The organism is Brevibacillus fluminis (assembly GCF_003710825.1).
GTDB classification, from domain to species: Bacteria; Bacillota; Bacilli; order Brevibacillales; family Brevibacillaceae; genus Brevibacillus_D; species Brevibacillus_D fluminis.
The window spans coordinates 1-57,671 of sequence record NZ_RHHQ01000012.1; the positions used below are offsets into that span (position 1 = coordinate 1).

General features: G+C 51.1%; 54 protein-coding genes (1 of these 54 running past the window's edge). 39 read left to right on the plus strand and 15 right to left on the minus strand.

Annotated elements, in window-relative coordinates; all coding sequences use genetic code 11:
• Positions 1 to 58: 58 nt before the first annotated feature.
• Positions 59 to 325: a hypothetical protein gene (locus EDM56_RS14215; protein WP_148040389.1), complete on the minus strand. Its 267-nt coding sequence runs from the start codon at positions 323 to 325 to the stop codon at positions 59 to 61.
• Between the two features lie 343 nt (positions 326 to 668).
• Here EDM56_RS14215 and EDM56_RS32235 point away from each other — a divergent pair, with 343 nt between their 5' ends.
• Both EDM56_RS32235 and EDM56_RS14225 read left to right on the plus strand, forming a co-directional pair.
• Entirely contained in the window at positions 669 to 905 is a 237-nt protein-coding gene (locus EDM56_RS32235; protein ID WP_122918571.1) for a recombinase family protein, read from the plus strand.
• A 9-nt stretch (positions 906 to 914) separates the two neighbouring features.
• Entirely contained in the window at positions 915 to 1,145 is a 231-nt protein-coding gene (locus EDM56_RS14225; RefSeq protein ID WP_281274960.1) for a recombinase family protein, read from the plus strand.
• On the opposite strand, the gene EDM56_RS32240 is transcribed toward EDM56_RS14225, so the two are convergent.
• Complete coding sequence (locus EDM56_RS32240) at positions 1,142 to 1,300, minus strand: recombinase family protein (RefSeq protein WP_122919165.1); 159 nt, start codon at positions 1,298 to 1,300, stop codon at positions 1,142 to 1,144. The two genes, EDM56_RS14225 and EDM56_RS32240, sit on opposite strands and share 4 nt — an antisense overlap.
• Before the next feature lie 263 nt (positions 1,301 to 1,563).
• Between EDM56_RS32240 and EDM56_RS14235 the strand changes: the two genes are divergently transcribed.
• The 4 genes from EDM56_RS14235 to cysI all read left to right on the plus strand — a co-directional run bounded on the left by EDM56_RS14235 (position 1,564) and on the right by cysI (position 8,330).
• Positions 1,564 to 4,095, plus strand: coding sequence for a toll/interleukin-1 receptor domain-containing protein (locus tag EDM56_RS14235; protein WP_122918573.1), 2,532 nt, complete (start codon positions 1,564 to 1,566; stop codon positions 4,093 to 4,095).
• 205 nt (positions 4,096 to 4,300) lie between these two features.
• Entirely contained in the window at positions 4,301 to 4,519 is a 219-nt protein-coding gene (locus EDM56_RS31855; protein WP_281274961.1) for a VOC family protein, read from the plus strand.
• A 225-nt stretch (positions 4,520 to 4,744) separates the two neighbouring features.
• Entirely contained in the window at positions 4,745 to 6,574 is a 1,830-nt protein-coding gene (locus EDM56_RS14245) for an assimilatory sulfite reductase (NADPH) flavoprotein subunit (protein ID WP_122919166.1), read from the plus strand.
• A 34-nt stretch (positions 6,575 to 6,608) separates the two neighbouring features.
• A complete protein-coding gene (cysI, locus tag EDM56_RS14250; RefSeq protein ID WP_122918575.1) occupies positions 6,609 to 8,330 on the plus strand; it encodes an assimilatory sulfite reductase (NADPH) hemoprotein subunit in 1,722 nt (573 codons plus the stop codon).
• A gap of 53 nt (positions 8,331 to 8,383) precedes the next feature.
• On the opposite strand, the gene EDM56_RS14255 is transcribed toward cysI, so the two are convergent.
• Entirely contained in the window at positions 8,384 to 9,418 is a 1,035-nt protein-coding gene (locus EDM56_RS14255) for a zinc-binding alcohol dehydrogenase family protein (RefSeq protein ID WP_246009389.1), read from the minus strand.
• 126 nt (positions 9,419 to 9,544) lie between these two features.
• On the opposite strand from EDM56_RS14255, the gene EDM56_RS14260 reads away from it, so the two are divergent.
• Positions 9,545 to 9,928 (plus strand): winged helix-turn-helix transcriptional regulator, encoded by a 384-nt coding sequence (locus EDM56_RS14260; protein WP_122918576.1) that lies wholly within the window; start codon positions 9,545 to 9,547, stop codon positions 9,926 to 9,928.
• 69 nt (positions 9,929 to 9,997) lie between these two features.
• Positions 9,998 to 11,050 (plus strand): LLM class flavin-dependent oxidoreductase, encoded by a 1,053-nt coding sequence (locus EDM56_RS14265; protein ID WP_122918577.1) that lies wholly within the window; start codon positions 9,998 to 10,000, stop codon positions 11,048 to 11,050.
• A 172-nt stretch (positions 11,051 to 11,222) separates the two neighbouring features.
• On the opposite strand, the gene hcp is transcribed toward EDM56_RS14265, so the two are convergent.
• Positions 11,223 to 12,521 carry a hydroxylamine reductase gene (gene hcp, locus EDM56_RS14270; protein WP_122918578.1) on the minus strand — a complete coding sequence of 433 codons (1,299 nt, stop codon included), beginning with the start codon at positions 12,519 to 12,521 and terminating at the stop codon, positions 11,223 to 11,225.
• Positions 12,522 to 12,762: 241 nt separating this feature from the next.
• Here hcp and EDM56_RS14275 point away from each other — a divergent pair, with 241 nt between their 5' ends.
• On the plus strand, positions 12,763 to 13,161 hold the full coding sequence (locus tag EDM56_RS14275; protein ID WP_122919168.1) for a globin domain-containing protein: 399 nt from the start codon (positions 12,763 to 12,765) through the stop codon (positions 13,159 to 13,161).
• 60 nt (positions 13,162 to 13,221) lie between these two features.
• Here EDM56_RS14275 and EDM56_RS14280 read toward each other — a convergent pair whose 3' ends face one another.
• Positions 13,222 to 14,412, minus strand: coding sequence for an MFS transporter (locus EDM56_RS14280; protein WP_122918579.1), 1,191 nt, complete (start codon positions 14,410 to 14,412; stop codon positions 13,222 to 13,224).
• A gap of 110 nt (positions 14,413 to 14,522) precedes the next feature.
• Between EDM56_RS14280 and EDM56_RS14285 the strand changes: the two genes are divergently transcribed.
• On the plus strand, positions 14,523 to 15,467 hold the full coding sequence (locus EDM56_RS14285) for a helix-turn-helix transcriptional regulator (RefSeq protein WP_122918580.1): 945 nt from the start codon (positions 14,523 to 14,525) through the stop codon (positions 15,465 to 15,467).
• 55 nt (positions 15,468 to 15,522) lie between these two features.
• Here EDM56_RS14285 and EDM56_RS14290 read toward each other — a convergent pair whose 3' ends face one another.
• On the minus strand, positions 15,523 to 16,005 hold the full coding sequence (locus EDM56_RS14290; RefSeq protein WP_122918581.1) for a PaaI family thioesterase: 483 nt from the start codon (positions 16,003 to 16,005) through the stop codon (positions 15,523 to 15,525).
• Positions 16,006 to 16,187: 182 nt separating this feature from the next.
• Between EDM56_RS14290 and EDM56_RS14295 the strand changes: the two genes are divergently transcribed.
• Entirely contained in the window at positions 16,188 to 17,516 is a 1,329-nt protein-coding gene (locus tag EDM56_RS14295) for an MFS transporter (RefSeq protein WP_122918582.1), read from the plus strand.
• An 89-nt stretch (positions 17,517 to 17,605) separates the two neighbouring features.
• Here EDM56_RS14295 and deoD read toward each other — a convergent pair whose 3' ends face one another.
• Positions 17,606 to 18,313, minus strand: coding sequence for a purine-nucleoside phosphorylase (gene deoD / locus EDM56_RS14300; protein ID WP_122919169.1), 708 nt, complete (start codon positions 18,311 to 18,313; stop codon positions 17,606 to 17,608).
• A 66-nt stretch (positions 18,314 to 18,379) separates the two neighbouring features.
• Positions 18,380 to 19,555: an MFS transporter gene (locus tag EDM56_RS14305; RefSeq protein WP_122918583.1), complete on the minus strand. Its 1,176-nt coding sequence runs from the start codon at positions 19,553 to 19,555 to the stop codon at positions 18,380 to 18,382.
• Between the two features lie 214 nt (positions 19,556 to 19,769).
• On the opposite strand from EDM56_RS14305, the gene EDM56_RS14310 reads away from it, so the two are divergent.
• The 6 genes from EDM56_RS14310 to EDM56_RS14335 all read left to right on the plus strand — a co-directional run bounded on the left by EDM56_RS14310 (position 19,770) and on the right by EDM56_RS14335 (position 25,539).
• A complete protein-coding gene (locus EDM56_RS14310; protein WP_122918584.1) occupies positions 19,770 to 20,726 on the plus strand; it encodes a DNA-binding transcriptional repressor DeoR in 957 nt (318 codons plus the stop codon).
• Positions 20,727 to 21,028: 302 nt separating this feature from the next.
• Positions 21,029 to 22,330 carry a pyrimidine-nucleoside phosphorylase gene (locus EDM56_RS14315; protein WP_122918585.1) on the plus strand — a complete coding sequence of 434 codons (1,302 nt, stop codon included), beginning with the start codon at positions 21,029 to 21,031 and terminating at the stop codon, positions 22,328 to 22,330.
• Positions 22,331 to 22,359: 29 nt separating this feature from the next.
• Positions 22,360 to 23,034 (plus strand): deoxyribose-phosphate aldolase, encoded by a 675-nt coding sequence (gene deoC / locus EDM56_RS14320; RefSeq protein WP_122918586.1) that lies wholly within the window; start codon positions 22,360 to 22,362, stop codon positions 23,032 to 23,034.
• 90 nt (positions 23,035 to 23,124) lie between these two features.
• The gene (locus EDM56_RS14325; RefSeq protein ID WP_122918587.1) at positions 23,125 to 23,523 is read left to right on the plus strand and encodes a cytidine deaminase; all 399 of its coding nucleotides are present in this window, start codon (positions 23,125 to 23,127) and stop codon (positions 23,521 to 23,523) included.
• A 73-nt stretch (positions 23,524 to 23,596) separates the two neighbouring features.
• Positions 23,597 to 24,778: a NupC/NupG family nucleoside CNT transporter gene (locus EDM56_RS14330; protein WP_122918588.1), complete on the plus strand. Its 1,182-nt coding sequence runs from the start codon at positions 23,597 to 23,599 to the stop codon at positions 24,776 to 24,778.
• A gap of 113 nt (positions 24,779 to 24,891) precedes the next feature.
• Positions 24,892 to 25,539 carry an AmiS/UreI family transporter gene (locus EDM56_RS14335; RefSeq protein WP_122918589.1) on the plus strand — a complete coding sequence of 216 codons (648 nt, stop codon included), beginning with the start codon at positions 24,892 to 24,894 and terminating at the stop codon, positions 25,537 to 25,539.
• A gap of 90 nt (positions 25,540 to 25,629) precedes the next feature.
• Here EDM56_RS14335 and EDM56_RS14340 read toward each other — a convergent pair whose 3' ends face one another.
• The 3 genes from EDM56_RS14340 to EDM56_RS14350 form a co-directional block, all read right to left on the minus strand.
• Positions 25,630 to 26,808 (minus strand): MFS transporter, encoded by a 1,179-nt coding sequence (locus EDM56_RS14340; RefSeq protein ID WP_122918590.1) that lies wholly within the window; start codon positions 26,806 to 26,808, stop codon positions 25,630 to 25,632.
• Positions 26,809 to 26,887: 79 nt separating this feature from the next.
• Complete coding sequence (locus EDM56_RS14345; protein WP_122919170.1) at positions 26,888 to 27,199, minus strand: ArsR/SmtB family transcription factor; 312 nt, start codon at positions 27,197 to 27,199, stop codon at positions 26,888 to 26,890.
• Between the two features lie 110 nt (positions 27,200 to 27,309).
• A complete protein-coding gene (locus EDM56_RS14350) occupies positions 27,310 to 28,185 on the minus strand; it encodes an arylamine N-acetyltransferase family protein (RefSeq protein ID WP_122918591.1) in 876 nt (291 codons plus the stop codon).
• Positions 28,186 to 28,488: 303 nt separating this feature from the next.
• Between EDM56_RS14350 and EDM56_RS14355 the strand changes: the two genes are divergently transcribed.
• From EDM56_RS14355 to EDM56_RS14370, 4 genes are all read left to right on the plus strand, one after another.
• The gene (locus EDM56_RS14355) at positions 28,489 to 28,818 is read left to right on the plus strand and encodes an ArsR/SmtB family transcription factor (protein ID WP_122918592.1); all 330 of its coding nucleotides are present in this window, start codon (positions 28,489 to 28,491) and stop codon (positions 28,816 to 28,818) included.
• A gap of 27 nt (positions 28,819 to 28,845) precedes the next feature.
• A complete protein-coding gene (locus EDM56_RS14360; protein ID WP_122918593.1) occupies positions 28,846 to 29,355 on the plus strand; it encodes an SRPBCC domain-containing protein in 510 nt (169 codons plus the stop codon).
• A 221-nt stretch (positions 29,356 to 29,576) separates the two neighbouring features.
• Positions 29,577 to 30,056 (plus strand): SRPBCC family protein, encoded by a 480-nt coding sequence (locus EDM56_RS14365; protein ID WP_122918594.1) that lies wholly within the window; start codon positions 29,577 to 29,579, stop codon positions 30,054 to 30,056.
• 291 nt (positions 30,057 to 30,347) lie between these two features.
• Entirely contained in the window at positions 30,348 to 33,473 is a 3,126-nt protein-coding gene (locus EDM56_RS14370; RefSeq protein WP_122918595.1) for a fibronectin type III domain-containing protein, read from the plus strand.
• A gap of 92 nt (positions 33,474 to 33,565) precedes the next feature.
• On the opposite strand, the gene EDM56_RS14375 is transcribed toward EDM56_RS14370, so the two are convergent.
• Positions 33,566 to 34,024, minus strand: coding sequence for a VanZ family protein (locus EDM56_RS14375; protein WP_183192440.1), 459 nt, complete (start codon positions 34,022 to 34,024; stop codon positions 33,566 to 33,568).
• Positions 34,025 to 34,188: 164 nt separating this feature from the next.
• Here EDM56_RS14375 and EDM56_RS14380 point away from each other — a divergent pair, with 164 nt between their 5' ends.
• Positions 34,189 to 35,130, plus strand: a complete 942-nt coding sequence (locus EDM56_RS14380; protein ID WP_122918597.1) for a coiled-coil domain-containing protein — start codon at positions 34,189 to 34,191, stop codon at positions 35,128 to 35,130.
• Between the two features lie 56 nt (positions 35,131 to 35,186).
• Here the strand turns inward: EDM56_RS14380 and EDM56_RS14385 are convergent, their stop codons facing one another.
• Positions 35,187 to 35,843, minus strand: coding sequence for a FusB/FusC family EF-G-binding protein (locus EDM56_RS14385; RefSeq protein WP_122918598.1), 657 nt, complete (start codon positions 35,841 to 35,843; stop codon positions 35,187 to 35,189).
• Between the two features lie 460 nt (positions 35,844 to 36,303).
• On the opposite strand from EDM56_RS14385, the gene EDM56_RS14390 reads away from it, so the two are divergent.
• From EDM56_RS14390 to EDM56_RS14405, 4 genes are read left to right on the plus strand one after another with little or no spacing between them, the layout of a single operon-like run.
• Positions 36,304 to 37,515 carry a cystathionine gamma-synthase family protein gene (locus EDM56_RS14390; protein ID WP_122918599.1) on the plus strand — a complete coding sequence of 404 codons (1,212 nt, stop codon included), beginning with the start codon at positions 36,304 to 36,306 and terminating at the stop codon, positions 37,513 to 37,515.
• A 24-nt stretch (positions 37,516 to 37,539) separates the two neighbouring features.
• On the plus strand, positions 37,540 to 38,580 hold the full coding sequence (locus EDM56_RS14395; RefSeq protein ID WP_122918600.1) for a homoserine dehydrogenase: 1,041 nt from the start codon (positions 37,540 to 37,542) through the stop codon (positions 38,578 to 38,580).
• Between the two features lie 35 nt (positions 38,581 to 38,615).
• Complete coding sequence (locus EDM56_RS14400) at positions 38,616 to 40,061, plus strand: aldehyde dehydrogenase family protein (RefSeq protein ID WP_122918601.1); 1,446 nt, start codon at positions 38,616 to 38,618, stop codon at positions 40,059 to 40,061.
• Positions 40,062 to 40,092: 31 nt separating this feature from the next.
• Positions 40,093 to 41,505, plus strand: a complete 1,413-nt coding sequence (locus EDM56_RS14405) for an amino acid permease (protein ID WP_425456324.1) — start codon at positions 40,093 to 40,095, stop codon at positions 41,503 to 41,505.
• Positions 41,506 to 41,580: 75 nt separating this feature from the next.
• On the opposite strand, the gene EDM56_RS14410 is transcribed toward EDM56_RS14405, so the two are convergent.
• Complete coding sequence (locus tag EDM56_RS14410; RefSeq protein ID WP_122918603.1) at positions 41,581 to 42,231, minus strand: GntR family transcriptional regulator; 651 nt, start codon at positions 42,229 to 42,231, stop codon at positions 41,581 to 41,583.
• A gap of 201 nt (positions 42,232 to 42,432) precedes the next feature.
• Here EDM56_RS14410 and EDM56_RS14415 point away from each other — a divergent pair, with 201 nt between their 5' ends.
• From EDM56_RS14415 to EDM56_RS14435, 5 genes are all read left to right on the plus strand, one after another.
• A complete protein-coding gene (locus EDM56_RS14415) occupies positions 42,433 to 43,170 on the plus strand; it encodes a hypothetical protein (protein ID WP_122918604.1) in 738 nt (245 codons plus the stop codon).
• A gap of 71 nt (positions 43,171 to 43,241) precedes the next feature.
• Positions 43,242 to 44,192, plus strand: coding sequence for a Gfo/Idh/MocA family protein (locus EDM56_RS14420; protein ID WP_183192441.1), 951 nt, complete (start codon positions 43,242 to 43,244; stop codon positions 44,190 to 44,192).
• Between the two features lie 236 nt (positions 44,193 to 44,428).
• A complete protein-coding gene (locus EDM56_RS14425) occupies positions 44,429 to 44,707 on the plus strand; it encodes a CD3324 family protein (RefSeq protein WP_122918606.1) in 279 nt (92 codons plus the stop codon).
• Between the two features lie 83 nt (positions 44,708 to 44,790).
• Entirely contained in the window at positions 44,791 to 45,534 is a 744-nt protein-coding gene (locus EDM56_RS14430) for an MBL fold metallo-hydrolase (protein WP_122918607.1), read from the plus strand.
• A 161-nt stretch (positions 45,535 to 45,695) separates the two neighbouring features.
• Positions 45,696 to 46,586, plus strand: coding sequence for a DMT family transporter (locus EDM56_RS14435; protein WP_122918608.1), 891 nt, complete (start codon positions 45,696 to 45,698; stop codon positions 46,584 to 46,586).
• 75 nt (positions 46,587 to 46,661) lie between these two features.
• Here the strand turns inward: EDM56_RS14435 and EDM56_RS14440 are convergent, their stop codons facing one another.
• Positions 46,662 to 47,354 carry an ArsR/SmtB family transcription factor gene (locus EDM56_RS14440; RefSeq protein WP_122918609.1) on the minus strand — a complete coding sequence of 231 codons (693 nt, stop codon included), beginning with the start codon at positions 47,352 to 47,354 and terminating at the stop codon, positions 46,662 to 46,664.
• A 213-nt stretch (positions 47,355 to 47,567) separates the two neighbouring features.
• Between EDM56_RS14440 and EDM56_RS14445 the strand changes: the two genes are divergently transcribed.
• The 8 genes from EDM56_RS14445 to EDM56_RS14480 form a co-directional block, all read left to right on the plus strand.
• Entirely contained in the window at positions 47,568 to 49,205 is a 1,638-nt protein-coding gene (locus tag EDM56_RS14445) for an MHYT domain-containing protein (RefSeq protein ID WP_122918610.1), read from the plus strand.
• Positions 49,206 to 49,356: 151 nt separating this feature from the next.
• A complete protein-coding gene (locus EDM56_RS14450) occupies positions 49,357 to 50,121 on the plus strand; it encodes an SDR family oxidoreductase (protein WP_122918611.1) in 765 nt (254 codons plus the stop codon).
• Positions 50,122 to 50,383: 262 nt separating this feature from the next.
• The gene (locus EDM56_RS14455; RefSeq protein WP_122918612.1) at positions 50,384 to 51,688 is read left to right on the plus strand and encodes a sigma-54 interaction domain-containing protein; all 1,305 of its coding nucleotides are present in this window, start codon (positions 50,384 to 50,386) and stop codon (positions 51,686 to 51,688) included.
• 228 nt (positions 51,689 to 51,916) lie between these two features.
• Positions 51,917 to 53,077, plus strand: a complete 1,161-nt coding sequence (locus EDM56_RS14460; protein WP_122918613.1) for an ABC transporter substrate-binding protein — start codon at positions 51,917 to 51,919, stop codon at positions 53,075 to 53,077.
• Between the two features lie 152 nt (positions 53,078 to 53,229).
• Positions 53,230 to 54,201 carry an ABC transporter permease gene (locus tag EDM56_RS14465; RefSeq protein WP_183192442.1) on the plus strand — a complete coding sequence of 324 codons (972 nt, stop codon included), beginning with the start codon at positions 53,230 to 53,232 and terminating at the stop codon, positions 54,199 to 54,201.
• Between the two features lie 9 nt (positions 54,202 to 54,210).
• On the plus strand, positions 54,211 to 55,002 hold the full coding sequence (locus EDM56_RS14470; RefSeq protein ID WP_122918615.1) for an ABC transporter permease: 792 nt from the start codon (positions 54,211 to 54,213) through the stop codon (positions 55,000 to 55,002).
• A gap of 7 nt (positions 55,003 to 55,009) precedes the next feature.
• Entirely contained in the window at positions 55,010 to 56,083 is a 1,074-nt protein-coding gene (locus EDM56_RS14475) for an ABC transporter ATP-binding protein (RefSeq protein WP_122918616.1), read from the plus strand.
• Between the two features lie 114 nt (positions 56,084 to 56,197).
• Positions 56,198 to 57,671: the 5' portion of a flavin monoamine oxidase family protein gene (locus EDM56_RS14480; protein ID WP_122918617.1), read on the plus strand. The gene runs 131 nt beyond the window's last position; 1,474 of the gene's 1,605 nt are visible here — the first part of the coding sequence; the start codon lies at positions 56,198 to 56,200; its stop codon lies beyond the right edge, outside the window.

The following is a 57,671-nucleotide window of genomic DNA, read 5'->3' on the forward strand; positions in this document are numbered from 1 at the left end:
CACAAAATTCTTGACAGACCCTCAGCCCGCTTAAACACAAACTCCCTTAGCATCCCTTTCAATACCTCAAACGGTATCTGGGCTGCATCACCAGAATGCAACTGGCCCTCGAGTTCTGCTTTCCGCACAGAAAACGCTGCTCCGTTTCAGATAATTCTCGTACTGGTATTGTCAAATCATCGGCTTTTAGCTCATCATTTTCATATAATACAAAGTACTTTTTCTTTTTTCGCTTCAAATCGGCAAGTTCCTTATCGACATGCTTCAATTCCTGCTCAAGTGGTTCTTTATCCACTTCTTGGCGTTGCCCCAGTTCTCTTGCCACATCTTCTATAATCTGAGGTTGGCATACAATCTTTTCAATCCGAGTGAGAATCTCTGCTTCTGCATAATGGCTCTCACACTATTCGCTCGACATACAGCCGAGCCTTTATTGGCAAACTGCCCACATTGATAATACAGGCTGTACTTGATTTCCCCATTCTTTTGTTCTTACGTGTGGCACATTGAGCAACCATGCCGTGTTCACACATTGGGCATCGCATAACACCCGTAAAGGGGAAGGAGCCATGAAAAACCTGTGCTGGCTTTTTAGATTTGACCTTGTACATTGCCGCAAGACAAGGCAAATGGAACGGTGGCAAAGTCTTGGGGTATGAATCTGAGAGGTGGAAGAAAGCACATTCCGTAAGCGTAAGGAGACTCGACTAGTCGTTTTGAAACCAGAAGCTGCCCTTGTCCGAATGGTCTTTGAAAAATACGCTAGTGGAAAAGGGATAAAAGCGATTGCTAATGAATTGAATCATTCGGGATACAAGACAAAGTGGGGAAAAGCTTTTAGCGTGCACCGTGTTCCAGATTTCCTCAGAAATGATCGCCTCATGCTACCTTTTTCTTCAATGTAGTTGGAATTAGTGCCTTCTATTCTCTTGGTCGATAGCGAAGGATTGAAGACGGAGACAAAAACCGGAAAAATGAGCCTGCACATGTTGGGTACTATTGCAGAATTTGAGAGAGATAATATCGTTGATAACGTAAAAATGGGAACGAAACAACGTTTACGAAAAGATACACCATATTTCTTAAGGTCTTGTGTAATAGTTAAAAGATCAAAAAGAGTTCGTGAGATTCGGTTTATTTTCTAGACAATAACTGTTTCAAACAAGCCTTGCTTTGCACCCTTTATCAACTGTTTCAGTTGTGGGCGATTATGAATTGATTTTCCGGAGATACCTTCATCAACATACTTATTATGGACAATATATCCATGTTGATTAGATATTGTTTCAATGTTTCCAATTGAGCCTGTATAATATACCCTTCCTCAGATTGCTCCTCTGTATTTATTAGTACTGCTCATAGAGTTGAGGTATTTGTATAAGAAGTTATAATGGACTAGTTTAGATGTGGCTCCTGCTTGAGGGTAGTTCTTTTGATATGCTAAGATTTGGGAAGTATTCTGGAATGTGTGGAACAAATAGACTACTATTATTAAAGATAGAGTACGAGGGGTTCAGAGCTTACATACTGCTACATAATTCACATTGGTGAAAGGAGTTTAAAATGAATAAGATATTTCTTTCTCATAGTAGTGTGGACAAAGATTATGTTAGACCGATAGCTATGTATTTTGGTAACGATAGGGCCGCTTTTGATGAATTTACATTTGAGAGTGGAATGCAAACTATAACAGAAATTTTTAAAAGTATAGATAAAACTGACATTTTTGTTTATTTCATCTCTGAATCTGCATTGAACTCCGAGTGGGTGAAGGAAGAGATTAATCAAGCTCAAGAAAAACTTCAGGATAATAGACAGAAACTATCCCAAATATTTCCGATAATTATTGATGAAAATATAAAGCATAGTGATTCTAGAATACCTAGCTTTTTAAGAACAGGTATGTTTGCATATAATCTTCGTCATATAAATAATTTCAGAATTGCATGCAAAAAAATCGAGTCACAACTTACGTTATTAACTATGAGGCAAAACGAGATATTTTCTCTGAAATACGACTTTTTTTATGGCAGAGATCTAGAAAAGAAAGCATTTAAAGATTGTTTTGAAGAGCGTACCATTGAGGGGAAAATAAAACATATAAAGTGCTTGGTTGTATCAGGGATTGATGGAATAGGAAGGAAAGCGTATGTGCGCGGTACTCTAAAAGATACTGGCCTAATGGAAAAACATTATTTTCCCTCGGTGATATCTCTTGATAAATCAGAAGGAATAGAGGATTTTATAATAAAAGTATCTGATTTAGGTTTTGGCGAGTATACTATTCCTGATTTTCAGACAATAACTGCTCTCGATGACAAAATTAGAATTCTTGCAGATTTACTAATAACCGTACAGAAATATTTAGAACACATAACTATAGAGGATCATTTTTGCTTAATTGATGAAACAGGTTCTTTTAAATTTTGGTTTGAAAAAGCATTAGAGCAGATTAACAACCAAATAGTACTATCAGTAATATCGAATGTTAGTCTAGACGCGTTCCGCTATAGACGTCATTCTTACATTTTTCACTGTAGTCTTGAAGAGCTCGGAGCATCTGATACTGTTGGTTTTTTAAGAACATTATCTAAACTAAACGATGTTCCATTTGAAGAAAATGATTTGGATGCCGTCGCACCTGTACTCACAGGATATCCGCCCCAAGTTGTCTATTGCACAGATTTGGCTAAAGAAAATAGTATTAAATTTGTTACAAATAATCAGTACCTGGTAAGTGAGATGCCTAACATCAGCTCTGGGAAAATGATTGATTTAGTAATTGAAACTAATCTAAAAGATGAATATTTCGGGTTTTTAGCGTTTTTAGCTAGATTTGGTTCAACTCCTGTTGGTCTTGTTAATCTAGTAATTGAAGCCAATAATAATTATAAATTAATTCTTTCAAAATTAAAAAAATTTAATATATGCAGCCATACAGGAGCGACTGGTGAATATATAAAGCTAAGTGCTGTGATTCGAGATTATGTTCAAAGAATGAATTACGAACTAACAGATGATATAAAATCAATATTAAGTGATAGAATAATCCAATTCCATGAAGAAATTCAAGATCCAGAGTATGTAGATTTCCTTGATTTTTCGGAGTTGACGTATCTTATAAAGGAAAATTTGAAGCAAGGAAAAACCATACCTGAGAGGTTTTTATACTCTACGTTATACGTACAGACTGTTTTGGATCTATATAATGAGCGACAATACAATCGAGTTATAGAGTTTGTAGAGTCTCTTAAAACACGTTCAGGCTTTATGTATTTACAAGAGGAAATACAGAAAAATATTCAGTTCTATTACTGCAGTGCATTAGCAAGAAAAAGGTCACTTAAATTTGAGGCAGAAGTTGATTTTTTTCATGCCGAAAATGATTATTATAGGTACAATTTCCTGAAAGGCTTCAGTGCGAGATTGAAAGGGCAATATGCCAGAGCAGAAAGATATTTAAACAATGTATTAAGAAAAAACTTTAATCACCATAATGCAAGACGTGAGTTGGTAATTGTGTACACAAGTATGCAAGACTATGATGTAGCTTTGGAGTTAGCCAAGATAAACTATCATCGTTCACCAGAGAACATTTACCATATACAGGCATATTTTGATTGCATGATTAGACAACCAAAATCCAAGTTAGACAATAGAGCTATCGAGGGTATGTTGAATACTGCTAGAGCGGTGCAAAGAAATAAACCGGCTGAAATCTATTATCAACTTGAAGCAAAGGCAGCAGCTTTTTTGGAAGATGATAAAAAGCGGTCAATTGATTTTATAAGAGAAGGGTTAAAACAATTTACCAAGTCGTTATATTTATACAGAGATATGTTCGATATATATAAACATTTCGGTGACGTAAAAGGTATGGAGGAGTCCTTCTCCTTATTAAAAGAAAAATATCACGATGGTCACGATGATCAGAAAATTACAGTTTTCTATCGAGAGTGTTATCTTTCTGCATATAAGGGCAACTCGCTGCCTGTATTAAAGTTGAAAATTCAAAGCAATCAGGATCTTCCGGACGAAGCAAAATCAACATTATTGTCCAACATCGAAAGAATATACTCTACAGTTAATAAATAGGATTTACATAATAACGAAGGCCATCCCGCTATGGGATGGCCTTATACTTGCAGTTACAGGTAGTGGTATCACAAATGACACACTCGAAGTTATTTGGAAATCAGAAAAGCAAAGAAAACCACAACAAGCAAAGTAACCGCCTCAAAGTTGGATTATCCAAACGCACAAATGTTGTTTAGTAACCACAGTAAACCAATTTTTTTCCGTGAAATGGGGTACCTCTCTTAGTTCCCTGATTTTTCGCCCTCAGGTGTGCGGGTGGTTGAAAGACAAGTTCGGCGTATCGTGGCAGATTGTCCCAAGTAATTTAACGGAAATGTTATGCAACCCAGACCCTGAAAGAGCTGAACGAGTGATGAAGGCATTGCTTGAAACGAAAGCGAAAATCAATATGAGATCGTTAAAGCAAGCATTCGAAGGCTAATGGATATCCCGTGATGTAATGGCCCATTATAGAACGAAACACCCAAGCCCGGTCCCTCCCCCCAGGACCGGGCTTATTCACTTCTCCCCCACAATAAGCAAAACTTATCATCGGCATAAGTGATTCTGATTGCTCGGGTCTCTTTCCTGTGATAATTTTAATTCAAATAAAACAAAGTATATATGTTTACTCGGAATAATTTCGTCATATGAGAGGTGCATATTGTTGGTACTCAAGGTGACAGACAGTCCATTTAGTCAGGAACAAGTGGAGCTACTGAATCGGTTGCTACCCACGCTTTCAGGAGTGCAAAAGGTTTGGCTGAGCGGTTATCTTTCGGCTCTTTCCCAAGCGGAAACAACGTTGGCCGCCGGGGTTCAAACCGTTACAGCTACAAGCGGCCCGGTCATTTCCAAGGAAGTGACAGTGCTTTTCGGATCCCAATCCGGTAACAGTCAAAAGCTCGCCAAGAAGCTGTCCAGCAAGCTCCAAGAGCAAGGCTTTTCCGTAACGCTCTCCTCGATGAGCGATTTCAAGACGAACACGCTGAAAAAGGTACAAAACCTGCTCGCTGTGGTCAGTACGCACGGGGAAGGGGAACCACCGGACAACGCGATCTCCTTCCATGAATTCCTACACAGCAAAAGAGCGCCTCAATTGGAGGGTCTGCGGTTTTCCGTGCTGGCTTTGGGTGACACGTCTTATGAATTTTTCTGCCAAACCGGCAAAGATTTCGACAAGCGGCTGGAAGAACTCGGAGGCAAGCGCCTGACGCCCCGCGTCGATTGTGATGTAGATTACGACGAACAGGCCACTACGTGGATCAACCAAGTACTGGCTGCTCTCGGTGAAGCGTCGGCAAACCAACTCGAGGTCGCTGCAAGCATCGGTGTTGCCACAACCGGAATCGGTACACAAACCGAAACCGAATACTCACGGTCGAACCCGTTCCAGGCCACCGTGCTGGAGAATTTGAATCTGAACGGACGCGGAGCAGATAAGGAAACGCGCCACCTGGAAATCTCCCTTGAAGGGTCCAATCTTACCTATGAACCGGGCGACTGTTTGGGCATCTACACCAAAAATCATCCGCGCCTCGTCCAAGAGTTGATTGACGCGATGGGCTGGAAGCCGGAAGAACTTGTTCCGATTCAGAAGAACGGGGAAGAGGGCACGTTGGAAGAGGCGCTCACGAGCCATTATGAAATCACGGTTCTCACCAAGCCTCTCTTGGAACAAGCGGCAAGGCTTGTTTCCGGAAACGGGCTGCAGGAGCTGCTTGCGGAAGGACGGGAGCAGGATCTGCGAGAGTATGTCCGCAACCGGGATTTGTTGGATTTGGTTCAAGACTACAGCTTGAAAGGCGTGTCTGCCAAAGATTTCGTCTCCATTCTCAGAAAGCTGCCGCCGCGCCTCTATTCGATCTCCAGCAGCTTGCAGTCCTACCCGGACGAAGTGCATCTGACAATTCGTAAAGTTCAATACGAGGCGCATGGACGGGAGCGGTATGGCGTGAGCTCGAGCTATGTCGCAGATCGTCTGGAAGCAGGGGAAACACTGCCGGTATTTGTGCAGAACAACCCGAACTTCAAGCTTCCGGCTAACCCGGACACACCGCTGATCATGATCGGACCTGGTACAGGTGTTGCTCCATTCCGCGCCTTCCTTGGGGAACGGGAGGAGGTTGGGGCGAAAGGCAAGACGTGGCTTTTCTACGGCGACCAGCATTTCGCCACCGACTTCCTTTATCAGCTGGACTGGCAGCGTTGGCTCAAAGAAGGCGTGCTGACGCGCATGGATGTTGCATTCTCTCGCGATACGAGCGAAAAGGTGTACGTGCAGCACCGGATGCTGGAGAAGAGCAAGGAGATTTATCAATGGCTGCAGGATGGGGCGCATCTATACGTGTGCGGAGACGAGAAAAAGATGGCGCACGACGTCCACGCCGCCCTGGTCACCATTCTCCAACAAGAGGGTGGGCTTGATGCAGAGGAAGCAGTCGCCTATTTGAAACAATTGCAGCAGGAAAAACGTTATCAGCGTGATGTGTACTAGGTTTGATCATAGATAGCGAGAGGAGATATAAAGCATGTCAGAAAATCATTTGCTTTCGCAAAACAGTGCTCCTCACAGCGATGTCGAGGATATTAAACGCCGAAGCGATTATTTGCGGGGAAGCCTGGCGGAAACGTTGGAAGACAGAATTACAGGGTCTATTCCTGAGGACGATAACCGCTTGATGAAATTCCATGGCAGCTACATGCAAGATGACCGGGATCTGCGCAACGAACGGCAAAAGCAAAAGCTGGAGCCGGCCTATCAATTCATGGTGCGCGTGCGTGCGGCAGGTGGGGTTGTCACGCCTGCGCAATGGCTCATGATGGACGATATCGCCCAGCGATTTGCCAACGGGACGATTCGCTTGACGACCCGTCAGTCTTTCCAGCTGCACGGGGTCATCAAGTGGAATATGAAAAACATGATCAAAGAAGTAAACGATGCTTTGTTGAGCACGCTGGCTGCTTGCGGGGACGTGAACCGCAACGTCATGTGCAACCCGAATCCGTACCAGTCGGACGTACATGAACAGGTGTATGAATGGGCCAAAAAACTGAGCAATCATCTGGACCCTCGGACCCGCGCATATTATGAAATCTGGTTAGATGAAGAGAAGGTTGTGGACAGTCTGGAAGCGGAAGAGCAAGAACCGATCTACGGCCCCGTCTATTTGCCGCGCAAGTTCAAGATCGGGATCGCGGTTCCACCTGCCAACGACGTTGACGTATTCTCACAGGATTTGGGCTTCATCGCTATTCATGAGGAAGGGCGGCTGCTGGGCTTCAACGTTGCTGTCGGCGGCGGAATGGGGATGACTCACGGCGATACGAAGACGTATCCGCAGGTGGCGCGGGTAATTGGTTTCGTTACGCCGGAACAACTGCTGGATGTCGCCGAGAAAACGGTCATGATCCAAAGAGACTACGGCGATCGTGCGGTGCGAAAGCATGCCCGGTTCAAATATACGATCGATGACCGCGGTATCGAATGGTTCATCCAAGAGCTGGAGCAGCGTCTTGGCTGGAAGCTGGAAGAGACGCGCGCCTATCATTTCGATCATAATGGCGACCGCTACGGCTGGGTGAAAGGGAGCGACGACAACTGGCATTTTACCCTTTTCATTCAAAATGGCCGGGTGAAGGACGAAGACAACAACCGTTTGATGTCAGGTCTGCGGGAAATTGCCAAGGTGCATACAGGTGATTTCCGCCTGTCGCCGAATCAGAACCTCATCATCGGGAATGTAACCAGCGAAAAGAAACAGGAAATCGAACAAATCATTCAACATTATGGGCTCACCGACGGCGCTTCCTACTCCGCGCTGCGGAGAAATTCCATGGCCTGCGTTTCATTGCCAACGTGCGGATTGGCGATGGCCGAGTCGGAGCGCTATTTGCCTACGCTGCTGGATAAGCTTGAGCTGATCTTGGATGAGGCGGGCTTGCGCGATGAGGAGATCGTCATTCGCATGACAGGCTGCCCCAATGGATGCGCGAGACCGGCCCTGGCGGAAATCTCCTTTATCGGGAAGGCTGTCGGCAAATACAACATGTATTTGGGCGGCGGTTTCACCGGAAATCGCTTGAATAAGCTGTATCGCGAAAACATCGGAGAGGCAGAAATTCTGGCAGAGTTGCGGCCGATCTTGAACCGTTATGCGAAGGAACGGGAGGAAGGCGAGCATTTCGGAGATTTCGTCATCCGCGCCGGATATGTGAAAGAAGTGAAATCGGGACTCGATTTTCATGCGTAATGCGGCAAAATAATAAGGAGCTACCCGAATTAAATGGGTAGCTCCTTTTCGCATCAAAAGCCTTCGACCACGAGCTTGCCAATCATGTCCCCGGCCTGAATCTTTTCGTGCGCAACACGCAAGTTTGCGGCATCAATCGGTGTAAGCCGCTGTGTTAAGGTGGTTTTTACTTGTTTCGCATCAATCTTATCTCCCACGGCAGTGAGAATGCGGTGTTGTTCGAGCATGTCCTTCGATTGGAATAGGGAGCGAGTAAACATGAATTCCCAATGAAAGGATACGCTTTTGTATAAGAGCACATCGAGGTTGATCGGTTCGTTAACGGGAACAACGGAGCATATTTTTCCCTGAGGGCGAATCACTTCAGCCATGTTGTCCCAGTGCCCTGCTGTATGGTTCAGGCAAAAAATCATATCGACCGTCTCGATCCCCAGCTCCTTGAGCTGTGGGGCGAATGCCAGTTTATGGTTGATGATAAAGTCTGCCCCATTCGCTTTTACCCATTCCGATGATTGGGTTCGGGACGATGTTCCGATGACTGTCAAGCCTGCGTTTTTTGCGAGCTGCGTGGCGATGGAACCAACACCTCCAGCTGCGCCAATGATGAGTATGGTTTTGTTTTCATTCTCACGCTTGTCGTGACTGACTCCCATGCGTTCGTACAGTCCTTCCCAGGCAGTGAGTGATGTCAACGGCATTGCTGCGGCTTGAGCAAAATCCACGCTCTTTGGTTTCCGTCCCACGATCCGCTCATCTACCAATTGGAACTCGCTGTTCGAACCTGGCCGATTCAAATCGCCTGCGTAGTATACTTCATCGCCAGGTTGGAAGATTGTGCAGTCCGGTCCAACCTGTTCCACAATACCGGCTGCATCCCAGCCGAGCACCTTAGGCGCATCTCCATCATTTCCCCTGGAACGAACCATCAAATCAGCTGGATTGACGGAAATCGCTTTTATTCTTACGAGAATGTCTGTACCTGCCGGAACGGGGGTTGGCAATTCGAGATCAAGCAAGCTTTGTGGATCTGATAGAGGAAGGAAACGGTAAAACCCGACGGCCTTCATCTTTTGTGTTGTATGTGTCATTTTTTTCATCCTTTCAACTGGTAATCTGTTATGATTTGAATTGTAGTATGTATAGTTACTTTCAAAAAGTAGGCAGTTAATTCTGGGATAGTATCAAAAAGATACTATTGGAGGTGAAAAGGGTTTATGGGGGACCGGCGGAACAAATACGGGGAAAATCCGAATATGGAAGGATGTCCGGTGGAAACGACGTTGGACGTCATAGGGGGAAAATGGAAAGGCGTGCTTCTCTATCATCTTCTGGATGGCCCCAAGAGGTTTAGCCAGTTGCGGCGTTTTTACCCAGGGATCACACAGTTCATGCTGACGTCCCAATTGCGTGAGCTCGAGCGGGACGGGATTGTACACAGGGAGGTATACGGAGAGGTTCCGCCCAAGGTCGAATATTCGCTAACGGAATTCGGCAGGACATTAGAGCCTGTCATATTGGTGATGAAAGCTTGGGGCGAACAGTATAAAACAAAGCTGATTGCCGCCAAGAAACAAATGAATAAACCGGAAGAAGAATAAGATTGAGCGGAGTATGGCGAACTCGTTACCAAAACAACCTGATAAATGAACAAAAAGGAGAACGACCATATGGAAATAGGTCTAAGCACATTTGTAGAAACCACACCCGATGTCCAAACCGGTGAAGTCATCAGCCATGCGCAGCGCCTGCGCGAAGTGGTCGAGGAGATTGTACTGGCGGATCAGGTCGGACTCGACGTCTTTGGCGTCGGGGAGCACCACCGCAAAGATTATGCGGCATCCTCGCCCGCAATCGTGCTGGCAGCAGCTGCCACGCAGACGAAACGAATTCGGCTGACAAGTGCCGTGACGGTGCTTTCGTCTGCCGATCCGGTGCGGGTTTTTCAAGATTTTGCGACGCTCGATGCGGTATCCAACGGGCGGGCGGAGATCATGGCGGGCCGCGGCTCCTTCATCGAGTCGTTTCCATTATTCGGTTATGATTTGGACGACTATGACGAGCTGTTCGACGAGAAGCTGGCGTTGCTTTTGAAAATTCGCGATTCGGAGAAAGTGACGTGGACGGGCAAGCATCGGCCTGCGATTCAAAATCTGGGTGTTTACCCGCGTCCGGTTCAGAATCCACTGCCTGTCTGGATCGGCAGTGGCGGAAATACGCAATCTGCCATCCGAGCAGGCATCCTAGGCTTGCCGCTTGTGCTTGCCATTATTGGCGGGCGCCCGGTGCAGTTTGCCCCGCTTGTCGACCTTTACAAAAGAGCGGCAGCCCAGGCTGGCCATGATCCGTCCACACTGCGCGTTGCGTCGCATTCGCACGGCTTCATTGCGGAAGACACGCAGTCGGCTGCCGACACGTTCTTCCCTTCAACCCAACAAGCGATGAACGTGCTGGGCCGCGAGCGAGGCTGGGGGAATTACGACCGTTCCAGCTTTGATGCGGCGCGCAGCTTTGAAGGCGCGTTATACGTGGGCGATCCCCAAACCGTTGCCGAGAAGATCATCCACTTGCGGAAACAAGTGGGCATCACGCGGTTTATGCTGCATGTTCCCGTCGGCACGATGCCGCATGAGCACGTGATGAACGCGATTCGCCTCTTGGGTACCGAGGTGGCTCCGCGTGTGCGAGAGGAAGTCGCCAAGTGGGAAGCTTCTACGAAATAGAAGTGCTGTGCCGAAAATGAAAACGCAAAGACCCCTCGTTCATACAAGGGGTCTTTGCTTTATCGTATAAGAATTTATAAGTGCTCGCGCTTATAAATTCTGGAGCGGAAGACCGTTGATCTCATTGTGGAAATCTTCTTGTGACGGTGATTGCGCAGCTTGCCGCAGGTTCCTAGTGAGCCGCAGCCCCGAGCATTTCTTGCATATCCGTTTGCGCGTCGCCAATCAGTTTGATCGCAAACAAGTCTTGCAGCACTTGCAACACACCTGGCTGAATGAATTCCGGTAATTTCGGCCCGATGCGGATGTCTTTGATGCCGAGGCTGAACAAGCCGAGCAGGATGGCGACCGCTTTTTGTTCGAACCAGGAAAGCACGATGCTGACAGGCAATTCATTGACCTCGCACTCGAACGCTTCTGCGAGTGCAGCGGCGATTTTGATCGTCGACCCGGAGTTGTTGCATTGCCCCAAATCGATATAGCGCGGGATATTGGTACCCGGCACGGTGCCGTAATCGACATCGTTGAACCGGAATTTGCCACAGGACGTCGTGAGAATGACGGTTTCTGGCGGCAGCGATGTTGCCAATTCGCGGTAATAGTCGCCGGCTTTGCCCGGAGCGTCGCAGCCGGCGATGACGAAGAAGCGCTTGATTTTGCCTGCCTTCACGGCTTGAATGATTTCAGGGGCGATGCCCAGCACGGTTTCGTGATGGAAGCCAGTCAATAGCGTCTGCGTCGATTCGATCGAAGCTTCAGGAAGGGCGAGCGCCTTTTCGATCAGCGGGGTAAAGTCGTCGTTCTCGATTTTCGTCACATGCTCCAAGCCGACAATGTCATACGAGAAGAAGCGGTCGGCATAGGTGCCTTTGATTGGCATGACGCAGTTGGTCGTCGCCAAAATCGCGCCGGGGAATTCCTCAAACAGCCGTCTTTGGTCGTACCATGCCTTGCCGATGTTCCCTTTTAGATGAGGATACTTCCGCAGTGCGGGGTAGCCATGGGCGGGCAGCATTTCGGAATGGGTGTAGATGTTGATTCCTTTGCCTTCCGTCTGTTTCAACAGCTCTTCAAGGGCAAACAGGTTGTGCCCGGTGACGACAATGCATTTTCCTTCAATTTTGTTTTGTGTAACCGTAATTGGGTGAGGGACGCCGAAATGCTCCGTATGCGCTCGATCCAGCAGCTCCATCACTTTAATAGCTGCTTTGCCCACCTTCATCGCCATTGCCAAGTGTTCGTCCAGATTAAAATTTACGTTGGTCAAGGTGAAGTAGAGCGCTTCCTGCGTAATACCGTCCACTTCCGGATCGATATATCCGAGCTGTCGGGCGTGGGTCGCATAAGCAGCGATGCCTTTCAGCGCAAAAATGATGGTGTCCTGAATACTCGCAAGCTCTTCGTTCTTTCCACAAACGCCGACAACCTTGCAACCGCCTGCTGGAGTTTGTTCGCATTGGTAGCAAAACATAAGTCCATCACTCCTTGTTTTCTGATTTCGCCTTGAGTATAAAGAGAAAAAGCGGAACATGATGTGAGTTGAATCACACACGATGTGACAGAAAAGAAAATTGTGGCGAGATGGGTTGTTGGAGATCTGGGGCATATGTGCCGGCATGGCAAAACGAGTGATCCTAATCACAGACAAAGCGATGTTGTGCGCGGTAGAGTAGCGATAGGAGTATGAAGAAAGAAGAGGTGCACTTATGGAAATGCCAGCGCATACGACGACGCTTTACCAGATGGTTGGAGGAGAGGAGACGGTAGCGCAATTGGTACAGGCTTTTTACCCGCGCGTGTATCGGAATCCAGAGTTGGCCCCACTGTTCGAAGGCGAGATGGAGGAGATCATGCGGAAGCAGCGGATGTTTCTTACGCAATTTCTCGGCGGACCGACCTTATATAGCGATGAATTCGGCCCACCCGCCATGCGCATGCGGCACATGCCGTTTCCGATCACGCCGGAACGAGCGACGGCTTGGTTGGCCTGTATGAAGGAAGCCATGGATGAGATCGGGCTGAACGGACTGGCCTGCGACCTTTTTTACGGCAGGCTTAGTCAGGTGGCGCAGATTATGGTGAATACCGCAAGCGATGGAACCAGACCATAGAATTGAGGAAAAACCAAAGCCCCCTGGCAACTCAGGGGGCTTTTCGGAGGTGCTCACTTATCAAGATGCGGATTCCGGTTCCTGACCGCGGCGGGCAGCTTTGTTGCCGAGGGCACCGCTCATCAGAAAGGTTCCGAGCGAAAGCAAGAGGCTAATGGCTGCGAACAGGCAGAGCGAGGAATAACCGCCAAATTGGGCATACAGCAGACCAGCCAGCCATGCGCCGAGCGTATTCGCGCCGTTCATCGTCGAGTTGGCCAGGCTGGAGATGGTCCCTCGGAGGGAAGCATTCAGCGATGTGAGCAACCCCATAATGATCGGGAAAAGAATGCCGAGCGTCATGAAAATAATCAGATAGACGGCTGTGACGGATGTGAGGCCGGGCAGACGGGGCAGGATGATGTACAATCCCATGACGACCGTCATTCCAGCGGTAACGGTGTAGAATTGGCCCAGCTTTCGCATCGCATAGGCGCTGAACGCACTTCCCAGCAGAGTGCCGCCCCCGAGGAAAACCATCACAGTGCCGATCTGTTCGATCGGCAGGCCATAGCTGTCCGCCATCCATTTGCCGACGAAGGCGAAAGCGGTCCCGCTGCCCAGATGAAGAAGCAGGTATGCTGCGAAGGCACCCATAGCCTTACTGCTCGTAACAAGCGGAGTGTAACGACGAAGGATCGATATCCGCCCGCCTTTGTCCACGCTTGGCTTCATGTCAGGCAAGGAGAAAAAGGAAATGGCCGCGAGCAAAAGCGATGCAATACCGATCGTCCAGAAAGGAACGGACCAATGGGAAGCGGCGAGCCAGCTTCCGATCGGAACGCCCAGCGCTTGGGAAGCCGCGAGTCCCGCGAAGGCGATACCCATTGTTTTCGATACCTTTGCCGCAGGGATAACGGCGGGAATCGAGGCCCACACCTGTGGAGCCGTGAACGCGGCGCTGACACCGGCAAGGAGGCGGAATAAGCACATCGTCCAAAAGCTGTCCGCAAATCCGCACAAAATCGTCGAGACTGAGAAGCCGAGCAATCCGCTTAGCAAAACGGTTCGGCGGTTCCAGCCATCGGACAGCGGACCGGCGATCAGGGCAAAGACGGCCGAGCCAAGCGTATAAGCACCCAGCATCCATCCGGCGATATCGGTCGGTACGCCGAATTGTACCTGCAGTGTCGGGAGCATGGGGGAGATGAGGAACGTGTCGGTTCCAATCATGAACATGATGAGGAAGAACAGCGTGGTATACATACGCATTTTCAATCACTCCTACTGGTTTCGTGTTGCTTGCGATTTCTAGCGTACGGTATAATAGTGACAACATTTGTCATCAATATTTTCTTTTTTCAAAAAAGGGGCGGATCGAGGTGCCGAAGTCAAAAAGGCTGATGGAACTGATGATGACCGTCAACCGAAAGCGGCGATTTAAAGTTCAAGAGCTTGCCGATGAATTCGGCGTGTCCAAGCGTACGATATTGAGGGATTTGCAGGAGTTAAGCGAGCTGGGGGTGCCGCTCTATTCGGAAGTCGGCCCGCATGGAGGGTATCAGGTGGTGCGGGAGCGGGTGCTGCCGCCGATCGCCTTTACGGAGGAAGAAGCTGTGGCGATGTTTTTTGCCGTTCACGCGCTGCGCCATTACTCTTCGTTGCCGTTTGAAGCGGAATCCGCCTCGGCGCTCGGTAAGTTTTATCTTCATATGCCAGGCGATGTCCGCGACCGGATCGACAGCATGAAAAACCGGGTCGACTTTATTACGCCGACAAGGCGGGGCGATGCTCCATGCCTGGCGATTCTTCTTGACGCGGCCGTCCATCGGAAAGTGCTTTCCGTCGAATATCGATCAAAGGAAGAGGGGGCCACCTGCCGCAAGATTCAGCCCGTTTGCATTTACGCCAACAACGGATTTTGGTATTGCACGGCGTACTGCTTTTTGCGCCAAGGCTACCGAGTGTTCCGATGTGACCGGATTCGCGAGGCTGTACCGGACACGACTGGGACGGAACCGATCGATACGGGCGACATCCGCCAGAGCCGACGAGATGCAGTGGAGCCGAGGGAGCCAGTTCGCCTTCGTGCGGAGCTGACCCGAGCCGGAGTCCAGCGGTGCGAAGCCGAGCTGTGGCTCGCCCCATTGATGCAGGTGCGTGAAGACGGCAGCGGTGTGATTGACAAAGACGTAGAGCGCGGCGATATCCCTTTTTATACGGAATTTTTCATTGGGCTGGGGGACGAGGCTGTTTTGGCGGAACCGGCTGAATTGAAGGAATCGATTCGCAGGAAGCTTATGGAGATGCTTGAGCGCTATCAGTGAGTGAAAGCAAAATAAAAAGAGAAACCATCCGCAGATGATTTCTCTTTCTTTTTACTCATTTAGTGATGAATGTGCTCGGCATTACTACCGCTACGACTTCCCCGCGGGCGCAGAGCGTATCGCCGGCAAACACTTCGGAATGAACCTTCCAACGCTTCGGATGGATTTCTTCCACGGTTCCCAGCACTTTGAGCGGAACGTCTTGTGGCGTCGGTTTCAGAAATTCTACGTTCAACGTGGCAGTGACAAATCGGGGCGGTTCCGCACCGTCCCCGATTTCATGCCCGTTTTTGCGGTGCAACGTAAGTGCGGCCGAACTGGTTCCATGGCAATCGATCAATGAGGCGATCAGCCCGCCATAGACGAAGCCCGGAATCCCCATGTGCTTTTGCTCGGGCGTATAGATCGTCACCGTTCGTTCGCCTTCCCAGCTTGTCCGGAAATGGTGCCCGTCCTCATTGAGTCGGCCGCAGCCGTAACACCAGGCAAAATCGTCAGGATACGTATCTTGAATCGCTTTTGCTGCGTTTTCCTGCATCGACTTTTCTCCTTTGTTCATTATTTGTAAATTTCTGACTATATTGTACCATTGGAATGACAGTCCGTCACGAAGGTTTCGAATCGATTGACACTTATGGGAAATGCAGATAGAATGGCTCCGATTCCCTCAATAGAAATGTTCTATCGTTTATTCCAAAACAGAAGGGCGGTTCATACGTCATGTCGCATGCACCGAATGCAGGGGCGATCAAAAGCCAACCATCGATTGCGCAGCGGTACATCGATTCACCGGAAAAGCAGCAGCGGCTATACAAGCGGACGCTGCTGATCATCGTGATTTCACAAATTTTTGGCGGAGCCGGTCTTGCCGCAGGCGTCACGGTCGGAGCGCTCCTCGCGCAGGAGATGCTGGGGACGGAAAGCTATGCAGGGATTCCGTCGGCACTGCTCACGCTCGGTTCCGCAGTGGCCGCACTGCTTGTCGGGCGGTTCTCCCATAAGTCGGGGCGCCGCTTGGGACTCTCTGCAGGATTTTTCGCAGGAGGTATCGGGGCGATCGGCGTGATTCTCGCGGCAGTCATGAACAATGTCTGGCTGCTGTTCGCCTCGCTGCTTGTGTACGGCGCAGGCACAGCTACTAACCTGCAAGCGCGCTATGCGGGGACAGACCTGGCGCAGCCGACACAGCGGGCGAAAGCGGTCAGCGTGGCCATGGTCTCGACGACGTTTGGGGCTGTAGCGGGCCCGAACCTCGTTGAGGTAATGGGGCGTTTCGCCACTTCTCTCGGCATCCCGGCACTTGCAGGCCCATTCATTTTAGGAGCGGCAGCCTTTCTGTTAGCGGGTCTCGTCTTTTTGCTGTTCCTCCGACCAGACCCGTTGATCATTGCAAAAGCCATCGCAGAAGCGCAGAAAGCGGACCAAAAGGACCAAGCCGCCACGCAGAGCGCGAGCACGCTTTCCGGTAACAAACGCGGGATTATCGTCGGTGCTACCGTCATGATCCTGACCCAAATCGTCATGGTCGCCATCATGACGATGACGCCGGTGCATATGAAGCATCACGGGCATGGGCTTGGAGATGTCGGCTTGGTCATCGGCATCCATATCGGCGCGATGTACCTGCCATCCCTTTTGACCGGCGCTCTCGTCGACAAGATCGGCCGCATGACGATGTCGTATGCATCCGGTGGGATCTTGCTTGCCGCAGGCATCACCGCCGCTTTTGCCCCTGCGGATTCTTTGCCATTACTCATCACGGCGCTGGCGCTGCTCGGGCTTGGCTGGAACTTCGGATTGATCAGCGGCACCGCGATCATCGTCGATTCGACCGATCCGTTAACACGTGCCAAGACGCAAGGAACGATCGATGTCTTGATCGCGTTGGCCGGGGCATCCGGCGGCGCGCTTTCCGGCATGGTCGTCGCCAATTCCAGCTTTGCCACTCTCGCGCTTGGCGGAGGCTTCCTCGCGCTGCTGCTCGTTCCCGTCGTCGTGTGGTCGCGCAGCAGCAGGAAATCGAGCGCATCGGCTCAGGTGTCGTCGTAACCAATAACCGCTAGGCAAAAAAATAAAAGCCCGTTCAACCAGACAGATGTTTCGTGGTTGAACGGGCTTTTTTCTCTCTATTGAAGGTCCTATTCCTTAATCAACGCATCGAGAGCCATGACGATCATATCGTTGAACGTGGTCTGGCGCTCTTCTGCCGTCGTTTCCTCTCCGGTGAAAATATGGTCGCTCACCGTCAGGATTGACAGGGCATGCGCGCCGTATTTCGCGGCCAGCGTATATAATGCGGTCGTTTCCATCTCGACAGCCAGCACACCGTAAGTCCCAAGCTTTTCGACCATTTCCATGCTGTCGCGGTAGAACACGTCCGCAGACAGTACATTCCCGACGCGAATCGGCATCTTGTTGTCCATGCCGGTCTGATACGCTTTTTGCAAGAGTGCAAAGTCCGCGCATGGCGCATAGTCGAATCCTGGGAAGTTGTTGCGGTTGATATTCGAATCGGTGGAGGAGGTCATCGCGAGAATCACATCGCGCACCTTGATGTCTTTTTGAATCGCGCCGCAGGAGCCGACGCGGATCAGGTTTTTCACGCCGTATTCGCGGATCAGTTCGTTGACATAAATCGAGATCGACGGAAGGCCCATGCCTGTCCCTTGCACAGAAATCCGCTTCCCTTTGTATGTGCCGGTAAAGCCGAGCATGCCGCGCACGGTATTGTAGCACTCGGCATTTTCCAGAAACGTCTCCGCAATGTATTTGGCGCGGAGCGGGTCACCTGGCAGCAGGATGCTTTCGGCGATATCGCCTTGTTTTGCATTGATATGAACGCTCATAATGGCATGGCCGCGTGAGGGAAAGCAATGCCGACGTGCGGCCATGTACACCTCCTTGAAGTGAATTTAATTACGTAACGATGCATGCTCCCGCGCATTGGATGGGGATGTGCGGGTGATGGAAAACCATGCGCAAAACAGGGCGAGCAGCGTAATCAAGCCACCGACGACCGCGTTATGCGACACGGAGTACTCGTTGATGACGAATCCGCCGATGGAAGAACCGAGCGCGATCCCCAAGTGCAGTGCAGAATTGTTTAGCCCTTGCTGGATGTCGGACGTTTCCGGTGACGTTTCAATCAGATACGATTGCTGTGCAGGCGTGAGCGCCCAGCTCAACGCACTCCAGATCATCATGACCAGAATGAAGAGCGGCATCGAAAACGTAACGGTCGGCAAGAGGAACAGAATCAGCGTAAAGAGTGAGACGATGACCAAAATGCTTTTCTTCGATCCCCATTTATCCGCCGTCCAGCCTCCGATTCCTCCGCCCAGCACGGCGGAGATCCCGAACAGAAAATAAAACAAGCTGATCCAGGTCGCATTGATATGCAGCGTGCTTTGCAAGAAAGGCGTCAAATACGCATACAGCGTCAAATGCCCCGTCAGGAAAAACAGCGAGGTAAGCTGTGCCGACAGCATTTTGGCGTTTTTCAGGGTGCGCAGCTGTTGACGTAAAGGAATGACTGGCTTTGGTTCCATTTTATCCATAAATGAGTAAATGCCCAACATGGTGAGCAGCGTCAGGATCGCAATCAACAGGAAAATGACCCGCCAGCCGAAATGGGTACCGATTACCAGACCGATCGGGATGCCTAACACCAAGGAGGCACTGACTCCCATGAAAATCACGCCGATCGCACGGGCGCGGAACTCCTCCTTCACGAGGCTGGAGGCCATCGTCACGCAAAGGATGATCAAAAGCGACCCGCTCGCTGCCGAAATGATGCGGGAGATCATCAGCATGGAAAAAACAGGGCTGAAATATGCAACGATATTGCCAAACAAAAAGACCAGCAGCGCCCATAAGCATAAGGCTTTCCGCTCAATTTTGGCGGTCAGCGTGAGCAAAATCGGGGAGGCGATTGCAAATACTAAGGAAAAGACCGTGATCAGTTCGCCCGCCTGACTAATGGAGATGCCAAATTGGCTTGCCACCTGATCCAAAATGCCACCGATGATCAACTCAACCATGCCGACGACAAAAGAAGCGATGGCCAGCATATATACACGAAAATTCATACAAAGCAACCTCCTTTCCTGCGAATTTCGAAACAATTCCACGTGGTTACTACCAACATAGTAACCTCATTTGTAATCATTACACAAGAGTATTTTTCTGTAATAGAAATATTTTTCTTTGGCACTTTTACATAATTTCATAAACTTTGCTGTATCCAGCCAAAATGATTTTGATAAAATAAAGAAATATGACTTTTTTTCATAGGGGTATTGTATGGAGACGGATAAGTTGAACAAAGTAATCGAGGCTGCCAAGCTTTATTACTTGCTTGATTATAACCAGCATGAGATCGCAAAGCGCTTGGGCGTGTCCCGGCCGACCGTATCGCGGCTTTTGCAAACCGCCAAAAATGAAGGGATTGTGCAAATCCAGATCAGAGATGCGGCGGGAGATATTCAAAATTTGTCAAATGAGCTTGAACAAAAGTTCGGGTTGAAAAAAGCGATCGTGGTTTCGATCCCGCAGTACGAGAACAACATCATCAAAAATTACATTGGCGAAAAAGCGGCGGCGTATCTCGCGGAAATCGTAAAGGACGGGGACATCATCGGGGTGACGTGGGGCACGACGCTGTATCATGTCGCCATCGAGCTGAAGCAAAAGTTCGTAAATGATGTGAAGGTCGTCCAATTGAAGGGCGGCGTCAGCCACTTGGAGACGCACACGTACGCATCTGAAATTCTTTATCATTTTGGAAAGGCTTTCAACACAACGCCACTGTATTTACCGCTGCCAGCAATCGTCGACCATGTTGTGGTCAAGCAAGCGATGGAGGCGGACCGTCACATCCGCAAAGTACTCGAGATGGGGAAGCAGGCCAATATCGCGATGTTCACCTGTGGTCCGATCATGTCGGAATCGCTCCTCTTCCAGCTAGGATATTTCACCGAGCAGGATATGGAAATGCTGTATGCCAAAGCGGTTGGGGACATCTGCTCCCGGTTTTTCGATATGGACGGAAACATTTGCAATGAAAGCCTGAATGAACGGACGCTAGGAATCGAGCTGGACGAGTTTAAGAAAAAGGAGTATGCCATTCTCGTGGCCGGGGGTCCGCAAAAAATCGAAGGGATTTATGGTGCGCTCAGGGGCGGGTATGCGAATGTGTTGATTACCGACCAATACACAGCGCAATTTTTGCTTGATAAAGAAAGAAACCGTTCCATATAAGCGAGAGTGCGGAACAAACCCCCGATCGATAGCGTGAGGGGGGGATTTTTCCTTCCCTGCTGCATAATTCCATCCCAATTTCCCATGATATCAGTGAGAGATTGGGATTTTTTCGTATCCACCTGCATCGTGTGTCGCCACGTTTTCCCACTGTTGGATAAAGGTTTTACATTTGTTCTAATTATAATTTACATTTGTTCAAATTGTGTGTTATAGTTTTTCTCGTAAAGTTTCTATGTGTGTGATTTTCCTAATTTGTAAGCGTTAACGCTTACTGATCATAAATGCTGGAGGGCGTTAGCATGAGAATGGTTGATGTCATCGAAAAGAAGCGGAACGGTCATGAGTTGACCCAACAAGAAATTCAGTTTTTGATCAAAGGCTACACGAACGGCGACATTCCTGACTATCAAATGTCGGCTTTTGCCATGGCTGTATACTTCCAAGGAATGACCCAGGCAGAGCGGGTTTATTTGACGGAAGCGATGGTACAGTCGGGCGACCAGATCGATCTCTCCCAAATTGACGGGGTTAAAGTGGACAAACACAGCACTGGCGGTGTCGGCGACACGACCACTCTCGTGTTGGCTCCGCTCGTCGCGGCACTCGGCGTTCCTGTCGCTAAGATGTCAGGACGCGGACTCGGCCATACCGGCGGAACCATCGACAAGCTGGAAGCCGTACCAGGATTCCACGTTGAAATTACGAACGAAGAGTTCATCAAGCTGGTCAATACAAACAAGATCGCAGTCATTGGTCAAAGTGCCAACCTTACGCCAGCGGATAAAAAGCTGTATGCGCTGCGCGACGTGACCGCAACGGTCGACTCGATTCCACTGATCGCAAGCTCCATCATGAGCAAAAAGATCGCGGCGGGCGCGGATGCAATCGTGCTCGACGTGAAAACCGGAAGCGGCGCTTTCATGAAGAGCCTGGAAGAAGCAGAAGAGCTGGCAAAAGCCATGGTGGATATCGGCAACGGCGTTGGACGCAAAACGAAAGCGATTATCTCCGATATGAGCCAGCCTTTGGGCTTCGCGATCGGCAATGCGCTGGAAGTAAAGGAAGCGATCGACACGCTGCAAGGAAAAGGGCCGCAAGACTTGCATGAGCTGAGCTTGGCTCTCGGCAGCCATATGGTGATGCTGGCGGGTAAAGCGCAGTCGCTTGAAGAGGCGCGGGCGATGCTCGAAGAAGTGATGCAGAACGGCAAGGCGCTGGATGCCTTCAAGACATTCTTGTCCTCGCAGGGTGGAGACGCGTCCGTCGTGGATGAACCGTCCAAGCTGCCAACCGCTCGCTTTTTGATCGAAGTGCCGGCGAAGCAGGCGGGCTACATTTCGGCGATTACCGCTGAAGAAGTGGGCATCGCCGCGATGATGCTGGGCGCAGGACGCGCAACGAAGGAATCCCAGATCGATCTGGCGGTCGGCATCGTGCTCCACAAAAAAGTCGGCGACGCCGTACAAGCGGGAGAAGCATTGGTCACTATCCACAGCAACACTGAAAATGTGGCGGAGGTCATGGAAAAAGTCTACGGCGCCTACAAGATCGTCAACGAAAAAGTTACAGCACCTACGCTGATTTATAAAGAAATTCAATAAAAATTGCTCAGGGGAAAGGATGAATACAAATGAACGTTGATTTGGCGAGAATGATTGACCACACGTTGTTGAAAGCGACGGCAACCGAAGATGAGATCGTGAAACTGGCGGAGGAAGCGAAGACGTATCAGTTTGCCTCCGTTTGCGTGAACCCGACATGGGTGAAAACGGCCGCTGAAGTACTGAAAGACACTCCACAAGTAAAAGTTTGCACTGTGATCGGTTTCCCGCTGGGAGCGACCACGACAGAAGTGAAAGCATTCGAAACGACGAATGCGATCGCAAACGGTGCGACCGAAGTTGACATGGTGATCAACGTCGGCGCGCTGAAAGACAAAAAATACGATCTCGTCGAAGCCGACATCAAGGCGGTTGTCGAAGCGGCAAAAGGGAAGGCTCTGACCAAGGTAATTTTGGAAACAGCGCTTTTGACCAAAGAAGAGATTGAAAAGGCGAGCCAGCTTTCCGTGCAAGCGGGCGCTGATTTCGTCAAGACGTCCACAGGCTTTTCCACGGGCGGAGCGACTGTGGAAGACGTCGCGTTGATGAGAAAAACCGTCGGGCAAAAAACGGGCGTGAAAGCGTCTGGCGGCGTGCGGAGCTTGGAAGACGCGCTGGCCATGGTTGAAGCGGGAGCCAACCGCATCGGAGCAAGCTCCGGCGTGTCGATCATGAAAGGCCTGACTTCTACTTCTGAATACTAGGTCCAAGTAAAGGCGGGAATCGGGCAAATCCTTTGGTTTTGCCCGGTTTCCTTCTTCTCAAAAATGACGCAAGACTGGGTGGAATGAACGATGGATATCAACATGCTGGTCAACCAGGCGATCGAGGCGCGCAAACAAGCCTATACCCCGTATTCTAACTTTCAGGTCGGAGCTGCGTTGATCACCAAAAACCAACGGCTGTTTCTGGGCTGCAATGTAGAAAACGCTTCGTACGGTTTAAGTAATTGCGCGGAACGGACGGCGATTTTCAAAGCCGTATCCGAAGGGGAATCGGAGATTGAAGCGATTGCGGTCGTAGGCGATACGGACGGACCAATTTCTCCATGCGGTGCGTGTCGGCAAGTGCTCGCCGAGTTCGCGACCGAAAATACGCGCGTGTTTTTGGCAAACCTAAAAGGAGACGTGGTGGAAGCTTCGATTGAGGAGCTGCTGCCCGGGTATTTCTCGTCCAAAGATCTCTTAAAATAAAAGGTACGAGCACTTTTATCTTGAAAGCGGAGTCATTAAAAAAGAGAGTGGATAGCATCCAAGTGGAGGCAACATGAGTTACTTACTATCGATAGCTGGATTGCTGGTTGTGTTTGCCCTGGCCTTGCTTGCGAGCAGTGATCGGAAAAAGATTAAGGTAAAACCGCTTCTGATCATGGTCGTGATCCAAATCGCCTTGGCAGGGCTGCTCTTGAATACGCAGTTCGGGCTGATCCTGATCCAAGGGATCGCCGAGGTGTTCAGCCAATTGCTGAAATACGCCAATGAAGGGGTATCGTTCGTGTTTGGTGGAATGGCCAACGAAGGGGCGTCCCCGTTTTTCCTCAACGTGTTGCTGCCGATCGTCTTCATTTCGGTTTTGATCGGGATTTTCCAGCACCTCAAAATTCTCCCGTTCCTCATGAAGGGGATTGGTCTTTTACTTAGCAAGATCAACGGCATGGGAAAGCTGGAGTCGTATAACGCGATCGCGTCCGCGATGGTCGGACAGTCGGAAGTATTCATCACGGTGAAAAAGCAGTTAGGCGCGCTGCCTGCGCATCGGCTGTATACGCTGTGCGCGTCCGCAATGTCCACCGTATCCATGTCGATCGTCGGTGCTTACATGACGATGATTGAGCCGAAATACGTGGTGACGGCAATCGTCATCAACCTGTTCGGGGGCTTCATCATTTCCTCGATCATCAATCCGTACACGGTCGATGATCGCGAAGATATTTTGATCGTACAAGATGAAGAGAAGCAAACCTTCTTTGAAATGCTCGGCGAGTACATTATGGACGGATTCAAGGTCGCGATCATCGTCGGTGCGATGCTGATCGGGTTTGTCGCTTTGATGGCGGCGATCAACCATACGTTCGAGCTGATATTCGGCATCTCGTTCCAAACGATTATGGGCTACATTTTCGCGCCGATCGCGATCATCATGGGCATCCCGATGGCGGAGGCCGTTTCAGCCGGTGGCATCATGGCGACCAAGCTGATCACCAATGAGTTCGTGGCGATGATGGACTTGACCAAAATCGCATCCACCTTCAGCCCGCGTGCGCTCGGGATCATTTCCGTCTTCCTCGTTTCGTTCGCCAATTTCTCGTCCATCGGGATCATTGCGGGAGCGGTGAAAGGGCTGAACGAGAAGCAAGGGAACGTAGTGGCGCGCTTTGGTTTGAAGCTGCTGTATGGTGCCACACTGGTCAGCATCTTGTCGGGAATCATCGTGAGCATCGTTTTGTAATGGCTTGATCGCCGGAAACGCTTTTCGAAAAAGCAATTCCTCTATCCAAGATGGAACTGCTTTTTCTTTTTTTCGGCAAACGCAAACTTTGATGGCGGGAGAAGGGAATCACTATGGGACAGGTAGGCTTGCTGCTGTCGGGAGCGGCGCTTTTTTTGAACAGCTTGGTGTTGATGGGCAGAGCAAACGGCAAGAGCGTCGGCGTGTTTAATCTTTTTGTCGGTTTCCTGCAAATCGTCATCCCGTTTTACTTGATCGTGGTATCTGACCAAGCCAATTGGACGGTCTATGGGTACGCCGCAACCTTTTTGTTCGGCTTGACCTATCTGTATGTCGGTTTCACGGCGTGCATGGGGCTGGAGGGCAACGGTCTTGGCTGGTTTTCGCTATGGGTATCGGTTATCGCTGTCGTGTACGCGGTGGTCGCTGCTCTTCATTTCAAAGATGCCGTAAGCGCGCTGACGTGGTTTATGTGGGCATTTTTATGGCTGTTGTTCTTCCTCGGCAATGCACTTGGCAAACGGATTGATGGATACGTCGGAAAAGTGGCGTTCGTCCAATCATGGGTGACACTGACCGTGCCGTCGCTGCTCGTGCTGACCGACGTGTGGGGAGTGCCGATGGTACAGCGCTTATGGACGTATGTGTTGCTCGCGTCGATCGTGTATTTTTTGTTTGCGCTGCGATCTGTGAGGAGAGCGGCGGGTGAAGGAAACAGCGGTGGCGCATCGGCTCATCCCACCGGAGAGACGAACATGTAAGGTACCGATACAATGAAAACAGCGGCAGCTTGGAGATGCAACGAATCCCAAGACTGTCGCTGTTTCTTTTCCAAGAGGGTGTTGTTACCCTCAGGATGAAACATTCCATTCCCGCGTTCTCACTGGAGCCAGCTTCACTTTGACCACGATTGAAAGGAATGCAAGCGCTGCGAACATAATACCGCTCCAGATGAGCTGATGGATGCCCAGGTGGGCGATGAACAAACCGCCGATGGCCGTTCCTACGGTAATACCGAGGTTGGAAAAGGAGACAAACAGGCTGTTTCCGAATTCCGGAGCTTCTTTCGCCTCGGCCAACAGCCAGGACTGCCCCACGATCAACCCGCCTGAATGGACGATCCCCCAGATGAACACGATCGCAACCATCGGAAGAAAAGCGAAGCCGAAGGAATAGACGAGCAGGTACATAGCCGCAAACAGCAGCGGATACAGAAGGACGGTTTTTGTCGCGCTTTTTTGCATGAAGCTTCCAAACAGGAAGTTCCCCACAATCATGATCACTCCGAAAGCCATCAACATGATGCTTATCCATGACCCGTTCATCCGGGTGACTTGCCCAAGATACTCGGCAAAGTAGCTGTATACGGAGAACATTGCGGCAAAAAGAAAGACAACCGTCGCGATATGTAACCATAAGGTAGGTTTGCGCAAGATGACAAGCTGCTTGCCGTACGACATTTTTTGACCGACAGGCATGGAAGGGAGCCAGGTAACGATTCCCGCAAAGGCGAGCAAGCTGACGATCGCTCCAAACCCAAAAGCGACGTTGAGCGAAAACATGTCAGCGAGGTAGGAGGTTAGGGGAACGCCGAAAGCGAACCCGACCGTAACGCCGGCGAATACTTTCGTGACCGCACGGCCGCTCTGCTCGGGTGGAACCAGCTTGGAAGCTGTCACGAGCGCTACCGAGAAAAAGACCGGATGAAGAATCGCCGGAAGAATCCGAAATACGAGCATGACCCAAAACGATGATGTATAAGCGTAAACGATATTGGCGATCGCGAAAAGCAGCACGGCTACCGCCAAAATTATTTTGCGGTTTACGGCGGAAACAAACAGAGTCATAAACGGGCCGAAAAGCGCAACGACGAGGGCGAAACTACTGACGAGCCAGCCAGCCGCTGACGCCGATATCGTGAATTTTTGCGTGATCTGGGGCAGTACCCCGACAATCCCCATTTCAGTTGTAATGATGCCGAAGACACCCAAAGCCAGAATGAGGATGAGCAGCGGATTCGAGTTTTTCATGTTCGATTTACATCTCCAATCATATTTACATATACAGAAAAATAGATATGTCAGGACAAAAAAAGCCCTCCTTTCCCCATTAGAGTTGGTTTTTAATGTACGCGGCGAACTCTTGTATCGTCTGTTCATTCCGCCGGTAATACGTCCATTTCCCAATTCGCTCCGATTCAAGCAAGCCGGCTTTTTGCATCGTGCACAAATAGCTGGAAATCACAGACTGCGCGAGTCCCGACTTTTTTTGGATGTCGCCAACGCATATGCCGGTACGAAACGTTAGTCCTTGCTCCAAATAGCACGCTTCGTTGAAGTGATCTTCGGGATTCTTGAGCCACTGCAAGATTTGACTGCGGGTTTCATTTGACAAGGCTTTATAAATCAGTGTAGGGTCCATAACGACCATTATATCTATTTTTATAGATTTGTAAATGCAAGGCGCGGGAGCGGATACGAAGCAGGCGCGGGAGCGGATACGAAGCTAGGCGCGGGAATACCCGCGCCTTTTCACGCCTTTTGCGCCTTGGATTTTTTCCACTCCTCATGGGCGCGGGATACCCGTTTCCACAACTCATCCTTTACCAGGTCGCTATAGGCGACGAGATGCTCGCCGAACACATCTCCCAGAACAGCAAGCCACTGCGATTTCGTCTGCAGCTCGGTCTTGTGAACGCCATCCTTGTCATACTTGCTCCAGACGCAGCCTCTCAACTCATTGCTACCGGTTGCATGTCGGTGGCGGATGAGAAATAGATTGATCCAGGGCGATTCGGCATGGCGGCTGTAATACTCATGCTTTGGCTTGAATTCTTCCAGCGACTCCACAACGTCGGGTGCAAAATCAACACCTGTAAAAGTAGCGAACGGGTCGTGCTCCAATCGCCAGCCGTTGGCGGCAACGCTCGATTCCATCACCTTGTAGTGCAGCGGAGCATGCTCATACGTGCCGAAACGCAGCGGAAGAGGCTCGTAGGGCATGTCACCCAGCCCCACATCGACGATCCAGCGATCTTCCTCCTGATGTGCACCGGCCAGGTTGACGGTCAGGCCGAGGTGAAACGAATTGATGCGCGGTTCGGCCCCAAGCGGCTGAACACCCGCCCGATGCATCGACACGTTGTAGCCCAAGGAGCGGAGAAGCGTGCTGAACGCCCCGTTCAAATGGAAGCAATATCCGCTTCTCCCGTCCAGAATGAGCTGGATGGATTCTTCGACGTCCATCCCGACGGGTTTTCCGGCAAAAATATCGATGCATTGCCACGCAAGGGTTTCTACATGGGCTTTGTGCAAGGCAAACAAGTATTCTTTGGTCGGTTCGTGCAAATCGGAGATTCCGATTCGCCGCAAGTAAGCGGTCCGTTCTTCTTTCGTCATTTGGTACATGGCTTGTCACCCCTTGTTTTTACGCGATCGCACGATGCTGTTTTTTCCAAAACCTGTAGTCTCATTGTAGAAGGGGGAGCGGTTTTCTACAATCGGAAAAAGTGCCATCTGTATCGATACAGATTGGGGTGAAACAGGTATGCTGGTGAAGCATTTTCGACAGGGAGAAAAATAACTTTTGAATATTCCTTTACAGGAATATTCAGTTCGTGGTATATTTGGGTCAGAAAGCACCAATCATAAACGTAAGAACTTACATTCAACAAGAAGCGAAATGATGCTTCCAAAAAGGATAGCGAGGCCATGGACAGTACAACATTTAGCGCTTTGGCTGAACCGAACCGCTTCCGCATGGTAGAGCTTCTGCGTGACGGCCCGCTCACAGTAGGGGAGATTGCAGAACGCTTAGATTTGCGCCAACCGCAAGCCTCGAAGCATTTGCGTGTCCTGCTCGAAGCGGGAATCGTTGAGGTGGAGGCCGATGCCAATAGGCGGCACTACAAGCTACGTTCCGAGCCGTTCAAAGCCTTGGAGGCTTGGCTTGAAACGTATAGCAGCGTGTGGGAGGAACGATTCGACAATCTAGAACGATACCTTCAACAGCTGCAAGCAAAACAGGAGAAGGACAAGTAAACATTCAAATTCAGGAGGGATTTGGCAATGGCGAGCAAAATGATTACTAAGGTTGATGGGCAGGAATTGATTCTGGAGCGTGTGTTCAGTGCACCTCGCGAGCTTGTGTTCAAGGCATTCTCCGAGGCTGAGCATCTGAAAAATTGGTGGGGACCGCGCGGCTGGACGCTCACCGTATGTAACATCGATTTTCGCCCAGGCGGGGTTTGGCATTACTGCATGAAGTGCATCGACAAAAACCAAGGGGATTTTTACGGATTCGAATCTTGGGGCAAAGGCGTCTACCAGGAAATCGTCGATAATGAAAAGATCGTGTATGTCGACTATTTCTCTGATGCGGAAGGCAATGAAGCGGAAGGGATGCCTTCGGCGCACAATACACTGATCTTTGAAGAGCATGAAGGCAAAACCAAGCTCATCAACCGCGCTCGCTACGCATCTCCGGAAGCGCTCAAAGCCGTTATCGATATGGGTATGGAGCAAGGCATCACGGAAACATGGGATCGTTTGGAAGAGCTCGTGGTATCGCTGCGATAAGCCATTCGCATTGATCGTGAACAAAAGAAAGACTCGCATTTCGTTGGAAAACGAAGCGGGTCTTTTTTGCGTGTATGCGTGTTGTGCATGCAAGATGACTCCTGCTTGGAAGAGTCAAATGATAGAATAGAGACAGTATCAATTTAATACAGCGGCACGATGCACGAGTTGCTGAACGTTCGGACATACTGGAGAATATATATCGTGGAGAGGTGATGGAGATGTTGGCTGCCATGGAGCAGACGGAAAACGGATATACCGCTCGATTTGAACGTCATCTGCCACACCCGGTCGAACAAGTGTGGGCGATGTTGACGGAAAATGAAAAGCTCGCGCAATGGTTTTCCGAGCTGCGTGTCGACGATCTTCGTGTAGGTGGGATGATCAAGTTTGCCATGCCGGATGGGACGTTTCTGGATATGGAGATTTTGGATCTGACCCCGAATTCGGCTTTGGCCTATACGTGGGGAGAGGACCGCGTCCGCTTTGAACTGCAGAAGGAACAAGCGGGATGCACCTTAACATTAATCGAAACAATTCACCAAGTGACTCCCCATACCCCGAAAGATTTGGCTGGCTGGCATGTCTGCTTGGACGTCATCGGGGCGCTGCTGGCTGGCAAGACGATCGAGTCGCGTAAGAGCGAATGGGAGAAGGTTTATCCGCGCTATATTGAGCTCATCGATACCATCACGCAATAATAATACGTGGAAAAGACGAAGAACCGCCCGGATACGGCGGTTCTTTTTCTATGTCTGGAAATGTGGAGCACATTTTGTACCAAGTTCGTAATTTACACGGAAACTACTAACTTTAGTTAGGTCAAAACCAATAGTCCATTGATTACAGTGTAAATATACAGCGGTTGCGGACGTTCCCCTTCCATTCGTCTCCCTATCTAGTAGTGAGTTGCCAGACTGCCTGCATCGGGCGATTGGAAGGAAGCTTAAAGTAGACTGCACTGCCGACATAGAAAAAGGGGGAACACAGAAATGTATCGGCTTTCTTGGAAAAGCTGTACTTCGCTCATTTCGGCGAGTGTGCTGATCACCAGCGCGCTTATCGGGCCGATCGGATATACAGGTAAAGCGTCAGCGATGGCAACCTCTCATACTGGTCAAAGCAGAATGGCCGCTCCTGCAATCGCGTTGAACGAGACGGAGCTGCCGCACATGATCAATGCAATGCTTAGCAATGACGCCATTATTGTTGAGTTCAGCAAGCGTTTGGTGGGGGACGCCAATTCGCTGTCGACAGACGATTTTGTGGTGAAGGTGGACGATCAGCCAGCAGCGCTCTCTTTTGTCAGTCCTCTCGTGGATGCTGACGGATTTATGACCCTTGCGTTGATCATGCTCCCAGAAACGGTCGCGAAGGGGAAAAAGGTCACGCTTGCATACCGCAACAGCGAAAACCCATTGAAAGATGAAGAGGGCAATCCGCTCAGCGATGCGGAAGTGGACGTCACAAACTGGAACAAAGGCACATTCCAGTCGCCGCCCGTGATGAATCTGCCGCTAAAGACCGGCTATAAGCTGAAACCAGGCGATGCGATCGTAACCTTTACACCTACCGGCGGCAATCCCAATCATCTGCAGTTCGAGTTCCCTAACGAAAGTACGAAAGGGACGTGGTTGGAGACAGATCGGAGGATCCATAACAAAAACGATTATGTGGTCCGGAATAATACGGATTCCGTTTCCTATTCGCCGAGTGTAGTAGGCGTGACACCGGGTTCAAGCAGCTTTGAAGTCCTATTGCCGGAAGACGTCTTTTTTGAAGAAGGGAAATCGTACACGCTCTACATGTCGGGTACGGCAGGCGGAAATGAAGTTCGGCTGCCTGAAGGAGAGACAACGACCAGCAAAGCCAGGGTGACGTTAATACGGGATGCAGATGGGTATTATAGCGATGAATATACATTTGAAAATGTCAGCCTGCATGACGTGCCCAACATGCCGCCGGTTGCCACTCCGGCTTTGCAGACAAGATTCACGAAAGGTGATGCTCCACTTACCTTTGGTCCGGGGCAGCTGGCGAGCGACGATGATGGCGATATGCTGGAGCTGTCCAATCCAGTGTCGGATGACGAAGGTATCGCCATCGCATCGGTGATAGCAAACCAGCTCATCGTTTCACCTATTGGAAAAGGGACAACGAATGTGCAAGTAGATGTGAGCGATGGTTACCAGCATACGACGACAGTGACGGTACCTGTCACGGTCATTCAGCAGCAGACACCCGCTGTTTTTCTAGGACAGGTTGAGGTGATCCGTCATGAGAATGGGACATTCACGATCACCATCGCAGATGTTCCAGCGCATGCGGCGGTGAGACTTTACTCGCCGGAGAATGGCGAGATACTCCTTACGCAAAGCCAGGGTGCTGAACGGGGGCCGCTCGTTTTGCAGCTTGCCGGAGCAGGCAGCATGGCGACGGTACACATCACACTGGAGGATACGGCGGCGGACAAGTCGGAAAGCAATCGGGTCGAGGTGACGCTTCCGGCAGTGGAGTATAAAGCAGAGCTTCGCTCCGCCATCAACGAGGCGCTGGCTCTCGATGACCAAGCTGTGGCTGGTGAGGGAGTCGGCCAATATCCGCCAAGCGCGAAGTTGGCGTTTCAAGCCGCAATTGCTGCGGCAACAGCTGTGAGAAATGACCTTACCGCTACCAAAGGGCAGGTAGAAGCAGCAGCTGAAGCTTTGCATGAGGCGATTACGGAATTTGAGCGATCCAAAATCGTGGATAGTGGAAAACCGGAAAAACCATCCAATGTTACGTCTGTGTCGACGACAACGAGTATCACGCTTAGTTGGCACGCGGTTGACACTGTAACGGAATACAGTGTGGTCAGAAACGGAGCCGTCTTGTATGCTGGGGTTCAGCCATTTTTCCGTGATAACGGCTTGCAGCCCGGCACGCGGTACGACTATGAAATTTATGCGTGGCGCGGCACGCAAAAAAGCGAGCCTGCCCGATACAGCGGCATGACTGCGGCGGTTACATATCCGCCGCAGCCAGACCCGGCCTCACCGATCACTTCATTTGTAGCAAACGAGCTTACGGAAGACGCTGCTAGCTTCACATGGCCGTCGCTCACAGGTGCCGCAGCCGTCATCATTCAGCAGCGAGTCGAGGGCGGCGCGTGGGAAAACGCGGATACAGGGCGTATTTCGCCGGCCGATACGCGGGCAACGGTAAAGGGGCTTTTGCCGGACACGACCTATTTATTCCATCTAGTGGTCACAGGCGGAATAAATGCCGGGGAATCCAATGAGGTGAAAGCGACGACCAAACCGGCAGCCCAACCCAAAATTGTACGGCTGGAAGCATCCGTAGACAGCCTTTGGCTAAAACCGCAAAAAAGCAAAACCTTCAAACTGTATGCCATTTACAATAATAAAAAGAAAAGAGAGATCACGCGGGAGAAAAACGTTTCCTACCAAACGAGCGATGCCAAGCTCGCGTCTGCTGCGTCCGGTCGCATTACCGCGGGCAAGAATGCAGGAGATGCGCTTATTACGATTCGCTACGATGATTTCGTCTGCACCTTACCCGTAACCGTAGCAAAGAATCAGATCGACGAATTGCAGCTCTCGCGCGAATCGGCTGAAATGCTTATTGGCGACAGCACTTCCCTGCAAGCAGTGGCGCTGCTGCCTGGAAAAGAAAAACGAGATGTAACGGATATCGCGGTCTGGACATCGGATCATCCAGATGTCGTCGCAGTGGAAGCAGGAAAGCTGACTGCGATCAAGGCTGGAACCGCAAACGTTGAGGTGAATTACGGCGGTCGCTCCGCACAGCTCGAAGTCACGGTGCAAGCAGAGAGCAAGGTTCACAAGCTGACCCTAAGCGCGCGAAAGGTGACGCTCGAAAAAGGGAAGAGCGCAGGGATCGCGGTGACGGCAGAGCTTGCAGATGGAACAAAGATCGATGTGACTGACATTGCTGACGCCGCGGTCCGTAACAAAGCGATCGCGTCCTTTGCTGACGGGGAGCTGACCGGGCTTGCGGAGGGGACGACCAGGATTACCTTCACGTATCGCAACAAGACGGCGACACTTTCGGTGGAAGTGGTCAAGGTCAAATCCGACGATCAAATAAACGAGTAAAACGCAAGGAACCGTGCTTGGTCGGGCACGGTTCTTTTCCTTTTCAGGCAACTCGCTTGGCTCTCCCCACCGGCACTTCAGCCGATTTCCTCTTATACGTTTTGCCGTTTCACAGCTCGCTTAAGCCGAACGAACAGCACGATTCCCAGCATGCCCCCGAAAAAATTGAGGATAATGTCATCCACATCAAAGCTGCCGACATGCCAAACAATCTGGGCCACCTCGATCGAGGTATTGACGAGTAGGAGGAGCACCAAAGCCAGCATGGGCCGCCGGGCAAAGCGTACATAGGCGGGAATCAGGAACCCGAGCGGAATAAACAGCACGATATTGCCGAACAGATTGGTGGACCAAATCCAGAAGTTGAAGTGATGCGCCTGGCTGATGTACATGCCAATCGTTCGGAACGGTATGACGTTGTAGTTATAGCCGTCGAGAAAGCCGCGGTTGCGGACGAACAATAGATCAAAGAGAAACGCGAGATAGCCGATGCTCACAAAATGAAAAAGGAGCCGGGCTCGCCATTTTTTTAGGGTTAGAGCTGCATTCATTTCAATCATGACCTCACTTGCTTGCCTGTATATCAACTTCCAGTACCAAGTATAAAGTGAAAAACTTTACAAAGGGGAAAGAAAAGGTAAAGAAATACTAAAGATGTAGAAACATCTGACGGAATGACACGTAAACAAGGAAAAGGGAAGCGGGGGGTGATGAGGTGTTCGAGGAAATAAACCAGCAATTGGCGGATTTGAAGCTGCGCATACGGCAGAAGCTGCACTGGGAGCAAAATGTGCAGTTGCTGCGCAGCCAGCATAAACAAGAGGTTGATAAGCGAGACAGACTTTTGAGAAGGCTGCGTAATGAGCAGCATGATGTTGATCGGCTGACGGGGATATCGTTTGGCGCATTTTTTTACAGCATGATTGGAAAAAAGGAAGAGAAGCTGGCAAAGGAGACGGAAGAACTTTTACAGGCCCGATTAAAATATGAGGTCACTTCCGATACGGTCAAGGAACTGGAGGACGAAATTCAATCGCTGGAAGAGAAGTTACGCCAGGTTGCGGGTCTGGAGAGCGAGATGGCGGAGAAGCTGACACATAAAGAGCGTTTGATTCTGGAAGTACGACCGGTGCTGGGAACGCGATTGCGTGAGCTGACACATCGCGAATCCGATTTGCAAGCCCATCAGAAGGAAGTGCAGGAAGCCATCGTGGCGGGGCGTTCAACTGTCGCTTATCTCGACGAAGCGATCAAGCAGCTTGAATCAGCGAGCTCATGGGGAGCATGGGATATGCTTGGAGGCGGAATGATCTCGACAGCGATCAAGCACAACCGGATCGATGAAGCGCGATCCGCGATCCACAGCGCGCAAAAAAGCTTGCGAAAATTCCAGCAAGAGCTAAAAGATGTCCAGCGGGAAAGCGCCATCCGCATCGACATCGGGGAAATGCTGACATTTGCGGATTTCTTCTTTGACAATATCATCACGGACTGGATCGTGCAGGATCGCATTTCCACATCGCTTACGCAAGCGCGGGAAAAGCGAAAAGAGGTGAGTGCGCTGATCGGCAAGCTGAACGAGCAGGCAGCTTTGGCAGAAAAAGAGCTCGGACAGACCCGGCAGGCATGGCTGGATTTGATCGAGAAGGCGGAATGAACGAGAAAAACAGGCGGTCTGCAAGGGCAGACGGCCTGTTTTTCTTTTACAGCGGCTCACGCATTTTCCAACACGCTCGCGATAAACGACTCCAAGTAAGTCAGATCTTTGATTTTTGCATTACATGCGGCGCTATCGATGCACATGTAGTTGCCGACCGCTTTGTAATAATCGGCGTACTTGGCATTTTTGGTCTTGGTGATCGCGGAAAAAAGTGCGACTTCTGCAACACCATTGCACAGCGAGCATACGTTTTTCTTGTTAGTGGCTGTGAATCTGCCTTCTATGCCAACGATCTGGTTGTTTTGCTCATAAACAAAGAACATTTTGTTTGTGGCAATGTCAATCCACCCGATATACGTAAGCGCGGTGTAATTGAGTGCATCCAGGTTCGGAGTCTTGAGTTTTTTGTTCTTTGGAAACAGCTTCTGGATTTGCTTTTCCGTCACTTTCGGAAAGCTGGACAAATACGGCGTCAAAGACGTTACGAATTCCTGGAATTCCTCCGGCTTTTTCAGCGTAAGAAGCGGTGCGAACAACTGCTTCTGCTCATTCGTAATGGCCAGAAACTGCTCGAAGATTTTTGCTTCCGCGCCGAAGCGCGCCCCCTCGATGACCTTTGGGTCAGATACAGTCATGAGCGTAGACTGCAGGTTTTTTACCTGCTGCTTAATAAAGTTAAACTGGTGATTTTTAATGAACGGCGTATTCATGTGATTCCCTCCATATAGACATAGTCGAATTGAAGCTTCGAGTCTGTCTTTGATCGGAGGCGATCATCACAAATGGAGGAAACGCCCCCTAATCAAAGAAGCGTTTCGCGTATCGAGCAAACCAATGTTGTGCAAAGCATGGTTATCATTCACCCTCTTACCCTTTGATAGTAGCATCATATAAAGAGTCGATGAACGATGTCAAGGGTAGAGAAAGGAATGGCAGGAAGATTCGATCAAATAAAATTTTCAGCATTTTAGAAAAGTTGTGTATTGAAATTCAGGGGTGTCGATAATACAATATACAATATACAAAATGATGGTTGTGCAAATCGTCGCCTGCTAAAAAGAAGAAGCAGTTATTTTTTTCACGCTACGTAAAAGGTGAAATTGTGCAGGTTGTTGTATATTGTATACAAAATACAAAACAAAAAGAAATCAATGCAAACATGGAGGGCACATGAGAAAACGTGATTTTGAGCACAGTCAACTGGGGACCAAAACGGTTTGGGCCGGAGAAGAAGCGTTTTTGTCGCACGGCTCCACCCAAGTGCCTGTGGTGCTAAGCGTGGCGTACGGCTACGACGATGTGGACGTGTGGTACGATGTGGCGACAGGGCAAAAACCAGGATATATGTACAATCGGATGAGCAATCCAACTGTTCAGGCGTTCGAGCAAAAAGTATGCACACTTGAGGGGGCAGAGGCAGCAATCGCCTTTTCATCCGGGATGGCGGCGATCAGCAGCGCGTTGTACACGTTTTTGCGACCGGGCAATCGGGTTGTGTCGGTAAAAGATACGTATGGTGGGACGAACAAGATTTTCACGGAGTTTTTGCCGAATATCAATGTAGATGTCGTCTTGTGCAATACAGGCAGCCATGAAGAGATTGAGGCGGAAATCGCCAAAGGCTGCAATTTACTTTACCTCGAATCGCCGACGAATCCAACGCTGAAGATTTTGGACATTGCAAGGCTGGTGAAAGCGGCCAAAGCGGTTGGCGCACTCGTGTTTATCGACAACACGATCGCGACGCCGATCAACCAAAATCCGCTGCGGCTCGGCGTGGATCTGGTGATTCACAGTGCTACCAAGTTCTTGAGCGGACATGCCGATGTGTTGGGTGGTGTTGTGTGCGGGTCTGGTGCTCTCATGGAAAAGGTGTACCATTACCGCGAAATCAACGGCGCGACGATGGACCCGTGGTCGGCATACCTGATGATTCGCGGAATGAAAACGCTGAAGCTGCGCGTTGAGCAGCAGGCCAAAAGCGCGATGGCGCTAGCGGGCTATCTGGAAAAGCAGGAGTTGGTCGAAGCCGTTTATTATCCGGGATTGCCGACGCATCCGCACCATGAGGTAGTCAAAGCGCAAATGAGAGGCTTCGGCGGGATTGTCAGCTTTGTGCTCAAAGGGGAAATGGATGCCGTAAAAATCCTGTTGCCGCGCTTGCAATATGCCAATCGGGCCGGAAACCTCGGTGCGGTCGAAACGATTTACGGACCCGCGCGGACGACAAGCCATGTCGAGTGCACGCTCGAAGAACGGCAAGCGCTGGGGATTTCGGAAGGCTTGGTTCGCATTTCGTGTGGAATCGAGGACACGGAAGATTTAATCGCCGATTTGGATCAGGCATTCCGCGCGCTCGCGGCACATCTGCAGACAAACTGACAAGTAGAGGAGGAAACAGTTACAATGGCACACAAAATCGCGTTGCTCGGCTTTGGTGTCGTCGGCCAAGGGCTGGCGGAAATTTTGCTGGAAAAAGAAATGGAACTGGCGGAAAAGGAGGGCTTCGCTGCCAAGGTCGTGGCCGTATCCGATCTACTGAAAGGCTCGCTGTATCATCCCGACGGATTGGACATAAAACGATTGCTCGACGTTGTGCAGGAAACGGGCAAGCTTGCTGGTTATCCCGATCAGGACGGGCTCGTACGAGGATGGAACAGCTTTGAGACGATTCGGCAAAGCAATGCGGATACCATCGTCGAAATGACCTATACCGATGTGAAGACGGGGCAGCCTGCGATCGACCATTGCCGCGCGGCTTTTGAGAGTGGGAAGCACGTCGTGATGAGCAACAAGGGGCCGGTTTCGCTGGCGTATCGGGAGCTGTCTGAGCTAGCGCGGCGCAATGGTGTACGCTGGTGTTTTGAAGGAACGGTGATGAGCGGCACCCCGACGCTGCGCATGCCACTGACAACGCTCGCCGGCAATGAAATCGGGGAAGTTCGCGGCATTCTCAACGGGACGACCAACTATATGCTCACCAAAATGGAAGAGGGCATGAGCTATTACGAAGCGCTCGCGGAAGCACAGGCGCTTGGTTTTGCCGAAGCGGATCCGACGAGCGATGTAGAAGGGTACGATGCCCAGTACAAGCTCACCATCCTTGCCAATATCGTCATGGGGATGCCGATCGGACGCGATGAAGTAGAGCGCGAGGGCATCACGCATTTGACTCACGCCGATATCGCCTGGGCAAAGGAGAATGGAAAGCGGTGGAAGCTGCTCGCGAAAGCGGCCAAAAAAGATGGCAAGCTGATCGCTAAAGTCGGATTGGAAGCGCTTCCCTTGACTGACCCGCTGGCAAGTGTCCAAGGTGCGCAAAATGCGATCACATACGCGTGCGATCTTGCCGGTCCGATCACGATTATCGGCGCGGGCGCGGGAAAAAAAGAGACCGGTTTTTCCATATTGATCGACTTGCTCAACATCAGTCGTAATCAGCTTTGAGCCACAATCAGCATGTAAGATGGAGGGGGTAACCCATGTCAACAGAGACTGCAACTGTCAAACACAAGATGTTTCTCGCCGGAAATTGGGTTTCGCGCGAAAAGGAAATGGAAGTTCGCGATCCGCAGGACAATCGTTTGATCGGCACAGTGCCTGCCGCCAGCGAACAGGATGTGCTGCACGCCATTCACGAGGCGCAGGACGGGCAAAAAATTGCGGCAGCCATGCCGGTGCACGAGAGGATCGCGATCCTGCACCGAGCAGCCGATTGGATTGCACAGCGGCAGGAGCAATACGCGAGAATGATCGCGCGGGAAGGCAGCAAAACGATCCGGGAGGCGCGCAAGGAAGCGAGGCGCTGCGTGGAAACGCTGCGGATCAGCGCGGAGGAAGCCAGACGGATCAATGGGGAGACGATCTCCTTTGACCAAATGCCGGGCAGCGAAAACCGTACCGGATACTTCTATCGCTTTCCGATCGGCATCATCGCGGCGATCACCCCGTTCAATGACCCGCTGAACCTGGTTGCGCACAAAGTCGGCCCCGCCATCGCCGCTGGCAACGCCATCATCGTCAAGCCCGCCCCCACCACACCGCTGTCTGCGCTGCTCTTGGCGGAAGCGTTTGACCATGCGGGCCTTCCGCCCAAAATCCTTTCGGTTGTGACGGGGTACACCAGCGATATGGGGGATGCGCTGATTACGCACCCGGCCATTCGGATGGTTTCCTTCACCGGCGGCTTAGCAACCGGTCAAATGATTATGCAGAAGGCTGGTTTGAAAAAAATCAGCATGGAGCTCGGCTCCAACTCACCGGTCATCGTCCTCAAGGATGCTGACCTGCCGCATGCGATTGAATCCACCGTTTCCGGCGCGTTTTGGGCAGCGGGGCAAAATTGCCTTGGGGTGCAACGCATCTATGTCGAAGAGGAGCGATATGCCGAATTTGTGAAAGGGTTCGTTTCAAGGACCAACCAGTACATTGTGGGCGATAAGCAGGCGGAGGAGACGGACATGGGGCCGATGATCACCGAGGCAGAAGCCACTCGCGTAGAAAGCTGGGTTCAGGAAGCGGTTGAGAAGGGAGCGATTTTGCTGACGGGCGGAAATCGCAATGGCGCTTATTATGAGCCGACCGTGCTTGTCAATGTGCCGGAGGATTGCAGACTGGCGCGGGAAGAAATTTTTGGGCCCGTTGTCACGATCTATTCAGTACCCGATCTGGACGCAGCGATCAAGGAAGCGAACAACGTCGCCTTCGGCCTGCAAGCGGGCATTTTCACCAAAAACATCGACCACGCTTTCGCAGCGGTCAAAGAGCTGGATGTGGGCGGAGTCATGATCAACGACAGCACGGATTACCGCATCGACGCGATGCCATTTGGCGGCGTGAAAGGATCTGGCATCGGGCGCGAGGGTGTAAAATTCGCGATACAGGAGATGACCGAACCAAAAGTCGTGTGCTTTACGGTAGCCAAATAGATGGAATTTGGGGAAAGGTGTGGGAATCATGATGAACGGCAACGAAAATGAGCGTGGGCAGCTGCGGCGCACCATGAAAAGCAGACATATGTTCATGATTTCACTTGGAGGCGTTATCGGCACAGGGCTCTTTTTGAGCTCTGGCTATACGCTGAATACGGCTGGACCGGGTGGGACGATCCTGGCCTACCTCGTCGGCGGCTTGATCATGTATCTCGTTATGCTATGTCTCGGGGAGCTGTCGGTCGCCATGCCCGTTACCGGCTCTTTCCAAACGTACGCGACGCGATACCTTGGACCAGCTACAGGCTTCATGGTGGGATGGATGTACTGGCTCACCTGGGTCGTCGCGGTCGGCTCCGAATTCACGGCTGCCGGGCTCTTGATGCAGCGGTGGTTTCCCGGTTCGTCCGTCTGGATGTGGAGCGCCGTGTTTGCGGGAGCGATTTTTCTGCTGAATGCCCTCTCCGTTAAATTTTTCGCGGAAACGGAGTTTTGGTTTGCGGGAATCAAGGTTGTAACGATTATTTTCTTCATCCTGCTTGGCGGCGCAGCCATGTTCGGCTTCATCCCGATGAAGGATGGCTCCGCAGCGCCGATGCTTTCTAATTTTTCCGGGGCGGACGGGCTTTTCCCCAACGGGCTGCTCCCTGTCCTCATGACGATGATCTCGGTTAACTTTGCCTTTTCCGGCACGGAGCTGATCGGGGTGACGGCGGGTGAGAGCGAAGATCCGGAAAAAAATATACCCAAGTCGATTTCGAATATTATCTGGAGAACGATGATCTTTTTCGTCGGTGCAATCTTTGTGCTGGCCGGACTGATTCCGTGGAAGGAAGCGGGCGTGATCGAGAGTCCCTTTGTCCTCGTATTCGATAACATTGGCGTTCCCTATGCCGCTGATCTCATGAATTTTGTCATCATCACTGCATTGCTGTCTGTCGCCAACTCAGGGCTGTACGCTTCGACGCGCATGCTCTGGTCGTTGTCCAAAGAGAACATGGTCAGCCCGTCCCTCGGCAAGGTGACAGCCAACGGGGTTCCGCTAAATGCTTTGATCGTAAGCATGCTCGTTGCGTGCCTGTCCTTGCTGTCGAGTGTGTTCGCCGCCGATACCGTGTATCTTGTGCTCGTTTCCATCTCCGGTTTTGCGGTCGTGATTGTGTGGATGGCGATTGCTGCTTCCCAATATGCATACCGCAAACAGTTTTTGCGAGAAGGCAACAGCGTCCAAGACCTCAAATACCGGACGCCTTTGTATCCGCTCGTGCCGATCGCCGCATTTGTGCTGTGCCTCGCTTCCTGCATTGGTCTCGCCTTCGATCCGAGCCAGCGAATCGTGATCTACAGCGGAGTTGCATTCATGGCAGCCTGCTATTTATTTTATTATTTCAAAATTGCCAAAAGTCGGTCCGCCGCCAAGGCAACGCTAGCAAAAGAGTAAACGGAACAGCCCCCCGAGTGCTATCTGAGCAATCGGGGGGCTGTATTGTTTTCATCGTTTACGAGATAGACATGTTCACATCAGTTCGGGGTACTCGATGTTCCAATGGGTGTTCTGGATGAAGTCGACCAGACCGTTCTTGTCCTTTTGGCGGAACAGCGCCAGGATATGCTTGTGCTCCTCGTTCATCTGCATGAGGATTTTCGCCAGCTTTTCCTGGTCATTGCTGAGGTACGATTGCCGAATGAAGCTGTTTTGCAGCGATTCGAGTATGGAGATCAGCGACGGATTGTTGCATTTCTGGATGTATACCTCATGGAATAGCGTCTGGTATTTTTGATAGTCTGCGTAGTTGTTTTCTTTGATGGAGCGGTCGATCCGCTCGATGAGCGCTTCCATTTTGAGCAGATCGTCTTCTGATACATGGTCGGTCGCTAGCTTTGCCGCCAGGGCGTCAAGTGAGCCGACAATCTCCAGAACGTCCAGCTTTTCTTTCGTTTTCAGCTCTTTGACGAGGAAGCCCCGCCTTGGACGGTATTCCAGCAAGTTTTCGGAAGCCAGCTGGATAAGTGCCTCGCGAACCGGGGTTCTGCTGACCTCCAGCTTTTGGCAGATCATGGCTTCATTGACTTTTTGGTTCGGGAGCAGCGTCCCGTTCTGAATTTGCGTCGCGATGAATTTATATACATGATCTTTGAGAGATTGATAGTTGCCGCCGATCGTCATTCACCTCTATGAAAAACAATTTTTGTATACAATATAATGGTAGCATTCTTCCCTAGCATCTTCAAGGAATCATCTGGGATTGGGATAAAACGATAGGAAACGGATTGACGAGATTCTTTGAAAATTGCATTTTACGAAACGTTGCCTCTATAGTAATATTTTTACTATTGTTTATTGTGAGTATATGAAGGAGAGGAAACGATGCAGCGGAAGTTTGTTCTAATTTTTTTCATGATTGCTTTACTTTTCACCAGTTTGAACAGCGCGTTCGCACAGGCAGAAGCAAATGCCGACCCGGCACAGGGAAAGAAGCTTAAAAGCTTGGCTTTTACCGACAGCAAGATGAAAATCAAATTTTTTGAATCGAAAGTGTTGAAAGTACTCGCCACCTTTGAAGATGGTTCCGTCGAGGATGTGACCAGTAAAGCGGCATTTGCAACCAGCAATATTATGATGGTCGATATTGATAGGGAGAACCCAAGTGTTCCCGGGAAGATTTGGGGGGGAAATGAAGACGGCGTTGCTACGGTGACGGCCACTTATGAAGGGATGACAGCTAAAATTACCATTACGGTATTGCCGATCAAGTATCATTACTTCAAACTGGATGTTTTTCCAAACGAAAATTCGGATTTCACGTTTGGACAAGATGTCTTCATTATGGCCAAAGTACCCAAAAAGAAAATGCTATCACCGAAAAAAGCGAACGGATACATTTATGGGATCATCATTCATGGGGAAAAAACGCTTGATATCGAGCATACGATGACCTACGAGGATAACCAATACATCTATATTGTCGGAAGCTTCACCCTACCGAAGGAAGGAAACTACTATGCGGAAGTGTCCATCCAGCAGAATTCGCAGTATGTGCCGGGGGAAGTATGGCTTGGCGAAGGGAAGTCGCATGAGTTCACAATCGTCAATTACGACAATTAGTAGCGCTCAATCACCCCTCCCGTTCTATGTTACAATGAATGACATGTAACCAAAGGGAGAGTGTAGGGATCATGACAAAGCCAAAAGTCGGCATCATCGGGCTCGGCGCAATCGGGTTCGAGATGTTGAAAGAGTTCCATGCCAATCCTGATGTGGAAATCGGAGCGGTTTGCGATGCGAATGGGGAACGAGCCCGACAAGTAGCGCACGAGTTCAATATCCCGGCTGCTTATACGGCGTATGCCGACCTGCTGGCAGATCCAGCGATCGAGAGTGTCTATATCGGTGTCCCGCCTGTTTATCATTGCGAAATCGCCGTGGCTGCGTTTGCTGCGAACAAGCACGTGCTTTGCGAAAAGCCGCTGGCGAACTCCGTCGGCGAAACCGTGCAGATGGTAGAAGCGGCTGGCAAGGCTGGAAAGATTCATGCGATGAATTTTCCGTTGAACTATACGACTCCTGTGCGCGAATTCGCCCGCTTGGTCGACGAAGGCTACTTGGGCGAGCTGCGCCGCGTGGAGATCACCCTGCAATTCCCGGATTGGCCGCGGGCCTGGCAGCAAAATGACTGGATCGGGAAGCGGGAGCAAGGCGGTTTCGTCCGCGAGACAGCTCCACATCTGCTGCAGATGATCCAGCGGGTGTTCAAGGAGCTGCCGGAGCTGCAATACAAACATACGGAATATCCCGACGATCCGGAACTGTGCGAGCGAGGCATTGTCGCCCACTTTCAGATGAAGAACGGTGCGCTGGTGATTTTGCGCGGTGGCAGCCATACGGCAGGCGAGCAAAAAGTGGAGCTGATGGCGTTTGGGACAAAGGGCGTACTTGCTTTGACCAACTGGGACGACCTGTACGGAGCGCAGGGCAGCGAACCGATGACACTGCTCACGAGTGGCGGGGAGTACGCACAGGAGCTGATCTCCCAGTTCGCGGCAGCGATGCGTGGCGAACCAGCCGAACTGTACGATTTTACGGTAGGTCATCAGGTGCAGCAATTGCTGGAGGAGCTGCTTGACTAAGAGAAAGAGCAGCTGGAGGGAGTTGGGATGCGAGGCGCGTCCCACCCCTTTTTTTCATTACCAACGAAACGCGGAAAGGAGTGGTTTCCATGAAAGACGGGCTTATCAGAAAAGCCGATGTTGGCTCTGGGCAAAGGGTTCCGCATCTACTTTGTTCAGAGCCGAATCGATAAGGAAGCCGGAACGCTTTGCTCATCTATATACCGAATCTGCTATATAGATAGGAGCAAACGGACATGAAGTATCAAAATGCAAACAAGATTTTGCCAAAAGAATTGCTTGCCAGCATTCAAGACTATGTGCAGGGCGGTTATTTGTATATTCCCATTCGCCAGGAGAAAAAGAAGCGGTGGGGCGAGCGGACGCGGGCCAAAGAAATCATGCGGGAGCGCAACGAAGCTATTGTGGAGGCATATCGCCAAGGGCTTTCGGTCAAGTCGCTTGCAGGTCGTCATTATTTGACGGAGCACAGCATCCGCAGAATCATCCGCGACAACGCCTGCGTACAATCTTAAGACTGACTCGAACGCGAACTTTCCAAACGACGGCACAAGCTCTATGCTGACGTAAAAACGACAGTGTCGAAGGAGGGAGCAGGATGAGCTGCGTACATTTGCTCAACATCCGCTTTGCGCATAACGGAATCGAGCAGGTTCTTACACCGGTATTACTGCGGGATGAAGCGGAGACGATCCTCGTCGATTGCGGTTATCCGGATTTTCTGGGGCTGCTGGATGGGGCGGCACGCCAGCACGGGATTCCGCTTGAGACGGTAACGAAGGTGATCGTGACACATCAGGATCTCGACCACGTCGGTTCGCTTGCGGCTTTGAAGAGGAAGCATCCGCATATTGAAATCATCGCGCACGAGATCGAAGCGCCATATCTCGCGGGGATGAAAAAGTCGCTACGACTGGAACAGGCCGAAGCGATGCTTGATTCGCTGCCTGATGAAGAGAAACCGAATGGACAGCAATTTATCCATTTGCTGCAATCGATCGAGCCTGCCGTCGTCGATCGGACGGTCAGAGATGGCGAGCGCTTGCCGTGGTGCAGCGGGATCGACATCATTCACACGCCTGGCCATACGCCAGGGCATCTTTCGCTCTATATTCAGGAAAGTAAAACCTTGATCGCAGGAGATGCAGTCGTTGTTGAAGCGGGGCGACTTGAGATCGCCAATCCGCAGTTCACGCTTGATTTGGAAGAGGCACTCCGCTCTGTCCGGCGCTTATTGGACTATGAGATCGAACACATCGTCTGCTATCACGGTGGTAAGTACACAAACGATGTGGGGCAGGGGCTGCGCGATCTCCTGAGCCGCTATGATTTTGGCTCATAAAAGAGGCATTCGCTACAATGCACGCATCGTTCGATCAGGGTCGTAATAATTCTCCCCTATACTACGAATACATTCAGGTTGTGAGATGGGGGAGAACAAATGGATACAACGGTAAAACAAGCATGTGATCAAGGGCGCGTTCGGCAAGGGAGGGGTTGGCGATGAATCCGTTTTTGTATGTCATCCTGGTGATTGTGACGACATCGTTGATGGGCTCGTCCTTTGCGATCGGCAAGCTTGGGCTAGCTTACATCTCGCCATTGCTACTGGTCGGCTTTCGCTTCACCATCGCTGGTGTTTTGATGGCGCTTTGGGTATATAAAAAGACGAAACCATCCACGCTGCAGGACTGGGCGCGTATTTTCCTGATCGGCTTTTTCCAGACGGCAGGCGTGATGGGCTGTATCTTTTTGAGCCTGCGCACTATCACAGCGGGAGAATCGTCGATCCTGACCTTCACCAATCCACTTCTGGTCGTCCTGCTCGGTACGATTTTTTTAGGCAACCGGTATCGAATCGCACAATGGATTGGCGTTTTAAGTGGATTTCTGGGCGTGTTCATCACGCTCGGCTTCCACTTGCAGCTGACCACAGGCACGCTGTTCGGCCTGGGCTCGGCGATTTCCTGGGCGATTGCAACGCTTTTGGTGAAGCGGTGGGGCCAGAGGTTTCAAATTTGGGTACTGACCGCGTATCAGATGCTGTTTGGCGGTTTGCTGCTGCTAGTGATGGGTGTGACGTTGGAGACGCCCCGGCTGCTGATCACGCCATCATCAATCGGCATCGTGCTGTGGCTTGCGATCATGGCCTCGATCGTGCAGTTCGCCGGATGGTTTTATTTGCTGAAAATCGGTGATCCCGGCAAAACGAGCGCCTTTCTCTTTTTGGCCCCGTTTTTCGGCGTATTGTCCGGGTGGGTGATTTTGGGCGAGGTCGTCCAATGGTATGTGTATGGCGGCGGGCTGTTGATTTTCGCCGGGATTTTTTTGGTGAACTGGACGGCTGCCAGAACGAAACAGCAGCATCCGCTGCGGTTGCAAAAAGAGGGCTGAACCAGGTCGATCCGCAAAAAATGGCTACCCGTGCAAGAGCGTACGCCTCTAGCAGTGGATAGCCATTTCTCATTTTCAAGAAGGAAGAACTAGGCCGAATTCAGCGGCGAAGCCTTCTCGTCCCGCTGCTGTCAGGCGTGCGGCCCGGCCAGCAGGCTGCCGCTCGATCCATTTCAGCGCAAACAGCCGATCGGTCAGTGATGCGCCCAAGCTGCCGGCCAAATGATGACGCCGTTCGCTCCAGTCGAGACATTGGCGGGCAAAATGGCGTCGGCTTTTCGGTTTTCCTTCCACATTCACACCGAAATCATGCAGATGGCGCTTGCCCTCTGGAAGCAGCGCGAAATCACGGCCGGATTCTTCTAGGTACTGCAAAGCTAGCAGCCTTTCCGTCAGCGCGACCCCGACGGTGCCGGCCAGATGGTCATAGCAGGTCCGGCAATACTGCAATTGCTTCAGTTGGTCTGATTCGCGCAGAGAGCGTACGGGAGCCGGATTGGCGATGACAGACAGCGCCTCGAGCGCATGAGCGACATCGGGGCTCGCCAGCCTGTAATATTTGTGCCTCCCATACGACTCGCAAACCAGAAGCTGTCCTTCTACCAATTTCGCTAGATGGGAACTGGCGGTTTGCGGGGTGATGCGAGCGCAGCGGGCCAGCTCGCTCGCCGGCAACGCTTTTCCATCAATCAGATTGATCAGGATGGCAATGCGTGAAGGATCGCCGATCAATGTGGCAATCTCCACCAGATTGGGACTGGAATACATCTTCTGACCACCTCCATACATAATTCGATAGTAAACGAATAATGATTGTTATGCAATCAAGATGTTTACATTTTCCATTTCCGGGTATATGGGTAATTACAGTTCATTCTTGCTAAGATTTTCCGAATTGCTATTATTATCTATGGGGCTTGTGCGGCGGAATAACGTGGTGCTGCCTCAGCGTTGATCTTTTGTGAGAGCGAGGAATTTCTAGTGGAGCACATTCATGGCTCGTACGATTGGGTACTTGTCGTTTTTTCATATGTCGTAGCAGTGGTTTCAAGCTATACCGTTCTTGATTTGGTTGGGAGAATCAGCACAACTAGCGGGAGCAGCCGCTGGAATTGGCTGGCGTTTGGCGCCATTGCAATGGGGATGGGAATCTGGTCCATGCACTTTGTCGGCATGCTCGCTTTTACATTGCCGGTTCCCGTCCCTTATGACCTCCCGATTGTCATGCTATCCGTTTTGATCGCGATAATCGCATCGTTCATTGCTTTGTACGTGGTCGGTCGCGAACAGGTCACGTTGTTGCAGTTGCTTGGAGGGGGGATGCTGCTTGCCTGTGGCATATCGGCGATGCATTACACCGGTATGGCTGCTATGCAGATTGGCATCACGTATGATCCTATCTTTTTCCTACTATCTATAGCCATCGCCATCATCGCTTCTATCGCGGCGTTGTGGCTGTCGTTTTATTTCAGAAGGGATACGGGCGGCAGTGCGGTATGGAAGAAGCTGGGCAGCGGCTTGATCATGGGAGCAGCTATCGTCGGCATGCACTACACGGGAATGAAGGCGGCCCATTTTCAACTGGGGGAAAATACCGGGCTGTCCACTGGCATGGTGCTCGATCAAAAATGGCTCGCCTATCTGATTGCGGGCGGGACGCTTTTCACGTTGGGCTTGTCCTTGTCGGGTATCTTTGTTTCGCGGCGGTTCTCGCAAAAGGATGGGCAAATCAAAGCGAAGACCGAGGAGATTTACAAGATCAACCAAGAGCTGCGGCAGCTCAACGACAATCTGGAGCAGCTGGTAAAGGAACGAACCGCGCAGCTTGAGCGCGCGCATGACGAGGCGATCAAAGCGAATATGATCAAGAGCCAGTTTCTCGCCAATATGAGCCATGAGCTGCGGACACCGCTCAACGCGATTATTGGCTACAGCGAGATGCTGATGGAAGAAGCGGAAGAGATGGGCGAGAAGGTGTTCGTCGACGATCTCGGAAAAATTCGCAAGTCAGGCAAACATTTGCTGGCACTAATCAACGACATTTTAGACATTTCCAAAATCGAGGCAGGCAAGATGGAGATTCAGCTGGAAGCATGCAGCCTGGAGTTGCTGGTGCAGGAGGTCGCCACGACGCTGTCTCCGCTGCTCGACGCGAACGGCAATCAGCTGAAGTCTCAGTGTGAAAACGGCGAAATCATCACGGACGTCACGAAATTGCGGCAGGTTTTGATCAACCTGCTGGGCAATGCGAGCAAATTCACGAAAAACGGCACGATCAGCCTGCGCGTTTTGAAGCAATCCAGAGGGCAGCGAGCAGGGGTGACTTTTCAGGTAACGGACACAGGAATCGGCATGACGCCGGACCAAATGGCAAACTTATTCCAGCCCTTCACGCAGGCAGATTCGTCCACTACGCGAAAATTCGGCGGCACCGGATTGGGGCTCGCGATCAGCAAAAGCTTTTGTACCATGCTGGGCGGTACGATTGAGGTGGACAGCGAATTTGGAGTGGGAAGCACATTCACGTGCTGGCTGCCTGCCAACGCGGAGCTGGCTCGAGGGGCACAGGATGAGGAGTATAGTGGAAGCGAGAAGCCTGTTGGAGCGGGCATTCCGTGACAATCATACCCATGGAGGAGAGATCGTTGGTTGATCTGCTCTTTTTGTTTGGCGGGCAGTCTGACTGCCGAATGAGACAGCAACATTTCAAACAGTCTCCTGTGATAAAACTGGTTGTGTAGGAACAACAATCCAGAAGGAGTTGGTTGGGATGGCCGTATTGGCAGGAAAAACCGCAGTTGTCACGGGTGCAAGCAGAGGAATTGGGCGCGGAATCGCGCTGCGGTTGGCGAAGGAGGGCGCAGCGGTCGCTGTTCACTATCGGAAAAACCGGGAAGCAGCGGAAGCGGCGGTTGCTGAAATCAAGGAGCAAGGCGGAATCGCGGTCGCAATCGGGGCTGATCTTATGTCCGTGCAAGGCGTCCATGATCTGTATCATTCGCTGGATGGATTTTTGGCGGAACATGCGGGAGGGCATCATTTCGATATCCTCGTGAACAATGCGGGGATCGCCCAGATGGCGACGATCGAAGAGACGACAGAGTCATCTTTTGATGAAGTCATGAACATTCATGTCAAAGCCCCGGTTTTTCTGATCCAGCAAGCATTACCCCGGTTGCGGGAAGGCGGGAGGATCATCAATATTTCTTCCGCTGTGACGCGCATCGCGTTTCCTGCTCTTTTCGGCTATAGCATCTCGAAAGGCGCAGTCAATACGCTCACACACACGCTGGCAAAGCAGCTTGGAGAGCGGAATATTACGATCAACGCCATTTTGCCTGGCATCATCGATACCGAAATGAATGCCGCCATGCTGCAGGATCCGGCAGGACAGCAATTCGCAGCCGGGTTGTCCACATTCGGCAGATGGGGGCAGCCCCAGGACGTTGCGGATATTGCCGCCTTTCTCGCCTCGCCTGACAGCCGGTGGGTAACAGGCCAGCTGATCGATGCGAGCGGCGGGTCCCATCTGTAAGCAACGGGCTGCTGAATTTATTTGCGCGGTAACAAAGAACCAGACCAACACGATTTGTTCGTGGCTTGGTCTGGTTCTTTTCGCTTCATTGTATTGAACCGATGATGTATGCAAAAACGAGTGACATTCTCAAAAATGAAATCTTTCGTTTCACGCGACACGCGCCTTACCGTCTTTGCTTGAGTGGAAATCACTGGTATAGGAATTGCTTGTTACAAATACATGCATGTGTACCACAAGCCAGGGAAGGAATGAAAGCTAGATGCTGACGATTGCGCGAATTACGACGAGCGGCGAAATCTTTTGGTGTTCATCGAATTGGCCGTATGTAACCGGGTTTTCGTTCCTGAAAACGATCGGGAGCAAAGCCCCGGAGCTGCTGCCTGGCTATGAATTGCATTTATCGCACCAGGCGCAGAGCGTTATTTTGTCGAAAAGAAAGCTGTATGTCCACACCTTTCAATTGGCCGACTCGCAAGTGTTGATCTTGGAAGATCGCGAGGACAATGGTTCGGCTGCGCTCATCGCAGCGGGGCAGAACGGGGCGGGCGCGGGCTTTTCGCAAGGGATGAAGCCCGGGGAAGGAAACTTGCTGTTCGATTTGCCGAGTCCGGGGATGAAGGGAGTCATCGCTAGCATCGCTAAGGTTGCCGCCACCGACATGACCGTGCTGATCTACGGAGAGACCGGCGTCGGCAAGGAAGGGATCGCACGGTTGATTCACGAGTCGAGCAAGCGACGCTACGAGCCCTACGTCATCTTGAACTGCGGGGCGATTCCGGAGACGCTGATCGAATCGGAGCTATTCGGCTACTCTCCGGGGGCATTCACAGGCGCTGACCGCACGGGAAAAAAGGGTGTATTTGAGGAAGCAGAGGGAGGAACGCTGTTTTTAGACGAGATTGGGGAGCTTCCGCTTGCCTCACAAGTCAAGCTGCTGCGCGTGCTCCAAGAGCGTTCTTTCAAAAAGATCGGGCAGCCGCGCGCGATCCAGGCGGATGTCCGCATCATCGTCGCTACCAATCGCGACCTCGAAGCAGAGGTGGCGGCAGGACGCTTTCGGGAAGACCTATACTACCGTCTCTGCGTCGTGCCGCTCACGATTCCGCCGCTCCGGGAGCGGACGGAGGACATTTATCCGCTGCTGCAATTTTTCCTGAAAAAGTTTACAGCAAAATACGGACTGAGCAGGACTTTGTCACCACGGGCAATCCGTTCATTGATGAGCTATTCGTGGCCGGGGAATATCCGCCAGATGGAAAACATGATGGAAAGACTGGTCGTGATGGCAGAGGAGGAAGAGATTACACTGGCTGATTTGCCTGTTTCCGTCCGCGAGCAAGCAAGACAGCAGGAACTCGCACAAGAGAGCGTGCCGGCGGATGATCAGGAAGCGAAACCGATCAAGATTCATAAGATTCTCCCGCTAAAGGAAGCCACCGCTATTGTGGAAAAGGAGCTGCTGCAGATGGCCCGAGAACGGTGCGGCTCCACGTATGAAATAGCCGCGATGCTCGGCGTAGACCAATCGACGATATCACGCAAATTCAAGCAGTTTTTGGAATGATGCGGAATTGCATGAATACATCAATAATTCGGTAAAGTAATGCACGCATGCACGCTCTTTATTCTCATTTTTGATAATATACAACTCATTTTTGAAAAATCCGAAAGAAAACCTTATCCCTATCGCTTTTTTAATTTTTTGATCATTCTGGCACGCTACTTGCTACATGAGTAGGGCAGGAATGATTTTTTTACTGTAGATGCTTTTATAAACAATGGGGGGAAACAGATGAAGAAGATGCAAGCAAAAACAAAATGGCTTTCCGTGCTATCCGGTGTGGCAGTATCCGCGCTTTTGCTAACCGCATGTGGCGGTGGCGGCGGTGAGACGTCCGGCACACAGCCGCAGCCCGACACTTCCGCTAGTGGCAATGCAGGAGATGCAAAAGACAAGTTCAAAGGCCAATCATTGAATTTGCTCACATGGGAAGGCTATGCCGATCCGAAGTTCACCAAAGCTTTCGAGGACAAATACGGCGTAAAGGTAAATCCAACGTATTTCGCCTCGAGCGACGAGCTGCTCGCCAAGCTGAAAGCGGGCGGCGGCGATACGTATGACATCATCTCGCCGTCAACGGACGTGGCTGAACTGCTCGTGCAGTCCGACATGGTAGAACCGATCGACACGTCCAAAATCAGCAACTACAACGACTTGAATGAAACGCTGCGCAATATGAAAGATGTGCAAAAGGATGGCAAGCAATACGGGCTGCCGTTCGCCTGGGGACCTGACTATCTCATCTATGATGCGGACGTGGTAAAAGAGGAGCCGAAATCATGGAGCGTTTTCTGGGATGCGCAGTATAAAGGGAAAGTGTCGGTTTACGATGACATCTCCAACATTTATATGATCGGCCAGATGCAAGGCTTGGACAAAACCGACAAAGGCGCGCTTTACAACATGACGCCGGAGCAGCTGCAGAGTGCCAAGCAGAAGCTGATCGAGCTGAAGCCAAACGTGCGCAAATACTGGACGACAGCGGGCGAGCTGAACGACCTGTTTGCCAATAAGGAAGTGGCGCTTGCAGTAGGCTGGCCGCTTACGGTTTCTGAGGTGAACAAGAAAGGCCGCAACCTGAAGTGGACGATTCCTGATGAAGGCGCGACCGGCTGGATCGACCGTCTGATGATCGTCAAAGGCTCCAAGCACCTTGAGCTGGCGCAACAGTATCTGGATTACATCGCCAAGCCGGAGCCGATGGCACAGGTGGCGGAAGTGACCAACTACAGCGTCGCCAATGCAAAAGCTGCTGAATTCATGTCCAAGGAGCTGCAAGAAATCACGTACATCAACGATATGGATAAGCTCTTCTCCAAAATCAACTTCTGGCAGTATGTAAAAGAACGCGCTTCCTACAACGATATTTGGACTGAGGTCAAGACGAACTGATCGGTTTTTGACGCAAAAGGCCTGGCCATAGGCTGGGCTTTTTGTAAGTGCAACCGCGGCTTAAGCCAAAAGCATGGCGTAGCCAGGTTTTCTAACCTATGCGACCGAGAACCACAAAGAAACTACAAAGATCCATGAGGAGGGTGTGGGAGATGTACGAAGTGGAACGAAACGAGGCTGGGACAACCGCTCCAATCTCCTCGGAACAAAAAGATCGGCGGCCATGGTTGAAAAAAGTGGTTGGGAAAAAGCTCTTGCTGCCACTTTTGCTGCCGCCAGCGATTTGGCTTTTCATGTTTTTGTTCATGCCATACTTCAACCTGTTTACGTACAGCTTCTGGAAGCCGGGGCCGTTTGATGTCATCAAGGAGTTCAATTTGTCGAACTACACCAAATTTTTCACCGCCACAACAGGCGGGCAAGCGCCTTACAAAGTTTTGCTCGATACGCTCGAGCTTGCTGTCATGGTGACGGTCTGTACCGTGTTGATCAGCTTTCCACTGGCCTATTACATCAATTTTAAAGTGACACGAATGAAACAGGTCGTTTACATGCTTGTTATTATCCCGCTGTGGGTGAGCTACATCGTGCGGGCCTATTCGTGGAAAATCATTTTGGGTACAAACGGGATTTTGAATTCCGCCTTGATTTGGCTCGGCGTCACCCATGAGCCGCTTGATATTTTCCTGTACAGCAAAATCTCGGTCATCATCGGGATGGTGCACATTTACACGCCGTTTGTGCTGATGCCGATCTATACAGCGCTGGAACAAATTCCGCGCAATCTGATGGAAGCCTCCAAAGATTTGGGCGCCAACCGCTGGCAAACGTTCTCCCATGTCGTACTGCCGCTGTCGCTGCCAGGCATGATCGCCGGAGCGACGTTTGCATTGGTGCTTTCAATGGGCGACTTCCTCGCGCCGCAGCTTCTGGGGGGCCCGAACAGCAGCACGATGATCGCCAATATCGTGCAGCAGCAATTCGGTACGTCCAACAACTGGCCGTACGGTTCAGCCATCGGTATCATCATTCTGCTTTTGGTACTGGTCATTCTGGAAGTGACGGGCCGGGCCGAGAAGCGCTATTCCACACTCGATTCGTCACAAGTCAGAGGGAGCAGGTGAGTCGGTAATATGACAGGACGATTGAATTTGAATCTGATCACAAAACTGTTAGGGCTGTTTTCGTTTCTGGTGCTGGCCTTCTTGTACTTCCCGCTCTTGGTGGTCGTCGTGTACTCGTTTAACGCTGACAGCATCAACAGCTTTCCGATGACAGGGGTCTCGCTCAAATGGTACCAGGAGATGGCGCAAAACAAGGCGTTGATCGAGGCGTTGGGCCATTCCGTGACGGTCGCTTTGATCAGTACCAGCGCTGCGGTCCTGCTCGGCGTGCCAGGCGCATTTGCAATGGATCGCTTCAACTTTGTCGGGAAAAAGGTGTTTGAGCGCATTGTTCTCTTGCCGTTGATTTTGCCGGGGATTTTAACCGGGGTGGCGATGCTGAGCTTCTTTCAGGAGCTAGGTATTCAGCAATCGATGCTCGCTGTGGTCATCGGTCACTCCACCTTTTTGATCGCAATTGTGATGCCGCAAGTCTATGCGCGCCTGAAACGGTTGGACCGTTCCATTGAAGAGGCGTCGGCCGACTTGGGTGCCAATCGGTTTCAAACATTTTGGTATGTGATCTTGCCCAATATCCGCACTGCCTTGATCGGATCAGCACTGCTCAGCTTCACACTGTCGCTCGATGAAATCCCCGTCACCTTTTTCCTAAACGGGGTCTACAGCACCTTGCCGATCCAGATCTGGGGGATGACGCGCAATGGATTTTCGCCTGAAGTGAACGCGATATCGACGATTGTGTTCATCACTTCATTGCTATTCATCATCATTTCCACAAGATTGAACAACAGAGAGGAGTAGAGTATCCATGGGAGAGCTGGCGATCCGCCTGGAGGGCGTCAACAAACGCTTTGGTGAGAACCACATTGTCAAAGATTTGGATTTGGAGGTATACCGCGGAGAGTTCCTTACGCTGCTCGGTCCGAGTGGCTGCGGAAAGACGACGACGCTGCGCATGATTGCCGGGTTTGAACATCCAGATTCCGGCATGATTTTGCTGAACGGCAGCAATGTCGCGGGTTCTCCACCGAACAAGCGCGATGTGAACACCGTGTTCCAAAACTATGCGCTGTTTCCGCACATGACGGTCAGCCAAAACATCGGGTACGGCATGAAGCTCAAAGGTGTGTCTGCCGATGAAATCAAGCGGCGTGTCAATGAAGCGCTTCGCATGGTGCAGATGGAGGCGTTCGCCGACCGCAAGCCGCGTCAAATGTCGGGCGGTCAGCAGCAGCGGGTAGCCGTCGCCCGCGCGATCGTAAACAAGCCGACCGTCCTCTTGCTGGATGAACCGCTCGGCGCGCTCGACCTGAAGCTGCGCAAGCAAATGCAGTTCGAGCTCAAAGCGCTGCAGCAAAAGCTTGGCATCACGTTCATCTATGTTACGCATGACCAGGAAGAAGCACTCACCATGTCCGATCGGATCGCGGTCATGAACAACGGCCAGATCGAGCAGATCGATAGCCCGAGCGTGATCTACAACCGTCCGGCTACACGCTTTGTCGCCGACTTCATCGGGGAAACCAACCTGCTGCACGGTACGCTCGACGCTAATTTGGGCAAAGAGCTGAAGGTCTCGATTGAAGGCGTCTCCTTTACCTTTGAAAAAGGGGAAGCGTCTGTCACAGGCCGCGATGTCTTCATTTCCATCCGTCCCGAACAGGTCAGCATCAAGCGGCAGCGCGCAGAGGACGAGGCTTGCCTCGTCGGCCGTGTAACCGAGCAAGTCTTCATCGGTTCGTTTTACAAAACGGTCGTCACACTGCCGACCGGTATGGAAATGGTGGTGGCCCAATCGGCTGCGCAGGGCGAGTTTGCGCATCAGGGCGATGAAGTGTATTTGACGTGGGAGAACAGCAAGGCGGTTGTTTTGGCAGGCTGAGATTTGTACGAATCAAAAATCCGGGCACTCTGCAATCAGAGGATGTCCGGCTCTTTTTAAGGTGAACTATCAGAAAAATAAAATTTTTACAAAAATATCAGGGGGCAGTTACTCATGAGAAGTATCCTCGGGCAAAATTTGAAAAAGGCAGCGTCTATCGCACGGGAGGCAAACGAACGTAACATCAGCGTCGATCAAGTGATTGCGGAACGAATGGAAAAAGCGATTTCTCGCCGCGACTTTTTGAAAGGGACCGCTTTGGTGGCCGCTGCTGTAGCGGTCCCGCCGACGCTGTGGAGCATGGGCGCTTCGGCCGCGAAAGCGGAAGCGAAGACGTCGCAAAAAATCGTCGTGGTTGGTGCGGGCTTGGCCGGTTTGACCTGTGCCTACCGGTTAAAGACGAAAGGGATCGAGGCTGAGGTGTACGAGGCGGCGAAACGGGTTGGCGGCAGATGCTACACGCGCCGGGGAGATTTTGCTGATAGCCAGATCGCGGAGCATGGCGGTGAACTGATCGATACGGAGCATCAAGACATCCGCAAGCTGGCGAAAGAGCTTGGCCTGACGCTCGATGATCTGCCTGCTGCCGAGCTTTCGGGCACGGAGGAAATCTACTACATCGACAACGCACCGTATTCACTGCGCGACATTGCAAACGACTTCCAGCAAATTTTGCCGATCATCGAGCGGGATGCAAAGGATGCGGGCGACTATTCCTATGCGTCATCCACCGCCCGGGCCCAGGAGCTGGACCGGATGTCCGTTGCCGACTGGATTCGCGACAATGTTCCCGGCGGCTTGAAGTCACGCATGGGCAGGCTCTTGCGCGTTGCATTTACGGCCAATTCAGGAGCGGAAATCAAAGAGCAAAGCGCCCTGATTTTGATGGAGACGTTCGGCTCGTACAAACCGCACGGAAACGTGTCGTTTACCGGTAGCTCGGATGAGCGCTTCCACGTGCGTGGTGGCAACGACCTGATTCCGACCCGAATGGCCGAAGTGCTGAAAGGGCAGATCAACACCGAGCACGAGCTGATTGCCATCAAAAAAGAGAAGGATGGCGGGTACAAGCTGACGTTCCGGACAGGAGAAACGACGAAAGACGTGAAAGCGGATCAGGTCGTTCTCGCGTTGCCGTTCTCCATTCTGGGTTCTTCCGTCGATTTCAGCCAGGCCGGATTCTCCCGACTGAAGTCGCGGGTCATTCGCGAGCTCGGGTTCGGCTCTTGCTCCAAGCTGAACGTCCAGTTTACCGACCGACACTGGCGTACGCTCGGGCTAAACGGGTCAAGCTATGGGGATCGAGGCTATGCCAACGTATGGGAAGTGTCGCGGAACCAATCCGGACAAGCCGGCCTGATGGTCAGCTTCACCGGCGGCGATATCGCCAAAACGTTCGCGAACGGCGACCCGCAAGCCCACGCCCAAACCTTGCTGAAACAACTGGAGCCGGTATTCCCGGGGATCACCGGCAAATGGAACGGCAAAGCGACGGTGGATTATTGGCCAAGCTACAAATGGACGAAAGGCGCCTACTCGTACTTTGGCGTCGGGCAATACACCAAATTTTACGGAGCGGCCGCGGAGC

Bases quoted from the DNA above. Each gene is read 5' to 3' on its own strand.
- EDM56_RS14460 (WP_122918613.1), top strand. From the start codon at position 51,917: ATGAAGAAGATGCAAGCAAAAACAAAATGGCTTTCCGTGCTATCCGGT.
- EDM56_RS14280 (WP_122918579.1), bottom strand. From the start codon at position 14,412: ATGCGTATGTATACCACGCTGTTCTTCCTCATCATGTTCATGATTGGA.
- EDM56_RS14400 (WP_122918601.1), top strand. From the start codon at position 38,616: ATGTCAACAGAGACTGCAACTGTCAAACACAAGATGTTTCTCGCCGGA.
- deoD (WP_122919169.1), bottom strand. From the start codon at position 18,313: ATGAGCGTTCATATCAATGCAAAACAAGGCGATATCGCCGAAAGCATC.
- EDM56_RS14475 (WP_122918616.1), top strand. From the start codon at position 55,010: ATGGGAGAGCTGGCGATCCGCCTGGAGGGCGTCAACAAACGCTTTGGT.
- EDM56_RS14450 (WP_122918611.1), top strand. From the start codon at position 49,357: ATGGCCGTATTGGCAGGAAAAACCGCAGTTGTCACGGGTGCAAGCAGA.
- EDM56_RS14370 (WP_122918595.1), top strand. From the start codon at position 30,348: ATGTATCGGCTTTCTTGGAAAAGCTGTACTTCGCTCATTTCGGCGAGT.
- EDM56_RS14330 (WP_122918588.1), top strand. From the start codon at position 23,597: ATGAGTTACTTACTATCGATAGCTGGATTGCTGGTTGTGTTTGCCCTG.
- EDM56_RS14355 (WP_122918592.1), top strand. From the start codon at position 28,489: ATGGACAGTACAACATTTAGCGCTTTGGCTGAACCGAACCGCTTCCGC.
- EDM56_RS14405 (WP_425456324.1), top strand. From the start codon at position 40,093: ATGAACGGCAACGAAAATGAGCGTGGGCAGCTGCGGCGCACCATGAAA.
- EDM56_RS14360 (WP_122918593.1), top strand. From the start codon at position 28,846: ATGGCGAGCAAAATGATTACTAAGGTTGATGGGCAGGAATTGATTCTG.
- EDM56_RS14335 (WP_122918589.1), top strand. From the start codon at position 24,892: ATGGGACAGGTAGGCTTGCTGCTGTCGGGAGCGGCGCTTTTTTTGAAC.
- EDM56_RS14290 (WP_122918581.1), bottom strand. From the start codon at position 16,005: ATGCAGGAAAACGCAGCAAAAGCGATTCAAGATACGTATCCTGACGAT.
- EDM56_RS14325 (WP_122918587.1), top strand. From the start codon at position 23,125: ATGGATATCAACATGCTGGTCAACCAGGCGATCGAGGCGCGCAAACAA.
- EDM56_RS14235 (WP_122918573.1), top strand. From the start codon at position 1,564: ATGAATAAGATATTTCTTTCTCATAGTAGTGTGGACAAAGATTATGTT.
- cysI (WP_122918575.1), top strand. From the start codon at position 6,609: ATGTCAGAAAATCATTTGCTTTCGCAAAACAGTGCTCCTCACAGCGAT.
- EDM56_RS14350 (WP_122918591.1), bottom strand. From the start codon at position 28,185: ATGTACCAAATGACGAAAGAAGAACGGACCGCTTACTTGCGGCGAATC.
- EDM56_RS14390 (WP_122918599.1), top strand. From the start codon at position 36,304: ATGAGAAAACGTGATTTTGAGCACAGTCAACTGGGGACCAAAACGGTT.
- EDM56_RS14470 (WP_122918615.1), top strand. From the start codon at position 54,211: ATGACAGGACGATTGAATTTGAATCTGATCACAAAACTGTTAGGGCTG.
- deoC (WP_122918586.1), top strand. From the start codon at position 22,360: ATGAACGTTGATTTGGCGAGAATGATTGACCACACGTTGTTGAAAGCG.
- hcp (WP_122918578.1), bottom strand. From the start codon at position 12,521: ATGTTTTGCTACCAATGCGAACAAACTCCAGCAGGCGGTTGCAAGGTT.
- EDM56_RS14410 (WP_122918603.1), bottom strand. From the start codon at position 42,231: ATGACGATCGGCGGCAACTATCAATCTCTCAAAGATCATGTATATAAA.
- EDM56_RS14345 (WP_122919170.1), bottom strand. From the start codon at position 27,199: ATGGACCCTACACTGATTTATAAAGCCTTGTCAAATGAAACCCGCAGT.
- EDM56_RS14295 (WP_122918582.1), top strand. From the start codon at position 16,188: ATGTCGCATGCACCGAATGCAGGGGCGATCAAAAGCCAACCATCGATT.
- EDM56_RS14455 (WP_122918612.1), top strand. From the start codon at position 50,384: ATGCTGACGATTGCGCGAATTACGACGAGCGGCGAAATCTTTTGGTGT.
- EDM56_RS14435 (WP_122918608.1), top strand. From the start codon at position 45,696: ATGAATCCGTTTTTGTATGTCATCCTGGTGATTGTGACGACATCGTTG.
- EDM56_RS14275 (WP_122919168.1), top strand. From the start codon at position 12,763: ATGCCAGCGCATACGACGACGCTTTACCAGATGGTTGGAGGAGAGGAG.
- EDM56_RS14385 (WP_122918598.1), bottom strand. From the start codon at position 35,843: ATGAATACGCCGTTCATTAAAAATCACCAGTTTAACTTTATTAAGCAG.
- EDM56_RS14375 (WP_183192440.1), bottom strand. From the start codon at position 34,024: ATGAATGCAGCTCTAACCCTAAAAAAATGGCGAGCCCGGCTCCTTTTT.
- EDM56_RS14430 (WP_122918607.1), top strand. From the start codon at position 44,791: ATGAGCTGCGTACATTTGCTCAACATCCGCTTTGCGCATAACGGAATC.
- EDM56_RS14340 (WP_122918590.1), bottom strand. From the start codon at position 26,808: ATGAAAAACTCGAATCCGCTGCTCATCCTCATTCTGGCTTTGGGTGTC.
- EDM56_RS14260 (WP_122918576.1), top strand. From the start codon at position 9,545: ATGGGGGACCGGCGGAACAAATACGGGGAAAATCCGAATATGGAAGGA.
- EDM56_RS14310 (WP_122918584.1), top strand. From the start codon at position 19,770: ATGGAGACGGATAAGTTGAACAAAGTAATCGAGGCTGCCAAGCTTTAT.
- EDM56_RS14465 (WP_183192442.1), top strand. From the start codon at position 53,230: ATGTACGAAGTGGAACGAAACGAGGCTGGGACAACCGCTCCAATCTCC.
- EDM56_RS14425 (WP_122918606.1), top strand. From the start codon at position 44,429: ATGAAGTATCAAAATGCAAACAAGATTTTGCCAAAAGAATTGCTTGCC.
- EDM56_RS14255 (WP_246009389.1), bottom strand. From the start codon at position 9,418: ATGACACATACAACACAAAAGATGAAGGCCGTCGGGTTTTACCGTTTC.
- EDM56_RS14395 (WP_122918600.1), top strand. From the start codon at position 37,540: ATGGCACACAAAATCGCGTTGCTCGGCTTTGGTGTCGTCGGCCAAGGG.
- EDM56_RS14305 (WP_122918583.1), bottom strand. From the start codon at position 19,555: ATGAATTTTCGTGTATATATGCTGGCCATCGCTTCTTTTGTCGTCGGC.
- EDM56_RS14415 (WP_122918604.1), top strand. From the start codon at position 42,433: ATGCAGCGGAAGTTTGTTCTAATTTTTTTCATGATTGCTTTACTTTTC.
- EDM56_RS14365 (WP_122918594.1), top strand. From the start codon at position 29,577: ATGTTGGCTGCCATGGAGCAGACGGAAAACGGATATACCGCTCGATTT.
- EDM56_RS14440 (WP_122918609.1), bottom strand. From the start codon at position 47,354: ATGTATTCCAGTCCCAATCTGGTGGAGATTGCCACATTGATCGGCGAT.
- EDM56_RS14420 (WP_183192441.1), top strand. From the start codon at position 43,242: ATGACAAAGCCAAAAGTCGGCATCATCGGGCTCGGCGCAATCGGGTTC.
- EDM56_RS14265 (WP_122918577.1), top strand. From the start codon at position 9,998: ATGGAAATAGGTCTAAGCACATTTGTAGAAACCACACCCGATGTCCAA.
- EDM56_RS14315 (WP_122918585.1), top strand. From the start codon at position 21,029: ATGAGAATGGTTGATGTCATCGAAAAGAAGCGGAACGGTCATGAGTTG.